The sequence below is a fragment of the Neisseria sicca VK64 genome, assembly GCF_000260655.1.
Lineage (GTDB): Bacteria > Pseudomonadota > Gammaproteobacteria > Burkholderiales > Neisseriaceae > Neisseria > Neisseria sicca_B.
Genome location: NZ_AJMT01000119.1, coordinates 1 through 56,809, shown reverse-complemented (window position 1 = coordinate 56,809; position 56,809 = coordinate 1). Strand labels below are relative to the sequence as shown.

Genomic DNA, 56,809 nt, shown 5'->3' with positions numbered 1-56,809 from the left:
GCTTCGCGGACAGGATCGGCAGGGATAGCAATAAATTTATCCATAAGAGCCTTATTTTTAGCATAAACCATTGTTAGCTTTAAGGCGGCTTCTCCTCCTCCTTCACCACCATAGCGCAATGCATTGTGCATTAATTGCAAGGATTCTTTTAAATTACCATAACGAATCCGCTTGATCCTAGACAATTCATCCATGGCGGCAGAGAACCCTTGCCTAGCTGCGCAATCAAGCAGCAGTTCGCGCGTGTTGTAATCTTTAAATCGTTTATCGTAAATCCGTGCCAATTCATATTGTGCCAGTGGCACGCCCAAATCCACTGCCTTTTGCAGGTAGGCAAGAGCGAGTTTAGGGTTATAGCGATAGCCCGCATTGCCTTCATACAGCGCATCAAACAGCCAGTAGTTTGCCATCGCCCAGTTTTTGTCCAGACCGTAGTGCAGCCATTTGCGGGCGCGACTGGGCTGAGGAGCATACAAAGTACCGCTTGCCCCTTGTCCGTTGGTATAAAGTAAATAAAGGTTGTTGATTGCCTGATAATGCCCCTTCGACGCTGCCGCTTCATATAGGGTAATCATATCCTGAGCCTGCCGCGTATTCTTGCGCCAACCTTCAGCATGAATCAGAGTGGCGGCACGATACCAAAGATGGGATTCGGCATCGGGTGGGGATGGTGGCGTCCAAGTGGTGCAAGTGTATTCGGTACGCTTCGAGTCAAAGGCTTTGGGTGCGGGATGGGTCTGGGTGTAATCGCGGTCGGATTGGGAAAGTGAAACCGAACCGCAGGAAACCAGCAGGGGGATAAGTATGGCGATGAAAGTGAGTTTTTTCATGGTATGTGTTGATTGTGTTTGTGTTGAGGTCGTCTGAAACTGGAAATCAGGTTTCAGACGACCTCTTTATGGGTTTCAACCTATCCTTTTAAACGGCGGCAGGCTGGCTAGTAATTGCTGGCCGTACCGCTGCGTTTTGACGCGGTTGTCGAGGATGGTCACGCGGCCGTAGTCTTGTTCGGTGCGGATGAGGCGGCCGACGGCTTGGATGAGTTTGATGCCGGCTTCGGGGACGGTGATTTCGATGAAGGGGTTGCCGCCGCGCTGTTCTATCCAGCGGTTTTGGGTTTTTTCGATGGGGTTGTCGGGCATGGCGAAGGGGAGCTTGGCGATGATGACTTGCACGCAGGCGGTGCCGGGCAGGTCGAGTCCTTCGGCGAAACTGTCGAGTCCGAAGATGATGCTGGCTTTGCCGTCTTCTATGGCTTGGTGGTGTTTTTGCAGGAGGACGGCTTTGGGCAATTCGCCTTGTACGAGTAAGAGCGGCAGGTAGTCTTCGGGCAGGCGCAGGGCGACATCCTGCATTTGTTTGCGCGAGGAAAACAGGACGAGCGTGCCGATGGCTTCGGTGGGCGAAATGAGCTTGGGCAGCCATTCGACGATGGCGGCGGTATGCGCGGCGGGGTCTTTGGGACTGGCGTGTACGGGCGGGATGTAGAGTTCGCCTTGCGCATCGAAATCAAACGGGCTTTCTAGGGCGAGGGTGGTGGTTTCGGGCAGCCATTGCAGTCCGGTTTGGCGCAGGATGAGGTTGAAGCTGCCCAAGGATTGCAGGGTGGCGGAGGTCAACACTGCGCCTGCCGCGCGCCGCCACAGGCTGTTGGCGAGGTGGGACGCGCTGCTGATGGGGCTGGCGTTGAAAATGTAGTCGTTTTTGTCGTCGGCGCGGCGGGTTATCCATTTTGCCAGCGGTTCTTCGCCCTCGAGTGGGACGGTGGAAAGTAAATCCCATGTGGCGGTGATTTGTTCGATACGTGCGCGGAATACGCCGAATTCGGTACTCAGGCGGTCGATTTGCGCGCTGTTTTGGTCTTTGTCGCGGCGGGCGGCGGACAATGCGTCGTTGAGGCTGTTGATGTGTTTGTAGAGGCTGCGGGCGGCGATGGCGGTGTTGGAAACGGTGGTTTCGAGGCCTTCGGGGATTTTGCCGTCTTCCCACAGCCAAGTCGGCTCGCTGTTTGTCCGTCTGTCGTTTTCAGACGACCCCAAGCCCAAAGACGGCTCTTCGGCGAGATGGAACTGCCATTCGTGCAGGCTTTCGAGCAGCGCGGCGGCGGCTTCGTCGGCAAGGTTCGCCAACTCGCCTTTGTCGGTGAGTGCGGCAATTTTGCCGGTAACCTGCGGCAGTTTTTCCAACGCCCACACCGCTTGGTTCCACGAATGCTCGGCGGCAAACTGGCTGAGGGCTTTTTTGGGCAGGTGGTGCGCTTCGTCGATGCAGTAGAAGCTGTTTTCAGGGTCGGGCAAAATCACGCCGCCGCCCATGCTGATGTCGACCATCAGCAAATCGTGGTTGGTTACGACGACATCGACGGTTTCCAGCGTGTCGCGGGCAAGGTAAAACGGGCATTCCGGGCGGTTGGGGCAGGCGGTTTTGAGGCAGCCGTAGTTGTCGTTGTTCACCTTCATCCAGATGGTGTCGTCGATTTTTTCCGGCCAAGTGTCGCGGTCGCCGTTGAACCGACGGGCGGAAAATTCGTCGGCGATGTCGCGCAGCAGCCTCAATTCTTCGGGCTTGGGTTTGCTGTCCCACAAGACGGCGGGAGCTTCGAAGCCGAGCAGGTTTTGCTGGGCGTTGCTTTGCGTGAGTTGGTAGAGTTTGTAGGGGCAGAGATAACGGCCGCGCCCTTTGGCAAGCGCAAAGGTCAGTTCCAAACCGCTTTTTTCAACCAGAAACGGAAGGTCGCGATCAACCAACTGCTCCTGCAAGGCAACCGTCGCGCTGCTCACAATCAGCCGCTTGCCGCGCGTCTGCGCCATAATGCCGCCCGCCAGCAGGTAGGCAAGCGATTTGCCCACTCCGGTCGGCCCTTCGATCACGGCAATGCTCTCGCCCTCTCGCTTGGGCGGTTCGCCGCCTTCTTCGCGCGTCAACGTCCGCGAAAAAGCGTTGGCAACCGCCGCAATCATTTCCCGCTGCGAAGCGCGCGGACGGAAACCGGGCAGGTTTTTGCCGATATTTTGGTAATGGTCGCGGATGGCGTTTTTTTCTAAATCGGTGAGCATCGAGGTCGTCTGAAAAGGTGGATTTGCTTATGAATTGGTTATTTTAGCATTTTTCGCGGACGGGTTCGGGAGAGATGGGAAAGGTCGTCTGAAAAGCATATTTTGGCGTTTTCAGACGACCTTTGGTAAGGGAAGCCACATTGGGATGGGAGGTTTGAACCTTTGTCGTTTCTGTTGCCGTCATTCCCACGCAGGCGGGAATCCATCGTAAAACTTTAGAAATCTTGATTTGGAAAACAGTTTCTGAATTTCAAAAATGGATTCCCGCCTGCATGGGAATGACGGAATTTGATGAGATACCGTATTTAAAAAATTAAGTATGTTTGCTAGAGAGATAGGCGGCGGCAGTTTGGCGCAGGTGGGGTCAATTTCTTGGTGCATCGTTGAAATAAAAATAAGGGCGCATGATTGCGCCCCTTCGGTTTTCAGACGACCCCTTAAGCTTGGCGGGGTGCTTAAGCCGTTTTATTCCGCAACGGCAGTTTGATATGCGGCTTGGCGGGTTTGGGCGCTTCTTTCAAGCCCAGTTCGATTTGCTGCTCTTCGCTCAACAAATTGCTCCAGTCGCCTTTTTTATACCACTCGCGCCCGTCCAATTCGATGGGGTGCTGGATGCGCTCGCAGCCGTTGCCGCATTGCAAATCGTCTTCTTTACAATATTTGTCGCAACCCCAGCAGATGCGCTCCGGCGCTTTGGGGAAGATGGGGAATTTTTTTGCCATGGTGTGAAATCCTTGTTTTTATTTTCATGAAATTATAAATGATTCGATTGCGACAGCTTGGTTTTTGTACGTCTTTTTACGCTGGATGGTTAAGAAATGTATAAGGTCGTCTGAAATAGCCAGCCGATTCATGTTATATTTATACAGACAGCATATCAACCTGTTCGATAAAACTAATCCGCCATATGGCACTCAAACGGCGGGAAGCCTGATATTTGAAACTATTTTTAAAGCAATCAATCAGTTGGATTTACTGTTAATTTCTTTAAAATTCAGTATGATATATTTCGCTCTGATATAATGTGCGGGCAAGGCGTACGGAAGCCGGCGTCTTGTCTTTTTTCAACTTTAGATACTAAGGAACTTATATGTGCGGTATCGTCGGCGCCATCCGCGCCAATCACAATGTAGTCGATTTTCTGACCGACGGTCTCAAACGCCTTGAATATCGGGGCTATGACTCGTCGGGTATCGCCGTGAACATGGACGGCAAAATCAAACGCGTGCGCCGCGTCGGCCGCGTGCAGCTGATGGAGGACGCGGCGCGCGAAAAAGGTGTGTTCGGACACATCGGTATCGGCCATACCCGCTGGGCGACTCACGGCGGCGTAACCGAACCCAACGCCCACCCCCACATCTCCGGCGGTATGATTGCCGTCGTCCACAACGGCATTATCGAAAACTTCGAAGCCGAACGCGAACGCCTCAAAGCCTTGGGTTACACCTTCGAATCGCAAACCGACACCGAAGTCATTGCCCACAGCGTCAATCACGAATACACCCAAAACGGCGGCAAACTGTTTGAAGCCGTCCGCGCTGCCACCGCCCGTTTCCACGGCGCATATGCCATCGCCGTGATGGCGCAGGACAAACCCGAAGAAATGGTGGTCGCACGCATGGGCTGCCCACTCTTGGTGGCATTGGGCGACCAAGAAACCTTCATTGCCTCCGACGTATCCGCCGTCATCGCCTTCACCCGCCGCATCGCCTATTTGGAAGACGGCGACATCGCCGTATTGAGCGCGAACGGTATTGAAAAACTGATTGACAAAACCGGTGCCGAAACCCAACGCAAAGTCAAAGTATCCGAACTGTCGCTCGCTTCGCTGGAGTTGGGCCCATACAGCCACTTCATGCAAAAGGAAATCCACGAGCAGCCGCGCGCCATCGCCGATACCGCCGAAGTCTTCCTTGACGGCGGCTTCGAACCCGAAAACTTCGGCGCAAACGCACGCGAAGTGTTCGACGACATCCACAGCATCAAAATCCTTGCCTGCGGCACGTCCTACTACGCCGCGCTGACCGCCAAATACTGGCTCGAATCCATCGCCAAAATCCCGACCGACGTCGAAATCGCCAGCGAATACCGCTACCGCGACGTGATTGCCGATCCGAAACAACTGATCATCACCATCTCCCAATCCGGCGAAACCTTGGACACGATGGAAGCCCTGAAATACGCGAAATCCTTAGGGCACAAACACAGCCTGTCCATCTGCAACGTCATGGAATCCGCCCTGCCGCGCGAAAGCGAATTGGTGCTGTACACCCGCGCCGGTGCAGAAATCGGCGTCGCTTCCACCAAAGCGTTCACCACGCAACTGGTTGTATTGTTTGGCTTGGCAGTGACGCTGGGCAAACAGCGCGGTTTGGTTTCTGCCGAAAAAGCGCGCGAATACGTCGAAGAACTGCGCCAACTGCCCGGCAGCATCCAACACGTTCTCAACCTTGAGCCGCAAATCGCCGCGTGGGCGCAAAAATTTGCCAAGAAAAACAGCGCACTGTTTTTAGGCCGCGGCATCCACTTCCCGATTGCCCTCGAAGGCGCGTTGAAGCTGAAAGAAATCACCTACATCCACGCCGAAGCCTATCCCGCAGGCGAATTGAAACACGGCCCGTTGGCATTGGTGGATGAAAACATGCCCGTCGTCGTCATCGCGCCAAACGACGGCTTGTTGGACAAAGTCAAAGCCAATATGCAGGAAGTCGGCGCACGCGGCGGCGAACTCTTCGTCTTTGCCGATTTGGACAGCAATTTCAACGCCACCGACGGCGTGCACGTCATCCGCGCCCCGCGCCACGTCGGCGTACTCTCGCCGATCGTGCACACCATCCCCGTGCAGCTCTTGTCCTACCACGCCGCCCTCGCACGCGGCACGGACGTGGACAAACCGCGCAACCTGGCGAAATCGGTTACGGTTGAATAAAGCCCGATTTGAACGGTAAAAGGTCGTCTGAAAACTGGGAAACCAAAGTTTTCAGACGACCTTTTTTAAATCGACGCGCACTTTGGATAAACCGAACCCGTAGCGTGGGCTTTGCCCACGAATGAATAGAAATGATTGGATTCTGATGTTCGGGTCGAAAGTCGTGGGCAAAGCCCACGCTACTCTTAATATGACGAAAGGTCGTTTGAAAACCATCAGTTTTGGTTTTCAGACGACCTTTTGTTCCGATTCAATCTCAAATCATCAAGGCTGCATCAAATCCGTTTCGCCAATTCTTCCGCTTTGCCGATGTAGAGCGCAGGGGTCAGGGCGAGCAGTTGGGCTTTGGCTTCGGCGGGGATTTCCAGCGATTCGATGAAGACTTTCAGCACTTCGGGCGTGATGCCGCCTTTGCCGCGCGTCAGGTCTTTCAGTTTTTCGTAAGGATTGGCGACGCCGTGGCGGCGCATAACGGTTTGAATCGGTTCGGCGAGCAGTTCCCAAGTGGCATCCAAATCGGCAGCCAGCGCGGCGGGGTTGGGTTCGAGCTTGTTCAGGCCGCGCAGGTGGGCGGCAAAACCTAATACGGCATAGCCTACGCCTACGCCCATGTTGCGCAGGACGGTGCTGTCGGTCAGGTCGCGCTGCCAGCGGGAGACGGGCAGTTTTTCGGCTAAGAAGCCCAATACGGCGTTTGCCATGCCGAGGTTGCCTTCGGAGTTTTCAAAGTCGATGGGGTTGACTTTGTGCGGCATGGTGGAAGAGCCGACTTCGCCCGCTTTGACTTTTTGTTTGAAGTAACCCAATGAAATATAACCCCAAACGTCGCGGTTGAAGTCGATCAGTATGGTGTTGATGCGGCTGAGGGTTTGGAAGAATTCAGCCATGTAGTCATGCGGTTCGATTTGGATGGTGTAGGGGTTGAAGGTCAGGCCGAGGCTGATTTCGACGAAGTTGCGGCAGTGGGTTTCCCAATCGACGTCGGGATAGGCGACCATGTGGGCGTTGTAGTTGCCGACTGCGCCGTTGATTTTGCCGAGGAATTCTTGCGCCTGAAGGTTTTTGAACTGGCGTTGCAGGCGGTACACGATGTTGGCGGTTTCTTTGCCCAAAGTGGTCGGCGTGGCGGGTTGGCCGTGGGTACGGCTCATCATGGGGACGGCGGCAAGGTCGTGCGCCATGCCGGTGAGTTTTTCGATGATTTCGGCAAGTTTCGGCAGGATGACGGTTTCGCGCGCTTCTTGCAGCATTAGGGCGTGGGACAGGTTGTTGATGTCTTCGCTGGTGCAGGCGAAGTGGATAAACTCGCTGGCGGCGGCGACTTCGGGTACGCCGGCGAAGCGTTCTTTGAGCCAGTATTCGATGGCTTTGACATCATGATTGGTGGTCGCTTCGATGGCTTTGACGGCGGCTGCGTCTTCCAATGAAAAGTTTTCGATGACTTTGTCAATTTCGGCAAGCGTGAAATCGCTGAAGGCGGGAATTTCGGTGATTTTCGGTTCGGCGGCGAGGGCTTTGAGCCAGCTCAATTCGACTTTGACGCGCGCCCTCATCAGGCCGTATTCGGAGAAAATCGGACGCAATGCTTCAACGGATTTGGCGTAGCGGCCGTCTAGGGGGGAAAGTGCAGCGATAGGGTTGATCATGTCGGAGTCCTGTCGGTAGGTCGGTCAAACGGTTAAATCAAACAGTCAAATTGTTTGCAATTATACATGATTTGACCCGGCAACTTCGGGTCGTCTGAAACTACAACCTTCCCTTCAAAGCGTTTTTGACAAACGCCGCCGACTCGCGCAATACCGTGTAACCATAGCCGCCGTAAGGCTCGGAACAAAACGGTGCGGCATACACCTGAATATCGTGTCCCTGCCACTGCTTGTCCGCCATCATCCGCGCCCGCGCCAAGTGAAAACCGGCGCTGACAATGACGACGCGCGGGCTGTTTTCAATAAAATCGCGGCTGAACACAATGTTCTCAAACGTATTTTCCGCCCGTCGCTCTTGGATAATGTCCGCCTTCGGCACCCCCATCTTCTCCGCAATCGCCTGCATATTGCCCGAAGCAGACTGAAAATCGCGGCTGAGTCCGCCCGACATCACCAGCTTTTTCACCTTGCCGGCACGATACAGCTCGACAGCCGCTTCAACGCGCGCCACCAAACAAGGATTCAGACGACCCCCTTCATAAGAACGGGTCGAAAGCACGACCGCAGCATCCGCCGGACGCACCGTATCTGCATCTAACCGCGACACCCAAAAATCGCGCCACATGATCCACAGCGGCAAAAGCGCGGCGGTAAAGAACAAAATCAATATAAAAACAAGGGCTTTTTTGAACATCCGAATCCTAAAATGATGAAAGTAATTGGAACGCGGCTGTACGGGCAGGTTCCGCTTGTTCTTAAGATTTTACGAAATTCATACAGCAAAAGGTCGTCTGAAAACAGGATTTTCAGACGACCTTTCATTCTTTAATAACTTACTTTTGCAGCTGCGCTACCAACTGCCGCAAAGCTGAAATCTCCCGATCCTTTTGCGCCAGCAGCAAATCCTTGTGAGCCAGCAGTTCACGGCTGTGTTCCAAGCCTAGCTTTAGTTTTTCGAGTTCAATCTTAATCTGCCCATTTACCCCATAATCGGGATTATTGCTGTTGTTCGTTCCGATCAATAAAACTAATTCTTTATCATCCGAAGCAATCAATTCACCAATATCGATTTTAAAAATTGCTGCCAGCTTTTCCAACTTTACTAAATCCAATTTTCTCTCGTCCCGTTCAAGCCGAGAATAACTGCTTTTCGACATATTCAGCCGTTCTGCCATATCTTCCTGTGACCAATTGTTCAACTCACGCAAAGCACGGATTTTGTTGTTGACAGACATTCACAGTCTCCTTGTAGTCGAATGTAATTAAAATTGGGAATTTATTCCGATAAACGGTCTTAAAGCATAATAATTGGTATTGATAAGGGATACGCGGTAAATATATTATCCTGGATGGCATATCTTTGCAAATTTATGCATTAATTAGTAAAGCAAAATGTCGGCAATAACTAGCTATTACATTTTTCAATACATCTTCTATTCAAACACAGGAATATAAAATGAAAAAATCTTTCTTGCTTTGTGCGACAGCAATTCTATTAGGAGCTTGCGGAGGAGGCGGAGGTGGTGGTACGACACCGACAGCTGCACCGACACCAACGGTGAATCCTGATACTGTAAGCTCGGGTTCATCCTCTGAGAATAAGTATTCTAGAGAAAGCGATCAACAAGCATCACAAACAACCGAACAAGTTAGCGAAAATACATCAGGCAGTGAGATCGTGCCGTCAACACAAGATAAACCGACGGAAAAAAAATTAAGTAATACTGGATTCTTTATTGACAAAAATCATTTCCACAAAGGGGAATTGGAAGGATTGGACATCAAAAACACCAACGGGAACACAATTGCTACATTATCAGGACACAACCGCCGGTACACCTTTAACGGAGCATTGGTAAAAGCACCTGATGCTACTCAATTAATTGTTGATGGTGTCGTATTGAAGTTAATTGATGAAAATGTCGGACAAATCGGTGGTTTGACAGGGCTTGCCCTTTCCAAAGCCTTAACCGCCGCATACAACGTATCTAAAGATCCGAAACGTGACATTTTCTATTTTGGCTTGGAAACCGGTACAGCTGATATGCCGAAATCAGGTATTGCAACATATAGGGGTAATGCCAGCCGTTATGACAATATTTCTGGTAACGTAACGAATATCGGAACCTCAACCCTGTATGCCGACTTTGGACGTAAAAAAATCAGTGGAGATTTGGCAATCAATAAAGGGGTTCTTGGCGCATTCCGTCGCGATATTTCCTTGAAAGAAACCGACATTAAAGGCAACGGTTTTTCGGGTAGGGCAACCGCAGGTGAGGATAATATTCTGTTCCGTACCGTAGAAGGCCGCTATGAAGGTAAGTTTTACGGGCCAAAAGCAGAAGAAGTGGCAGGTAAGGCAACATTTCAAGGTGAAGCAATTGTCGGGCAACTGGAAAGTTTGAACACCAGCTTCAGCGCGGAACGCGGAGCAATCCATTAAACTCTTGCAGCTTTTGGGGTGGGTTGGCTTAATTCATAGTATGAGTGTCGACCTACCTTGCCCAGTAGCAATTTTATTAATGTATAAAGAAAGGGAAATATAATGAAATTTTCAATGCTGGCGGCAGTATCTGCCGTTTTGATGCTATCTGCCTGTGTCACTTCTGTACCGATGGGTAATGCAGATGTTTCCTCAAAAGCTAAAACTTTTGAGACTCCTACTGAAGGTAAGGCAGGACTTTACATATATCGTTCAGGCGTGCTTGGTGGTGCTTTGAAGAAAGATCTTTGGGTAGATGGTCACTGCCTGGGTACGTCTGCGCCAAATGTGTTCTTCTATACGGAAGTTGAAGGGGGTAAAGAGCATGTGGTAACGACTGCTTCGGAGTTCTCAACCAATAGCCTGTCGCTACATACAGAAGCGGGAAAACATTATTTCGTACGTCAATATATCAAAATGGGTGCTTTTGTCGGAGGCGCAAATGTGAAGCAGGTTTCGGAGGCTGAAGGTAAAGCTGAAGTAATGAAACTGAACATGGCAGCTTCGGGGCAATGTCTTAAAGCTCATCCATAATTTAGATTAAAAAGGTCGTCTGAAATTTCAGACGACCTTTTGACTTTTTGCGAAACAACCGGCTCTTTAACCTTTGCGGCGGCTGCCTAGGTCGGCGGCGGCGGTAAAGAGTACGTCGGTGGAGGAGTTGAGGGCGGTTTCGGCGGAGTCTTGGATAACGCCGATAATCATGCCGACGCCGACGACGCGCATGGCGAAGTCGTTGTCTATGCCCAAGAGGCTGCAGGCGACGGGGATCAGCAGCAGCGAGCCGCCGGCAACGCCGGATGCGCCGCATGCGCCGACGGTGGCGACGAGGCTCAGGAGCAGGGCGGTTGGGTAGTCGACGACGATGCCTTTGGTGTAGGCGGCTGCCATGGCTAAGACGGTGATGGTAATCGCCGCGCCTGCCATGTTGATGGTTGCGCCCAGCGGGATGGAGACGGAGTAGGTGTCTTCATGTAAGCCGAGTTTTTTTGCCAATGCCATGTTGACGGGGATGTTGGCGGCGGAGGAGCGGGTAAAGAAGGCGTAGAGTCCGCTTTCGCGCAGGCAGGTGAAGACCAGTCCGTAGGGGTTTTTGCGGGTTTGCGACCAGACGATGAGCGGGTTCACGACGAGGGCGATGAATGCCATGCTGCCGAGCAGGACGGCCAGCAGGCGTCCGTAGCTGAGGAAGGCGGCAAAGCCGGTTTCGGCGACGGTTTGGGAAACCAGTCCGAAAATACCCAAGGGGGCGAAGCGGATAACCCATTGCACAACGGTGGTAACGGCTTCGGAGAGGTCGGAGACGACTTGGCGGGTGGTGTCGGAGCCGTGGTGGCGCAATGCGGAGCCTAAAACCAACGCCCATGCGAGAATACCAATGTAGTTGGCTTGTGCGATGGCGTTAATCGGGTTGGACACGAGCTTCATCAAAAGCTCTTTAAGGACTTGGGTGATGCCGGACGGTGGTGCGAGGGTGGAAGAGGCGATATCTTTAAACACCAGTGTAGTCGGGAATGCCATACTGGCGGCAACGGCGACTGCGGCGGCGGCAAATGTGCCGAAGAGATACAGAATAATGATGGGTTTGATTTTGGCTTCGCCGCCTTTGCGGTATTGCACCAGCGCGGCGGTCACTAAGACAAACACCAATACGGGGGCGACGGCTTTCAATGCGCCGACGAACAATTCGCCGAGCAGCCCGACGTTCATGCCTGCTTTCGGGGAGATGGTACCGACCAGTACGCCCAACATTAAACCGATGATGATTTGCGGTACGAGTCCGATACGGTTGACTGCGTTCAGCAGTGGATTACCACTTGCCATGATACATCCTCTTACTTTATGTGTTAAGAAACGTTGCATTTTAAAAGAAAATATCAATTATTGTGCAGGTTTACAGATTAAATTGAATGTTGTGGCGAAAAATGCTTGATTTTTTGTAGAATTGGGCAGTTTGTGCCATATTTTTCGGTTTGAAAGGAGTTAATGTGTTTGGCTTCTGTCGCGCAGAGACAGGGGTATCCGCCTTTTCAGACGACCCCTCTGCCTTGAGTCGGGTTTTAAACCCGATTGAAAATAATGGTAGAATTTAAAACTCTTCTGTCGTTGAAACATTTTTTGCCATGACCAGACTGACTTCGCCCATCCTGATTGCCTCACTCGCCCTTGCCTACGGACACGCAGCCGCAGCCGATCTGCCGCGTGCCGAAGACTACGAACCGATTCCCGGCTTCAAGCAGGGCGGGCAATCCGAGCAGGCTGACAAAGTAGGCAAACTGACGCCCAAGTTTCCCGTCAAAATCGAAACCAAAAACAGCGAAGTCAAATCCATGCTCGAAGAATACCTGCCGCTGATTACCCAGCAGCAGGACGAAGAGTTGGACAAAGAGCAGGTCGGCTTCCTCGCCGAAGAAGCACCCGACAACGTCAAAACCATGCTCAAAACCAAAGGCTATTTCAACAGCAGCGTCAATGTCCAAGACAACGGTGCGAGCTACACCGTCGCCGTCAATCCCGGTCCGCGCACCAAAATCGACAACGTCAGCGTTGCCATCCTCGGCGACATCCTTTCAGACGACAACCTTGCCGAGTATTACCAAAAAGCCATGCTCAATTGGCAGCAGCCTGTTGGCGAATACTTTGACCAAGACGGCTGGAGCGGCAGTAAAACCTCCGTCCTCAGCGCAGTAACCCGCAAAAAATACCCGCTTGCCAAACTCAGCAACACCCAAGCCACCGTCAACCCCAACAACAACACCGCCGATCTGAACGTGATCGTCGAAAGCAATCGCCCCATTTACTTCGGCGACTTTGAAATCACCGGTACCCGCCGCTATCCCGACAACGTCGTTGCCGGCCTGGCACGCTTCAAACCCGGCGCGCCTTACGATCTCGACCTATTGCTCGACTTCCAACAAGCGCTCGAACAAAACGGGCATTACTCCGGCGCATCCGTCCAAGCCGACTTCGACCGCCTCCAAGGCGACCGCGTGCCCGTCAAAGTCAACGTAACCGAAGTCAAACGCCACAAACTCGAAACCGGTATCCGCTACGATTCCGAATACGGCCTCGGCGGACGTATCGGCTACGACTACTACAACCTCTTCAACAAAGGCTACATCGGCTCCGTTGTTTGGGACATGGACAAATACGAAACCACCCTTGCCGCCGGTATCAGCCAGCCGCGCAACAGCGAAGGCAAATACTGGACGACCAACACGTCCTACAACCGCTCGACTACGCAAAACCTTGAAAAACGCGCCCTGACCAGCGGTATTTGGCGCGTGCGCGACCGCAACGGCATCGAATCGCGCCTCGGTATCGAATTTATTACCGAAGACCGCAAAGTGCCCGATACCAATTACGACCTCGGCCGCAGCCACGCCACCATGCTGACCGCCTCGTGGAAACGCCAAAACATCGAAACCGAGCTGCGTCCCGAAAACGGCTACTACCTCGACGGCAAAATCGGCGTAACGCTGGGCAAGCTCCTTTCTTCCACCGCCATGGCGCGCGCCACCGCCCGCGCAGGCTATTTCTACACGCCTGAAAACAAAAAACTCGGCACCTTCATCGTCCGCGGACAGGCAGGCTACGTTTACGCCCGCGAAGGCGAAGACGTACCTTCCAGCCTCATGTTCCGCACCGGCGGCGCATCTTCTATCCGCGGTTACGAACTCGACAGCATCGGTTTGGAAGGCCCGAAAAATTCCGTCCTACCCGATAGGGCGTTACTGGTCGGCAGCCTCGAATACCAATTCCCGATTACCAAAAGCGTATCCGGCGCCGTCTTCCACGATGTCGGCGACGCCGCAGGCAACTTCAAACGCATGAGCATGAAACACGGTACCGGCCTCGGCGTGCGCTGGTTCAGCCCCGTCGCCCCGTTCTCCTTCGACGTCGCATACGGACACCAAGACAAAAAACTCCGTTGGCACATCAGCTTGGGTACGCGGTTTTAAGGTCGTCTGAAAATAAAAAACAGGGGTGCGTGATGGCATCCCTGCTTTTTTATGTGGTATGTGAAAACCGCATATGTCAGATTTTCAAAAGCCAACAGATTCGCAGCCGACAAAAAACGGTCAGACCAAATGTTTTGCCAAAAGATTCAGGGCAAACTCGACAGCCTGTGTTCTGACGGCTTCGCGATCGCCGCTGAAGACTTGCATCTCTTCCAGCGATTCGGTCGGCGTGGACAAACCGAACCAAACCGTGCCGACAGGTTTCGCTGCGCTGCCGCCGCCCGGGCCTGCGATGCCGGAAATACTGAGGGCGTAGTCGGCTTGGGCGACGGCTTTGGCACCTCGCGCCATTTCGTACACGGTTTCGCGGCTGACCGCGCCGTGTTGCAGCAGCGTGTCGGGCATGACGCCGAGGCGCTCTTCTTTGGCTTGGTTGCTGTAAGTGACGAAACTTTGATGAAACCATTGCGAGCTGCCCGCAATGCTGGTAAACGCGCCCGCCAACAGGCCGCCGGTGCAGGATTCGGCGCAGGTTACGGTTTGGCGGTGTTGGGTCAGGTGTTCGGCGATGGTTTGCAGGGCGGTCATGAGATGTCCTTTCTCGGGGCTGGACTTTCCCGAAATATGGGGTTGGGTGGAAACCCTATTATAGAAGGATTGCAGAGAGTGGGCGAAAGGTCGTGGGCAAAGCCCACGCTACGGGTTCGGTTTGTCCCAAGTCTATGCCCATTTGACGGAAAGGTCGTCTGAAAACCGGAATACTTGATTTTCAGACGACCTTTGGATTCGTTGCCTCAACTGTTCAACTGCTTCCCATACCGAATGCGTCAACTCAAATCAAAAATACTCATGTCGTCATTCCCGCGCAGGCGGGAATCCACTTTTGAATTTTGGAAACTGTTTTTTAAATATCTGTTTCTTAAAATTTCCAATGGATTCCCGCCTGCGCGGGAATGACGGTTCATAATGCTGATTAAAAACCGAGCCGCCCGTAGCGTGGGTTCTACCCACGAATGAACAGAGATGATTGGATTCGGATGTTCGGTGGAAAATCGCAGGCAAAGCCCACGCTGCGGATTGGTTTATCCTAAGCCTTGCCCATTTGACCAAAAGGTCGTCTGAAACCGAAATTGGTTTTCAGACGACCTTTTTCTGTTTGACGGGCAATTATGCGCCGAACACTTTCAAACGGTTTTCCACCGGCTCGAAGGCTTTTTCACCGGCAGGCGCTTCGATGCCGCCGATAACCATTTGCGCGCGCAGAAGCCAGCTTTCGGGCAGGCTCCATTCTTTGGCGATGGCGGCGTCGGGCAGCGGGTTGTAGTGTTGCAGGTTCGCGCCCACGCCGGCGGCGGCAAGCGTTGTCCAGATGGCGTATTGCGTCATCGCGTTCGCATGGTCCGCCCAAACGGGGAAGTTGGCGGCATAAGAAGGGAACTGCTCTTGCAGGCCTTTGACGACGTTTTGGTCTTCGAAGAACAAAATGGTCGCCGCGCCTGCTTTGAACAGGTTTAATTTTTGCGCGGTCGGCTCGAATTGTTCGGCAGGCACGATGGCGCGCAAAGCGTCTTCAACGAATTGCCACACTTTGCCGTGTTCTTCGCCGAAAAGGACGACGACGCGGGTGGATTGCGAGTTGAAGGAAGAAGGCGTGTGCAAAACGGCATGTTTGACGATTTCGCTGATTTCTTCGTTGCTGACAGGCAGATTTTTATTCAGCGCGTAAATGGAACGGCGGGTTTCTGCCGCTTGCTGCAAGGTTTGATAAGTCATTTTGTTTTTCCTTTGATTGATGTTTAATCGGTTGGCGGGTTTGGAAATCTATTCGTAAAACCCGCTTTGCTTGTTTTCAGACGACCTTTGGGTCTATCAGGATTTGTTTTTGCCGAACAGGTTGTCCAATGCCAATGAGCCGCCGCCGGCTGCTGCGAGATAGAGGAACACGAAGCAGAACAATACTGCCGATTCGCCGCCGTTGGCAAGCGGGAACAGCGCCGAACCTTGGGAGGCGTGTGCCATGAAATAGGCAGCCGCCATCTGACCGGACAGGATGAAGGCGGCGGGACGGGTGAACAGTCCGAGAATCAATAGGATGCCGCCGGCGATTTCCAAAATGCCCGCCACCAACATCAAGCCTTCGGGCGAGCCGCTGCCCATGGCGGTCGGGAAGCCGAAGAATTTCGACGTGCCGTGTAAGAGGAAGAGGTAGGCGGTTACGATACGCAAAACGGACAATAAAATAGGTTGGATACGGGCGCAGGTTGCAGACATGGGGTTCTCCTTATCAAAATGCGGGGTTTAAATGAAAACTAATCTTATCTGTGCAGTATAGATAATTACTGCCGGTAGATATATACTTCTTTTATTGATACAACGTTTCCCTAAAAGAAAACATGGATACCCTGTTCAGCCTTAAAGTTTTCCGCCAAGTCGTCCAAAGCGGCAGCTTCACCCGCGCCGCCGAGCAGCTTGATATTTCCTCCGCGATGGCGAGCAAACACGTCAGCCATCTGGAAAATACGATTAAGGCCAAGCTGCTGCACCGCAACAGCCGCAACCTCCACCTGACCGAAGCGGGCGAAGAATACTACCGCCAATGCAGCTACGCGCTCGACACGCTCGACACCGCCGCACAAAAGGCGGCAGGCGGGGCGGATACGCCGCAGGGCATGTTGCGCGTAACCATGCCGCTTTGGTTTGCGGGCAATTTAATCGGCACTTGGCTGGCGGAATACCGCGAACGCTATCCCGAAGTCACGCTCGATTTGGTGCTCGACAACCGCCACGTCGATTTGATTGCCGAAGGCTTCGACCTTGCCTTGCGCGTGGCAAAAACCTTGTCGCCCTCGCTTATCGTCAAGCCGCTGGCGCAAATCCAATTCGTCCTGCTTGCCTCGCCCGAGTATCTGGCGAAACACGGCAAACCGCAAACGCCCGAAGAGGTCATGCGCCATCCCGCCATCCTGCCGACCTACACCGACCAGCGCAATTTGGAAATCACCCATCGGGAAACGGGCGAAAAAAGTATTCTGACGCTCAATCCGGTGATTCAAAGCGACAATACGCTGATGATACGCGAATTGGTCAGGGCGGGCGCGGGCATCGCCTATCAGCCGCTGTGGTCTGCCAGACAGGATTTGAAGGAAGGCAGGTTGGTCAGCCTGCTGCCGGAATATCGGGTGCGGACCGAGCAATTAAACGCGGTTTATGTGGACAGGGCGTTTTTGAGCGCGAAGGTGCGCAGTTTTATCGATTTTCTGAACGAGAAGATTTCGGCGGAAGGGGAATGAGGATTGGGGATGAAGATTGGCAAAAGGTCGTCTGAAAACGGGAAAGCGGTTTCAGGCGACCTTTTGTTTGTGCGGCGGTTTATTTGACCTGCTGCATGTATTTTTTCAGACGGCCTTTGCTCTGCATGGCGCGGTTTTCCAGTTCGTCCACAACGGCTTGCGCTTTGGCTTTGTTCACCGGTTTGCCGACCTGAATCACGCCGCTCATGTTCATCATGCGGTGCGGCGGGCAGGTATAGACGTACACGCCTTCTTTGTCGAGCTTGAGGGTGAAGTCTTTGCCGTCTTCGGAGAGGAAGTCGGCAACACCGCCAGGCAAGGCTTTGCTTTGCACCCAGTGGCCTTTGTTGGCGGCTTTGAAGGTTACGGTGTCGCCGACTTTGGCGTTGACGTAGCCGGGTTCAAACACCATGCTGCCGTCTTTGCCGTTGTCGAGCATTTTGACTTCGTGGTTGGCGGCGTATGCGCCGAGGGAGGCGGTCAGCATGAGGAGGAAGAGGGATTTTTTCATGGAGGGAGTCCTTTCTAAGGATATAGTGGATTAAATTTAAATCAGGACAAGGCGACGAAGCCGCAGACAGTACAAATAGTACGGAACCGATTCACTTGGTGCTTCAGCACCTTAGAGAATCGTTCTCTTTGAGCTAAGGCGAGGCAACGCCGTACTGGTTTAAAGTTAATCCACTATAAAAAATATGGGACGGGCTGATGAGTCTAAGAGGTAAGCCTTGGGCTTACCGCCCTCTCCCTAACCCTCTCCCGCAGGAGAGGGGATAAGTTGCAGGGAGAGCGCGGGTCGGATGCTCAAATCTGACATTTGCAGGAGAGGTTAAGTTACGCACTCTGCCGCATCGGACGGATAACGGGCAGGCCTTTGCTGTCGTATAAAAGTTCGATGTCCACTTTATACAACCTGCTTATCATATCCGCCTGCAACACGTCCTGCGGCGCGCCCTGCGCCTGTACTTTGCCTTCGCCGAGCAGAATCACGCCGTCTGAAAACTGCGCGGCGAGGCTCAAATCGTGCAACACCATCAGCGTAACCAGATTGTGTTCGTGCGTGTATTGCACCACGCGCTCCAAGAGGTTCAACTGATGGTGCATATCCAGCGCGCTGACCGGTTCGTCCAGCATCAGGATTTCGGGGCGGCGCAGCATGACTTGGGCAAACATGACGAGCTGCCGCTGTCCGCCGGAAAGCCGCATGATGTCGCGGTGCGCCAAGTGGCCGATGCCCAGCTCCGCCATAATACTTGCGGCTTCGTGCAGCAGTTCGTCGCCGACGTGCATGTGCAGCGCGTCCATGCGACCGAGCAACACGACTTCCAACGCGGTCAGCGAGGCTTCGGCGGCGGTGTCCTGCGGCATATAGCCTATGCGTTTGCGCCAGCTTTGCAGGTGGATTTTGCTCAACACTTCGTCGCCGTAGCGGATGGTGCCTTTGTGCGCCACTTCGCCAAAAATCGTTTTCATCAGCGAGGATTTGCCCGTACCGTTCGGGCCGAGCACGGAATAGACTTTGCCCTGTTCCAGCGTCAAATCGATACTGTCAGCAACGACATAATCACCGCGCCGGATATGGACGTTTTCAAGTTTCAACATTTCAGACGACCTACCGTTTCGTTAACACAATCCAGAAGAAGAACGGCACGCCGACAAACGACGTAACAATCCCCACCGGAAACAGCGCGCCGGGGATAATCACCTTGGACAACACGCTGGCCACCGACAAAAATGCCGCGCCCGCCAGCATCGCGCCGGGCAGGAAGAAACGCTGGTCTTCGCCCAAAAGAATCCGTGCCACATGCGGCGCGACCAGTCCGATAAAGCCGATCACGCCGACGAAACTGATTGCTGTCGCCGTCATCACTGCCACCAACACCAGCGTTTTCAGGCGCAAAAGTTGTAGATTGATGCCCAGCCCGACGGCGCGTTCTTCGCCCAAACGCAGCGCGGTCAGCTTCCACACATCGCGCGAAAGCAACAGCACGCACACTGCGGTAACGGCCGCCGTAACCGCAACCGTCTCCCAAGTCGCCTTGGTCAGGCTGCCGAACAGCCAAAACAGAATCTGCTGCGAAATCTCAGGCGCGGCGATAAACTGAATCAGCGACAGAATCGACTGAAACAGGAACAAAAGCGCAATCCCCACCAGCACCAACATCGCCGAGTTGAAGCGGCGCGCCGAGGCAAACAGAAACAAGATACCCGAAGCCAGCATGGTCATCACAAACGCGCCGATGGGGACGGCGACCGTTTCAGGCAGCCCGAAACCGCCGAACGCAATCACTACCGACGCGCCCAAACCCGCCGCCGCCGCCAAACCCAGCGTATAAGGGCTGGCCATCGGATTGTTCAACAGCGTCTGAATCTCCGCCCCGCCGACGCCCAAAGCCGCACCGACCACCAACGCCATCACCGCAATCGGCAAGCGCAAATCCATCACAATCAGGCGGTTCATCTCGTCCGTTTCGGGTTTGCCCAGCAAAACATTGACCACTTCGCCGACCGGCAGCGTGTCCGTCATCGCCGGGCCGGTGGCGATGTCGAATAGGAAGCTGACCGCCGCGATGATTAAAAACATCAAAACAATCAACCAACGCTTGCCTTCTAGCCTGCGCTGGTTCCTCACAATCTCGGCGACAACCGAATCATTCATTTCTTAAGCCTTTGAAATTAGGGAACAAGGTCAGATATTCATGCCCGAAAATCTCTTTTGTCTGTATCCGTTTTGAAGGGTGGTTTTTTGAAAATCGGGATAACGGCGTTCCAAACGGCTTTGCCCTCTCCCTAACCCTCTCCCGCGGGGAGAGGGAACAAATGGCAGAGAATCACAGCAATGGTCGGACTTTACCCTCTCTCCGTGGGAAAGAGAACAAATTGCAGGGAATCACAACAATAGTTGAATCTCAGTCATCCGATTCCCTCTCCCCGTGGGAGAGGGCTAGGGAGAGGGCAAAACAGTCAAACCCACCTGACACTCCCCGCTCGCTACGACGAAAAGTCGTAGCATGGGCTTCGCCCACAAAAAACAGGAAACCCTCATACCATTTGCCATCATTTCTGCAAATGCTACTCCCCGTAGGAGAGGAAACAAATGGCAGAGAATCAAAACAATGGTCGGACTTCAGTTATCTGTTCCCTCTCCCCGCGGGAGAGGGCTAGGGAGAGGGCAAAACAGTCAAACCCACCTGACACTCCCCGCCCGGCACGATAGGAAGTGCTTTGCCCGCGAAAACAGGGAAAACCTCAGACCGTTCGCCATCATTTCTGCAAACATTACCCGTGGGCAAAGCCCACGCTACGGTTCTGTACAAAATCCATGCTGCTTTCAGACGACCTTCCGCATAAAAAGGTCGTCTGAAACCCATAAGCCCGCCTTATTGCCCTTTCGGATACAGGTAGAACGTACCGTTTGGTACAACAGGCAGGTTTTGGCGGTAGAAGTCGGTATACGTTTTCTCAGGATTGAAGTCTTTGAACAACTGCGGATAAACCGCTTTGGCCATAAATTGAATCGATGCGCCGTCGGAAAGCGTGCGCGAGTTGGCGTGGTAGGCGGCGTAGAGGCGGTTGTTTTTAATCGCAGGCAGGTTCGCCCAGCCGGCACGTTTGGCAAAACCGGCCAAGCGTTTTTCCGCTTCAGCTTTCGGAATGCCCCAGCCCATCACCATGGCGGTCGGGCTTTTCTTCAATTCGGTTTCGCGGCCGGTAATCACGATGACGTCGGGTTTGGCGGCGAGGACTTTTTCAGGATTGATCGGGCCGTAGAACTCAACCGAAGAAGCGGCGATATTGTTGCCGCCGACCAGTGTCGCCATCGAACCCCACATGCTCTTGCCGAAGGTTACGCTGTGTTCCGCAGGGCCTTTGTTGCCGAACTCGACATACACTTTAGGCTTGGGCAGATTGGCTTTTTTCACGCGCGCTTGGATGGTATCGGCGATGCGTTTGTAGTCCGCCGCCAGCTTGTCCGCTTTTTGCTGTTGGCCGGTCAGCGTGCCGATAAGCTTGGTCGATTGGATGTGTTTGGCGACCGTTTGCGCGTTGTAGTCCAACACCACAATCGGAATGCCCGCTTTGTTGATGCGGGCAAGGTCGGAACCCAGAGCCTTGTACTGCCAGTCCGCCAGAATCAGCAAATCGGGTTTCAATGCCAAGACTTTTTCAACGGAGAATGTGCCGACTTCCACCTCGCCCACGTCGGCAAGCTGGTTCAACTTGGGCACGGCTTTGCTGAATGCCGCCCAGCTCGGCGGCGCCCAGTCGGCCCAAACCGCTTTGGAGAAGCCGACCACATTATTCAGCGCGTCCTTGCCGCCGATGGCCATGTAATCTTGATAATAAAAGCCCAAAACCACGCGTTTGGCGGGCAGGTCGACGGTTACTTTGCGGCCGTTGACATCGGTAATCTGAACCGGTTTGGCATGGACGGCGGCAGTGCCGAATGCCAATGCGGCGGCGAGGGCAAGGGAGGAGAAGCGCGACAGTTTCATTAGAGTAAAATCCTTTTAATAATAATGTTATATCTGATTTATATATAAATAAGAATCTTTCTTATTTTTAATGCGAGCCTAATGGATTTAAAATAAACGGAAAAGTTCCGTTATTCAGGGAAGTTTTTATTACAAACGTGATGGTGTTTATTGTTCAGACGACGCCTGCCGTTTGCCCGATATATTGGATTAACTTTAAATCAGGACAAGGCGACGAAGCCGCAGACAGTACAGATAGTACGGAACCGATTCACTTGGTGCTTCAGCACCTTAGAGAATCGTTCTCTTTGAGCTAAGGCGAGGCAACGCCGTACTGGTTTAAAGTTAATCCACTATAAAAGGTCGTCTGAAACATCAAGCAAAGAGTCAATATTCTGTCATTTCATTTTTTGAAAGTCCGCCATGCTGACCATTACCACCTGCCTCACCTACCCCGAGCCGCCGTCCAACCTGCTGCCCCTGGCGGACGCACTGACGCGCGACAACATCCCCACCGCCTTCGCGCCCTGGCAAAACCGCCCGAAATCCGCCTTCATCCTGCCTTTGTGTGCATGGGATTATGCGGCGGAGCCTGAAGCGTTTGGGCAGTGGCTGACCGAAGCGGAAGCGTGCGGGCAAAGGTTTATCAACCCCGTTGGGCTGATGCGTTGGAACATGGACAAACGTTATTTGTGCGATTTGGCAGAATGGGGGGCGGATGTGATTCCGAGCGTGCAGACGTCGTCTGAAAAAGAAAAATTGGAAGACATTTTAAAAAATCGGGGCTGGCGGGAAGCGGTCGTCAAACCCGTTATCGGGCAGAGCGGGCGCGGCGTGGCGAAAATCAGGGCGGGAGAAGTGTCGTTGAAGGCGGGGGATTATCCGCAAGGCGTCATCGTCCAGCCTTATATCCGCGAAATCGAAACGGCGGGCGAAACCTCGCTGGTGTTTTTGGAAGGGCGTTTCAGCCATGCCGTACTGCGTATGCCGCCCCAAGGCGAATGGCGCGCCAATTCCGCCTACGGCGTCGCCGTCAGCCCCGCCGCGCCGCCGGAAAAAGCAGTCGAAACCGCACGGCAGATATTGGACATGCTGCCTGAAATACCGGCATACGCCCGCATAGACGGGACGCTGATCGGCGACAGGTTGCTGCTCAATGAATTGGAACTCGTCGAACCCGCCCTTTACCTGCATACCGCTGAAAACGCGGTTGCCGATATGGTGCAGGCGGTAAAGCGCGTTATCACGGGTTGATGATAAAGAACCAATGCAAAAAAGGTCGTCTGAAAACAAAGGTAGCGGGTTTTAAACCGTGCTATGCTTGTTTTCAGACGACCTTTTTAGAAAACCGACTGCGTTCGGCAGTCAACCTTTGATCGGTATTACAATTTAGGCTCCATCATCCAGACTGCGGCGAGTGTGACGATGGATACCAAACTGATGATCATGATTAAATTTAAAAACAAAATTGACATATAGCCTCCGAAATGTTTGCTGTTGTGTTTATTATTGATACTGCCGTTCGGTATCATGGCGTACCGTAAGGCAGTGGCGGCTTTACGCGGATACCCTTTTATAGTGGATTAACTTTAAACCGGTACGGCGTTGCCTCGCCTTGTTCTGATTTAAAGTTAATCCACTATATTGAACCGCTTTGCCGGGCGGGTAGAATAGCATTGTCAGAATAGTTACTTTGTGTATTTACCTAATTTATCAGTAAGAAAAAGGCAATAATTATCAACAATCAATAAAAAGCACTATCACTTTCGGATGTTTTTTATCAAACATGGCTCATTAACAGGAAAACTTTTCCAAATCTCTATTTTTATTTGATTTATGCACAATTTTCATATCCGTTTCCGCCGCACGGCGCTCATAGCCGGTGTGGTATTTTTGCCTTTGGCGGTGTTGATTGCCGTCCGTTTGCACACGCACGGCGGTTTTGAATTTGAAAAACCTTTGATGATGTGGATCCACCATAACATCGGCGAAGGCTTTTTCCCTATTGCCACTGTTTTGCATTATTTGGGCAAAACCGTCATCGCCGTGCCTTTAATCGGCATCGCGGCATGGTGGCTGTATCGGGTCGGCAACCGTCGCGGCGCGTTGTTTTGCGTGAGCGCCGCCTTGATACCGACGCTGAATATGCTGTTGATTAAAGATTGGTTCGAGCGGCCGCGGCCGCTGTTTTGGCCGCGCATGATTGAAGAGACTAATTTTTCGTTTCCCAGCGGACACAGCACCTTTTCCGCCGCCATCGCCGTCATGATGATTATGTTGTGCAGTGAGACGCCTTATCGGCGTGTTGCGTGGCTGATCGGCATTGCCTTTGCCCTGAGTACCGGTTTTTCGCGCGTTTATTTGGGTGTGCATTACCCGACCGACGTTTGGGCGGGCTGGACAAACGGCACGCTGACCGCGTTGTTGGTTTATTATTTCGTGTTCAGGGGTCGCTATCTTTCAGACGACCCTGCCGTCTCCCAAATATCTTCAGATTATGAATAATTTATCGCCCAATACGCCGTTTTGGCTGCGCAACGGTCATGCCGACACCATCTTTGCCAAATTCCTGCAACGCCCTTCCCCCGCTTACCGGCGCGAGTTGCTGCCCGACAGCACCGGCAAAGCACAAGTTGCCTACGATTTTGTCGACAGCCCCAATCCCGACGCGCCGCTGGTGGTTTTGTTTCACGGCTTGGAAGGCAGCAGCCGCAGCCATTACGCGGTCGAACTGATGCGCGCGGTACAAGACAAAGGCTGGAACGGCGTGGTCGCCCATTTCCGCAGTTGCGGCGGCATCCCCAATACCGCGCCCGTGTTCTACCATTTGGGCGATACGCCCGAAATCGCCTTTATGCTCGACACGCTTGCCGCTCGTTATCCCGTCATTTATGCGGCAGGCGTTTCGCTCGGCGGCAATGCTTTGGCAAAATATTTGGGCGAACAAGGCAGCAATGCGCTGCCCCGCGCCGCTGCCGCCGTTTCCGCGCCGGTCGATGCGACGCTGGCGGGTACGCGTTTCGACAAAGGCATGTCGCGCCTGTTATATACCCGTTATTTTTTGAACTCGTTGCTGCCCAAAGCCCGCGACATTGCCGATTTGCAGAATGCCCATCCCGACCGCGATGTTGCCGCCCTGTTGAAACAATGCAAAACGCTAGGCAACTTCGACGATACGTTTACCGCGCCGCTGCACGGCTTCGCCGACCGTTTCGACTATTACCGCCGCGCCTCGTGCAAACCTTGGCTCAAAACGGTAGCCGTTCCTTTGCTGCTGCTCAACGCCGTCAACGACCCCTTCCTGCCGCCCGAAGCCCTGCCGAATGCGGATGAAGTGTCTCCGTCCGTCACGCTTTTGCAGCCCGAACACGGCGGACACGTCGGCTTCGTCAGCCGCGACGGGGGTCGTCTGAACCTGCAATGGCTGCCGCAAACCGTATTGTCTTATTTCGCACAATTTGAATAGCGTTCCCGAATGGCTGTTGGAGTTGCGTTGGGATAAATTGGTTGAAACAAAAAAAGGTCGTCTGAAAACCTATATTTCAGGTTTTCAGACGACCTTTTTACTGCTCAAACGGCTGACCGCTCAATCAGTCATGACCGATATCGACGGTTTTCTCTTTGTAGCGCGTATCGGGGACAAGGACGATTTTTTCGTCCACTTTGCCGATGGCTTTCACGTCTTTGCCCGGGTAGTCCAACTGATGCAGGAAATAGCGGATACAGTTGAGGCGGGCGCGTTTTTTGTCGTCGGAACGGATGATGACCCAAGGCGCGTCGCCGGTGTGGGTGTGGAAGAACATGGCGTTTTTGGCTTCGGTGTAGTCGTCCCAGCGGTCGAGCGACTGGATGTCCACGGGGGAGAGTTTCCAGTGTTTCAGGGGATCGTCGCGGCGGGAGATGAAGCGGCGCAGTTGTTCTTCGCGGGATACGGAGAACCAGAATTTGAAGAGGTGGATGCCGCTGGCGACGAGCATGCGTTCCAATTCAGGGGTTTGGCGCATGAAGAGCAGGTATTCGTTGGGTTCGCAGAAGCCCATCACGCGCTCTACGCCGGCGCGGTTGTACCATGAGCGGTCGAAGAATACCATTTCGCCTGCGGTCGGCAGGTTTTGGATGTAGCGTTGGAAATACCATTGGCCGCGTTCGGTGGTAGTCGGTTTTTCCAGTGCGACGACGCGCGCGCCGCGCGGGTTCAAATGTTCCATAAAGCGTTTGATGGTACCGCCCTTGCCTGCGGCGTCGCGGCCTTCAAACAGGCTGACGATGCGTTGGCCGGAGTCTTTGACCCAGCTTTGCACTTTCAGCAATTCGATTTGCAGCTTTTGTTTTTCTTTCTCGTATGCGGCGCGGCGCATACGTTGTTTGTAGGGGTAGTTGGCGGGAAGTGGTGCGCTGCCGGAATCTTCGTCCGTACCGCGTCCTTCGTGTTCCAAAACGGCTTTTTCGAAAACTTGCAACTGGTCTTGCTTTTCGCCCAATTCAACGTTTTCAAACGGTTCTAACTGATGATCTGCCATAGGGTCTCCTTATTGATTAAGTTTGAAATGATATGGTGTGGTATGGTTTGATTCTACTCCTTTGCCCCTCAGCGGACTACATAAAATTACACTGCGCCATTTTTTTCGGCGCGGTCTGCTAATTTGTGTAAAAACAGCGTATAATCAGGCTATTTGCACCACAGCCATGCCCTATTTCGCCCTGTTTGACGATGCCGTAAGCGGCCGCGCAAAACTCTATCAAAATCATGTGGAAAGCCGCCTTTTCCATCATAACGAACTGGATTCGCTGGACGATACGCTGCAAAAGGGCTGGCAAAAAGGGCTGCATTCGGTGTTGTTTGCAGACTACGAATTCGGTTTGCCGCTGATGGGGATGGATTCCGAACGCGGCGGCAATCTTGCCCTGCATTGGTTTGCCGACTGCGCCGACATCGATGCCGAAAGCTGGCTTGCCCAAAATTCAGACGACCTCCCCGCCGGTATTTCCACGCCGCAATCCTCCGTATCCGAAGCCGATTACCTCGATCACATCCGCCAAATCCACGAAGCCATCCGGCGCGGCGACACCTATCAAATCAACTACACCACCCGCCTGAACCTGCAAGCCTACGGCAATCCCGTCAGCCTCTACCGCCGCCTGCGCCAACCCGTCCCCTATGCCGTTTTGTCCCACCTGCCTGATGAGGCAGGGAAATCCGCGTGGACGCTGTGTTTCTCGCCCGAACTCTTCCTCAAAATCGGTGCGGACGGCACCATCAGCACCGAACCGATGAAAGGCACCGCGCCGATTTTGGGCGACGGGCAAGACGAACGCCGCGCCGCCGAGTTGCAAGCCGACCCGAAAAACCGCGCCGAAAACGTGATGATTGTCGATTTGCTGCGCAACGACCTCGGCAAAATCGCCCAAACCGGCAAAGTATGCGTGCCAGAGCCGTTTAAAGTATCGCGTTTCGGCAGCGTCTGGCAGATGACCAGCACCATCCAAGCCCAAGCCCTGCCGCACATCACCGCCGCCGACATCCTCCGCGCCGCCTTCCCCTGCGGCAGCATCACCGGCGCACCCAAACGCATGAGCATGCAGATTATCGAATCGCTCGAAGCCGAACCGCGCGGCCTGTACACCGGCAGCATCGGCTACCTGAAACCATGTGAAGGTGGACTGGGATTTGAAGGCATATTCAACGTCGTCATCCGCACCTTATCGCTCAAACCCGTTTCAGACCCGATTTCAGACGACCTTCCATTTTCAGACGACCTAAATAGTGGATTAACAAATCAGGACAAGGCGACGAAGCCGCAGACAGTACAGACAGTACGGCAAGGCGGGAAAACGCCGTACCGGTTTCAAGTTCATCCACTATATCAAGGGGTGTACGGCGTCGGTTCCGGCATCGTCATCGACAGCAACCCCGCCGCCGAATATCGGGAATGCGGCTGGAAAGCCCGCTTCCTCAACGAATTGCGCCCCGCCTTCGGCATCTTCGAAACCATGCGCGTGGAAAACAAGCAATGCCGCCTGCTCGACCTGCATTTAGGTCGTCTGAAAACCTCCGCCCAAGCCCTCAACCTACCCCTGCCCGATGACTGCGAAACTCGAATCCGACAATACATCGCCAAACTGCCCGAAGGTCTCTTCCGCCTGAAAGCCGAACTCGTTTCAGACGGCCTCATCCTCAGCCATGCCGCCACCGCCGAGCTGTCCGCCCCGCAGCGCGTTATCCCCGCCCCGCAACCCCTCCCGCGCCGCGACTACCTGCGCCGCTTCAAAACCACCCGCCGCGCCCTCTTCGACCAAGCATGGCAAACCGCCGAAACACAAGGCGCGTTCGACAGCCTGTTTTTCAATTCAGACGACCTCCTGCTCGAAGGCGGCAGAAGCAACGTGTTCGTCAAATACCAAGGGCAATGGCTCACCCCGTCTCTGGATTTGGACATCCTCAACGGCGTCATGCGCCAAGCCGTGTTGCAGCAGCCGCAAACCTACTTGGGCGCAAACGCAGTCATCGAAACGCACATCACCCGCGACATGCTGGAACACACCGAAGAAATCCGCCTCTCCAACGCCTTGAGGGGCGTGTTTGAGGCGGATTTGGTCGTTAAAGAATAAAATTATTTCCTGAAAACGGATAAAGCCGACAGGCGGAGTATTTGTGAAACGGGTTATATATCTGAAACTTGAGTGTTCACAAACATGCGCACGGCCTTACCCTCATAACGCTGGTTCAACCACGCCTGTAAGCGTTCGCGGTCTTTGGCAGGCAAAGACTCCTTAAATTCGAGCGAAACCACGACAATATCGTCATGTTCGCCTGTTTCCGATTTAGTATTTTTGCCACTTTCAGGCTGCTCGGAAACAGGCTCTGTTTGCGCTTTCTCCCAAACCAAGCCGCGTCCGACAACGATTTTTTCCGCTTCCGGATATTGGGCTTTTAATTCCTTGAGTACCGCTGCATCGTCAGCACCGGCGGTATCGGCAGTTTTGCCCGCAAGCACGGTATCGATATAGGCCTGCTGCTCTTTCAGTTCATTTTGCTGCTGAACCGGATTGTTTCGGCTTGCCAGCAATTCTTCGATTTTGGCACCATCCCCTCCCGCATAAACCACGTTCACCTCCGGCTCTTTTACCCCCGACGCATTAAGGCTTTTTTCCAACAGGGCGATGATTTTCTCGGCATTACCCGTTCCGTTGACAATCAGACCGACTTTATTTTCCTTGTAGTTCAATACCTTACGAAGAACAAAAAAACTTTCCTGCTGCTGCGCGGCGGTGATCGCGGCATTGGCTTTTGTGTTGAACAGTTCCTGGCGCACCAGTCCTGATGCCATATAGCCGCTCGGAATCATCACAGCCAACACGACAACAGTAATCATGATACTTTGTAACCGGCGTTTGGATTCCGTTACCAACCCCCTGCGCGGCAGCTTGAGCAGTTTGGAAAACAACAAGGTCGAAAAAGCTATGAACACGCAGTTGATGGCAAAAAGATATGAAGCGCCGAAAAAATATTGCCAGTTGCCATGTGCCAGTCCGTAGCCCGCAGTACACAGGGGCGGCATCAATGCGGTCGCAATCGCCACACCCGGTATGGCATTGCCTCCTTCTTTTCGGGTCAGCGCCACAATGCCCGCACTACCGCCGAAGAAGGCAATCAACACATCCCAAAGGGTCGGCTGAGTACGCGCCAAAAGCTCGCTTTGCGCCTCTTTAAGCGGGGTTAATAGAAAATACAGTGTAGCAGTAACCAAACTGATGGCGACGAATACCATAATATTGCGCACCGCTTGGCGGATCAGCGCAGTATCGCCCACCGCCAAACCGTAACCCATACCGACGATCGGCCCCATCAACGGGGAAATCAACATCGCTCCGATCACTACCGCCGTGCTGTTTACATTTAGACCGATACTCGCCACAGCAATGGCAAACATCAATACCCACATATTCGTTCCGGACACCCGAGTATTGGCACGGATAGTGGCATCGATCTTATCGGGATGAGCTTGGTCATGCGCAAGATTGAACACATCTTGCAACTTGGTCATGGCACCCTTGTCTTCTTGTTCCTGCTTTTCTTGTATTTCCTGATTTTTACTTTCTTCCTGATCTTGCATGTGCGTATCCTAAAATTTTAATATTTTATTTTAAATATCTAATTCATAGAGAATTTTTGAGTAATGAAATAATGCCTTGCCATTACGGCTAAATCTGACAGGCACAATTCTCGCAATATATTAGCATACGTACGCAAATTTCCCCCGCCGGACGGGGAAGGGACAAGTTGCCTTGCGGCAACGAGTAGCGTGGGCTTTGCCCACGAAAGCCACCGTCTGACAACCGCAATCATCCAACAACCAAATCAAACAACAGCCGAATTGGCGTTCATTTTGTGGGTAGAACCCACGCTACGCATTGCTGCCGTATCCGTTTTCAGACGACCTTTTATCTGCTCACTCCTCCTATTTCCACCACCCGCTACTCAGCGAAAAAAATACCGGGTCGTAATATTTCGGCAGTTGTTGCGGGATACCGAGGTTGTTGCGGTAAACGACGCGGTAGCGGTCGGCGTACCAGGCGGGGACGATGATGTATTGGTGGAGGATGGTGCGGTCTAGTGCCCGGGAGGTGGTTTTCAGCTCTTCGCGGTTGGTGAAGCTGCCGAAATGTTTGAGCAGCTTTTCGACTTCGGGGCGGCACACGCCGGCGAGGTTTCGGCTGCCGGGGATTTTGGCGGCTTCGCAGCCGAAATAATCGTATTGTTCGTTGCCGGGGCTTTCGCTGTTGGCATAGGCGGTAATGGTCATGTCGAAGTCGAAATCGTTGAGCCGCCTTTGGTATAAGGCGGGGTCGGTAACGCGGATGTTCATGGTTACGCCGATTTTGGCGAGGTCGCGCTGCCATTTGGCGGTAATGCGTTCGTAGGTTTTGGAGGCGGTCAGGAACTCGAAGGTCAGGGGTTTGCCTTGGCTGTCGGTCAGTTTGCCGTTTTTATAGCGGTAGCCTGCTTTTTCCAAGAGGGCGCGGGCTTTGAGCAGGTTAGGGCGTATGCCTGTTTTCGGGTCGGTTTGGGGCGGCTCGGGGACGGGTTGGTTCAGGACGGCGGGGTCGAGGGTGTTGCCGAGGGACTGGAGCAATTTCAGTTCCGCGCCTTGCGGTTTGCCTGTCGCCGCCATCTCGCTGTTGGTGAAGAAGCTGTTGCTGCGGCGGTATGCGCCATAGAAAATGCGCGCGTTGATGCTTTCAAAATCGAAACTCTCGACCATCGCCTGCCGCACGAGGATGTTGTTGAACGGGGCGCGGCGCAGGTTCATGACGAAGCCCTGCATGCCGGCATCGCTTTTTTGTATCCATTCGTGTTTGCCCATGCCGCGTTTGGCGAGCATTTCGTCGGAATAGCCCCGCGCCCAGTTTCGGGCGATGTTTTCGTAAACGAAGTCGTATTGCCCGGCTTTGAGGCCTTCGAGGCGGACGCTGTTGTCTTTGAAATATTTGAAGCGGACAGTGTCGAAATTATATCTGCCTTTGCGGGTCGGCAGGTTTTGCGCCCAGTAGTTTTTGTCGCGCGCGTATTCGCTCATGCGCCCGATATCTGCTTTGACGAAACGGTAGGGGCCGGAGCCGATGGGCATTTTGTTTGCGCCTTTTTCCAGACCTTCGGGGTAGCTTTTATGAGAAAACACAGGCAGTTGACCTAATGCCATGTGTAATTCGGCATTGCGCTGTTTGAAGCGGAAAACGACTGTCCTGTCGTCGGGCGTTTCGACTTTGGCTACGTCGCTCCAGTATATGCGGTAGAAGGGGTTGGCGGCTTTGTCTTGGGTAAGCAGGCGGAAGGAGGCGGCTACGTCTTTGGCAAGCACGGGATCGCCGTTGTGGAATTTGGCTTTCGGGTTGAGCCTGAATGTTGCCGACAGCCCGTCTTCGGCAAGTGAGAAGTCTTCCGCCAGCAGCCCGTACATGGAGAAAGGTTCGTCCCAACTGTTGTCCGTAAGCATGTCCACGGTCAGATTGAGGACGCCGGCTTCTTTGTCGCCTTTGAGGGTAAACGGGTTGAACGTATCAAAGCCGCCCTGCATCGGCAGGGAAAACACGCCGCCTTTTGGCGCGTCGGGATTGACGTATTCGTAGGCGCGAAAGTCGGCGGGATATTTCGGCTCCTGCCCCAAACCCAAACCGTATGCGGCAAAAGCGGTGGCAGAGGAGAAGGAAAGTAGCAGCAGGACGAGCTTTTTCATAAGGTTCCAAACCGAACGGGACGATGAAGCCCGATTATAGCAAAAGGTCGTCTGAAAACGGTTTTCAGACGACCTTTTATCCGTTTCAAAACATAATCAAGAAGGCTGCTTTCGGTTTTTCGCCTGAGCGTCAAACTCCGCCAGCGTCATGTTCAAAGTCTGCAAACACGGCGTCATCACCGCATCGACAGCTTGGTTCACATGATCCCTTTCCACAGGCGACGGGCGGTAAACAAAGAGCTTGAAGAGTTCGCTCAACTCAATCGAATCCGCCCCCGTTTTCAACACCCAGCCCTGACGGCCGTTGTAGATATAGCCGTGCCGCGCCAGCTTTTCCAAAAGCTCGCCCAACTCATCGTAACCCATATTGATATGTCGTCTGAACTCCTGAACAGGCAAGGCTTTGCCCTCTTTTTGCGCCGCATCCAAAAGCAGCAGGATTTTCAACACATCGTCAAACCGCCCGCGCGAATCGAAGCCCCTGCGGAACGCCTCGCCCTGCCAATAAGACAGCGACGAAGTCAGCACCGCACCGCCCAACACCAGCGTCCACAGCAAATTCAGCCACAACAGGAAAAACGGCACAGCGGCAAATGCGCCGTAAATCGAGCGGTAGCCGTCGAAATTGCCCATATACCAAGCAAACAGGAAACGCGCCGTCTCCAAGCAAAACGCCGTAATCAAAGCCCCGACGAACGCCTGCCGCGCAGGCACAAAACGATTAGGCACAAAGCGGTACAAGCCCCACAGCAGCAGCGTCACGAAAAACAGCGTCCCCGCCGTCCGCAACACCCCCATCCATTGGGACGAAGCCAGCGCAGATTCCTGCACCGACCCGACCATAAAAGAAATCCCCACGCCCAAAGACAGCGGCCCAAACGTCAGCAACGCCCAATACACCAAAAACTGCATCATCCAAGGCCGCTGCGAATTGACCCGCCAAATCCGGTTGAACGCATTATCAATCGTCCGAATCAGCATCAGCGACGTCACCACCAGCATCACACTGCCAATTGCCGTCAACTTCCCCGCCTGATTGCGGAACGCATTGATATAATCAAACACCATGTCCGCACCCTGCGGCACAATAGTCTGATTGACGAACGAAACAAAAGAATCCGACCAACGGTCGAACACAGGAAAAATCGAAGCGACCGCCACCATCACCGTCAATACCGGCACCAAAGCCAGAAGCGTCGTAAACGTCATACTCGCCGCAGCCTGCGGCACACGCTCCTCATCGAAACGCCGGACCACAAACCACGCAAAAGCAAACGCCTTACTGTCCGACAAACCTTGCCACCATTTCAAAAACGGCATAATCTTTCCCGAAAAAATAACGAATTGAAAATAAAAAACAGAAAACGACCACGTCGTCTGAAAACACAACCTCAGCGAAATTCAAACACCCATTTCCCATCAACCCCATTGTAACGGAATACCCAAATGAACCCAAATTCCCTCAAAATCCTCGTCCTCTACTACTCCCAAAACGGCAGCACCCTCAACCTCGCCCGCCAAATCGCACGCGGCATCGAAAGCGTCGCAGGCTGCGAAGCCGTATTGCGCACCGTCCCCAAAGTCTCCACCGTCTGCGAAGCCGTCGAAAAAGACATCCCTGACAGCGGCGCCCCCTACGCCACCGCCGAAGACCTCAAAACCTGCGCCGCCCTCGCCCTAGGCAGCCCCACCCGCTTCGGCAACATGGCGGCCGCCATGAAATACTTCATCGACGGCACCATCCCCCTGTGGCTCGGTGCAGAACTCGCCGGCAAACCCGCCACCGTCTTCACCAGCACCTCCTCCCAACACGGCGGACAAGAAACCACCCTTCTCACCATGATGCTCCCCCTCCTGCACCACGGCATGATCATCAGCGGCATCCCCTACACCGAAGCCGCCCTCGGCAACACCCAAAGCGGCGGCACCCCCTACGGCGCATCCCACGTCGCCGGACACGATGGCAAACCCGTCCTGACCGCCGAAGAAAACGACATCGCCTTCGCACAAGGCAAACGGCTGGCAGAACTCGCCGTCAAGTTGGCTTAAAGTAAATATAAAAGTCCGTCCAACCACAAACTAAAAAACTAAAAGGTCGTCTGAAAACCTGATTTCCAAGTTTTCAGACGACCTTTTATCAACATCCATCCGTCAAGCCGAAAAAGCCTTATATGCCATCGAAGCAATAATCAGCAAAACCGTTACGACCAAAACCTTACGGATGATTTCCCCGTCTGAATTAATAGCATGGAGGCTGCCGAAATGGTTGCCCAACAAATTTGCCAAAATCATCGGGATTCCGATTAGGAACGCCATTTTCCCCGCTATCAAGAAAGCGACGAATGCCCCGATATTGGAAGCAAAATTAAAAATCTTAGAAGTAGCCGAAGCCTGCAACAACGACAATTTGTTGATGACAAACAAAGCGATGATGAAAATGCTGCCCGTGCCCGGTCCGAAAAAACCGTCATAAAAACCGACAATCAGACAAGTTAAAAAGACAGCGACGGCAGATTTTTTTATCTCGCCGCGTTCATCGTCTTTTTTCAGCAAAACGCCTTTGAACAAAGTTGCCAGCAAGCCTATGGGTAAAAACGCAAGAATGATGTAATTGATGGTTTCCACAGGCAGAATCAGGATGACTTTCGCACCGACGAACGCCCCGATTAAAGCCGCAACGATGCCGACCGGCACAATGCGCCATACAATCGAACTGCTTTTCATAAAGTTTTTAATCGCAGCCACCGTACCGATGGTACTCACCAATTTTTCCTGTGCCAACGCGACCTGCGGCGGCAAGCCGACCATCAAAAACGCGGGAATCAAAATCAGCCCGGCTCCGCCCGCAATAGCATCGACATAGCCCGCAATCAAAGACGCGGCAACCAGCAGGAAAAGACCGAGATAAAAATAATCGGCAATGATACTGCCGGGAATAAATAGTTGCTCCATAGATTGTTTCCTCTTGATTAAATTTAAATTTTTGTAGGTAGCAGCACGCAGGACCGTTTAAAACTTCAAATAAAGTATCAGTACATTAATTACCACCATAAAAATTGTCAACACTATTTATTTTTGTAAAAATAAACCAAAAATCAATTAACCGCTTCAATTAGTTTCTTCTGCCAAAAGGTCGTCTGAAAACCTTAATCGACTCCAAAATAAAAACCCGCTTCAAAAAGCGGGTTTCTTGTATCCGGTCAGGGCAGACCGTCTGTCCATATTGTCCGAAACTTCGTTACTGTTTTTCTATTTTCCGGCGGGCAATTTCCGCTTTTTTACGGCTTGCCGCCAGTTGTTCGCGCATTTCGTTCAAGATTTGCTTGGAAGATTTCGGTTTTTCCCAGTTGTCCGGTTCTGTATTTTGTCGTTGCGCCAATTGCTTTTGATGCTCTTGATAAAGCGCATTCGATTCTTCGGAAACTTTGCGGGCAATGTTCGGCAGCTCTTTTTCAACCAAAGCCTCGGCGCGTTGTTGGGCAAGATGGCGTTCTTTGCGGCTTTGGGCGCAATATTGCTTACTGTCTTGCTCAGGGGAATAACCGTAATGAGGCAGCGGTTTCCCCGCTTTTTTCATCGCCATGCTGTAATTGACGCATTGCAAGGCTTGCGGATCGGCAGCCATGTACAAAGAGTATAAATGCCCGGCATAGTCTTTGATGTCCTCATTGCCACCGCATACATTCGCCGTAGCCTCAATCAGCGCCGCATCTTGCAGCATTTGCCGGCAATGTTCGATCTGATCCGCATTCAAACTGACGGCGGGCTCTTGCGCGGCGGCTGAAAAAGATAAAATCAAAGCAAGTAAGCCTAAAGCAGATTGTTTCATGGTTTTTCCTTTTAAACCGGAATGATATTTTCAAATAAAGCATGAATGTCGGAACGCATTATAGTGGATTAAATTTAAATCAGGACAAGGCGACGAAGCCGCAGACAGTACAAATAGTACGGAACCGATTCACTTGGTGCTTCAGCACCTTAGAGAATCGTTCTCTTTGAGCTAAGGCGAGGCAACGCCGTACTGGTTTAAATTTAATCCACTATACATTCATGCCCGAAGTTTTCAGACGACCCCGTCCGTCCCTATCTGCCATCCTTCTGACGGATAAAGGCATCGGCTTTGGCGCGGCGTTCGGTTTCTTCGGCAACGGTTTTACGCAGCAATTCATCAACGGGAACACCGCGGCGCGGCGCTTCTTCTTCCGCATACTGTTTTATCTTACTGTCCATGTACGCCTCTACCTGACGGCGCAAACGGTCGCGTTCTTCACGGCTTTCCGCGCAAAGGCGCTTCAACTCCTTATCGTCGAGATGGTGAAAGCTTTGTTTTTTGAATTCCTCCTCCAGTTTCGGATATTGTCGGCACTGATCGACTTTCGGATGGTTAAACAACAAAACCATAGACAAAAGGTCGAAATATTCGGCGGTCTCTTTATTGTCCCGATAACAAAGCGAACCGTTCGCCAAAGTATTGGTGTCTTTAAACAATTGCCCGCACTCGGCGGCAAGCTTTTTATCCGCCGCAGGATCGGATGGCGCACCGGTTTGGTTTTGCGCGGCGGCAGAAGCGGACAAGCCGGCGAACAGCAAAGAAAATATAAAGGCTTTTTTCATATGGGTACTTTCAAAAAACAGATGGGGAAATCATGAATAGTTTATATACAGGGGTCGTCTGAAAACTTTCAGACGACCTTTTGTCCGTCAATATTGCGGTATCGAACAGCCTTCGGATGCGACAATTTTGCATTGTGCAACACCCGCAGCCTGACATTTTCTTAATGCTGACGGTTCTGCACGACCTGGGGAAGGCTCCGATCCATAAAAGGTTTTCACTTTTCCACCGGATTTTCCTTGGGCAACGGCAATACAGCCGTTTCTTACCCAAATACCTACTACACACGGCGCATTACGCCCGCCCTGTTCGCAGGTTTTAATCGCTTCTTTTTCTGCAGCGGCACGCGAATCCATGTTGAGGGCGCCACCTGCAATACCTGTTTTAGAATTGAACGCCCATGCGCCGTATTTGGACGGGACGTTGATGTTGATAACTTTAGTATTGTTTTGGAGGTTGGAAGATTGGGGCGGAGCCATATTGTATTGAACCATTTCCCCGTTATTCCCCTGAAAGCGGCAAATACCGCTGACAGGATCAAATTGTCCGGGGCAACCGTTGGCATAGACGTTAAAACTCGCCAACCCCAATAAGATAAAAAGCAGTTTTTTCATCAGTTTTTCCTTGGTTTGAAGATACAAAAAAAGCTGTCCGAACATCTTGCATGGTTTCAGACAGCTTTTTTCAGCGTTTTAGCCCACTTTATCCCCGGGCTGCGCGCCCGCATCGACATCGAGGAGCTTCAGTTTGCCCTCGGCTGTGGCGGCGGAGAGGATCATGCCTTCGGATACGCCGAATTTTGCCATTTTGCGCGGGGCGAAGTTGGCGACGGCGATGACCATGCGGCCGTTCAACTCGGCGGGGTTGGGATAAGACGCGGCGATGCCGGAGAAGATGATGCGTTTTTCAAAACCGAAATCGAGGTCGAATTTTAAGAGTTTGGTGCTGCCTTCGACGGCTTCGCAGTTCAATACTTTGGCGACGCGCATGTCGATTTTCATGAAGTCGTCGAAGCTCGCTTGTTCGGCGACTTTTTCGTATTTGCTGTCTTCAACAGGCGCAGGGGTCGTCTGAATGCTTTGTTTGTTGGCTTCGATTAAATCGTCCACTTGTTTTTGCTCCACTCGTTGCATTAAATGTTCGTATTTGTTGATGGCGTGTTCGCCTAGGGTTTCGCGCGTGTTCGCCCAGGTAATCGCGTCCAGATTGAGGAAACGCGCGGCGTTGGCGGCGGTTTGCGGCAACACGGGGGCGAGGTAGGCGGTCAGCATGGTGAAGGCGTTGATGAGTTCGCTGCATACTTCGTGCAGGCGTTCGTCTTGACCTTCCTGTTTGGCGAGTTCCCACGGTTTGTTGGCATCGACGTATTCGTTCACGGCATCTGCCAATGCCATGATGTCGCGCAGGGCGCGGGCGTATTCGCGGTTTTCGTATTGCTCGGCTATGTTGTCGCTTTCGGCGGCGAGTTTTGCCAGCAATGCGCTGCCTGAAACGTCTTTCAGACGACCTTCAAAGCGTTTGGCGATAAAACCTGACGCGCGGGCGGCGATGTTGACGTATTTGCCGACGAGGTCGCTGTTTACGCGGCTGATAAAGTCTTGCAGGTTCAAATCGATGTCTTCGATTTTGCTGTTGAGTTTGGCGGCGATGTAGTAGCGCATCCACTCGGGATTCAGGCCTTGTTCCAGATAGGATTTGGCGGTGATGAAGGTGCCGCGCGATTTGGACATTTTTTGTCCGTCCACGGTCAGGAAGCCGTGTGCGTACACGCCGGTCGGGGTGCGGTGGCCGGAGAAATGCAGCATGGCGGGCCAGAACAGGGCGTGGAAATAGAGGATGTCTTTGCCGATGAAGTGGTACATCTCGGTTTGGCTGTCGGCTTTGAAGTATTCGTCAAAATCGACGCCGATGCGGTCGCACAGGTTTTTAAACGACGCCATGTAACCGACGGGTGCGTCCAGCCAGACGTAGAAGTATTTGCCCGGCGCGTCGGGGATTTCGAAACCGAAATACGGCGCGTCGCGGGAGATGTCCCAGTCGGACAGGGTGGTTTCTTCGCCTTCGCCCAGCCATTCTTTCATTTTGTTGAGGGCTTCGGCTTGCAGATGGGGCTTGCCGTCGTGCGGGTTGTTGCCGGAAGTCCATGCTTTGAGGAAGTCGGCGCATTCGCCCAGTTTGAAGAAGAAGTGTTCGGATTCGCGCAATTCGGGTTTGGCGCCGGAAACGGCGGAATACGGGTTGATCAGTTCGGTCGGGGAATAGGTCGTGCCGCAGACTTCGCAGTTGTCGCCGTATTGGTCTTGGGCGTGGCATTTGGGGCATTCGCCTTTAACGAAGCGGTCGGGCAGGAACATTTGTTTTTCGGGGTCGAAAAGCTGCTCGATGACGCGGCTCTCAATCTTGCCGTTGGCTTTCAGCGCGCGGTAAATGTCTTGGGAAAACTGTTTGTTTTCAGGGGAATGGGTGCTGTAATAATTGTCGTAGCCGATGAAAAAGCCGGTGAAGTCGGCGAGGTGCTCTTCGCGCACTTTGGCAATCATGTCTTCGGGCGCGATGCCTTGTTTTTGCGCGGCCAGCATCACGGGCGTGCCGTGGGTGTCGTCGGCGCAGCAGTAGTGGCACTCGTGGCCGCGCAGTTTTTGAAAGCGCACCCAAACGTCGGTTTGGATGTGTTCGACCATGTGGCCGAGGTGGATGCTGCCGTTGGCATAGGGCAGCGCGGAGGTAACGAGGATTTTGCGTGTCATGGTTTATGCTTGGGAAAACAATGGATAAAGATGGGGAATTATACCGTAAATCGTGCGGACGAGACGGGGGAAAGGTCGTCTGAAAAAGGGGGATTCCGTGAAGCGGGAACAGGATGGGCAAAACGGGTTATCTAAGCAAAAGGTCGTCTGAAACACAAAAATCGGTTTTCAGACGACCTTTTCGATAATCGGGACATACAGGCCGGACGGTAAGCCGGGTTCTGTCTCGGACAGTCATTCCTCTAGGCACACCATTACTGATGCGCTCCAGCAACCTACCCGAACGCTCGGCGAGCAGCGTCAATGCGTTCTGTTTGGTCTTGCTCCGGATGGGGTTTAGCCTGCTGCGCCTTGTTACCAAGTGCACGGTGCGCTCTTACCGCACCTTTTCACCCTTACCCGTGCCGCCTGAAGGCGGCCGTCGGCGGTATTGCTTTCTGTTCCACTTTCCGTCGCGTTTCCGCGCCCGGCCGTTAGCCGGCATCCTGCTCTGCGGAGCCCGGACTTTCCTCCCCGTATGCCTTACGCGATACGCGGCGACTGTCTGTCCGACCTGTATGAAACGCGGATTATAACACAAGCAAATCACAACCGTTTGACCACCAAAAAAACCGCCTATCTAAAAATTTACCCATTTCGCAACATAAAAATTCAAATAAAATAAACTATTTATAAACAAAAAGTACCGTTCGTCAAATAAATGAATGACATGTTATAAAAAAGCCCATAAAATGAATATCACATAACTATTTTAAATATAAAAGTACATTACGATGAAAAACTATCCACATATCCTGTCTTACCTTGCCCTATCCTTACTTGCCGCCTGCGGAGGCGGAGGAGGTGGCGGTTCGCCTTCAACCGCCTCAAGCGATACCAACCAACCCAAAATAGAATGCAACGCCGAATGCCAAGCGGGACGTAAAGCCGCTGAAGAAGCTAAGGCTGAAACGGAGCGTAAAGCAGCCGAAGAAGCCGAGAAAGCCAAAGCTGAAGCTGAGCGTAAAGCGGCTGAAGAAGCTGAGAAAGCCAAAGTAGAAGCAGATCGTAAAGCCGTTGAAGAGGCTGAGAAAGCTAAGGCTAAAGCTGAAGCAGAGCGCAAAACTGCGGAAGAAGCTGAAAAAGCTAGAGTGGAAGCTGAGCGCAAAGCCGCTGAAGAGGCTGTAAAAGCCAAAGCAGAAGCTGAAAAAGCTAAAGCTGAAGCCGAACGTAAGGCTGCTGAAGAAGCCGAAAAAGCTAGAGTAGAAGCAGAACGCAAAGCCGCTGAAGAAGCTGAAAAAGCCAAAGCTGAGGCAGAACGTAAGGCTGCTGAAGAGGCTGAGAAAACTAAAGTCGAAGCAGAACGTAAGGCTGCTGAAAAAGCTAAAGCAGAAGCTGAACGTAAAGCGGCTGAGGAAGCTGAAAAAGCTAAAGCTGAAGCTGAACGCAAAGCTGCCGAAGAAGCTGAAAAAGCTAAAGTAGAAGCAGAACGTAAAGCGGCTGAGGAAGCCGAAAAAGCCAAAGCGAGGCTGAACGTAAAGCCGCTGAAGAGGCTGAAAAAGCTAGAGTAGAAGCAGAACGCAAAGCGGCTGAGGAAGCCGAGAAAGCTAAAGCTGAAACAGAACGAAAAGCCGCCGAAGAAGCTGAAAAAGCTAAAGCAGAAGCTGAACGTAAAGCAGCCGAAGCTGCTGCTGCAACCCAACAAATCGACGGCTATTACAGCAAAATTTCCCAATCAGGAATGGAAGGCGACGATATTTCCCATATCGGCGACATCAATATTCTTGAGGTGGACGGACAAAAAATCCCGCTGTTGCCTGAAACTGAGCCTCAAAGGGCTGAAGTATTCGGTAATGTGAACGAAAAATCTGTCTTGGTTGCCGCCACTCATCTGAAATACGGCCGCTACGGTTTTTATGGCTTGAAAAATGGAGATACTGACATCCATACATCGTATATGTTCTACCAAGGCGTTATTACTCCGGAAGCAGCGATGCCTCAAGAGGGTCAGGCTTTTTACCGCGGTTATGCGCTTTACAGCGATGTCGGACAAGCCAATACGTTCGGCAACTCCATCTTTATGGTGGACTTCGGTCGCAAATCCCTCTCCGGTGCGGTTTATTCCGAGAACGGTGAATTTGATGAAGTGAATCTGGAAGGTCAAATCGTCGGCAACCGCTTCTTCCATGTGGATGAGAAAGAACAAAAAATCATGTCGGGTATGTTCCTCGGCCCCCAAGCAGAAGAGCTTACCGGCCGATTCGATCATCTTCTGGAATCTAAAAACGGTACGTTTGGTGCCGCCGCTCTGAAAGAATGATTTTTACCGTATCATCAGCTCAAAAGGTCGTCTGAAAACTTGGAAATCAGGTTTTCAGACGACCTTTTTCCGTTCCCGGCCAAGAAGCAGCCCATAAAATGCTACAATACCGCTTTGATTTTTTGCCCGCATCATCATGAAAAAAGCCCCCAAATCCTTTGAAGAAGCCCTCGCCCGCCTCGAAACCCTGACCCAGTCCATGCAAAGCAGCGAAATGCCGCTGGAAGACGCTCTGACAGCCTATCAGGAAGGCAACGAGCTGGTCAGATACTGCCAAACCAAGTTGGCGGAAGTCGAACAAAAGCTGCAAGTATTGGATGCGGGCGAACTGAAGGAGCTGAACCTTGAACCCGGCGAATGAATTGAAAGCCTGGCAGCAAAAAGCCCAAGCGCAGACCGAATTGCTGCTGGAGCGTTTCCTGCCGTCTGAAAACCAAGTGCCGCACACGCTGCACGAAGCCATGCGTTACGTTACCCTTGGCGGCGGCAAACGGCTGCGCCCGCTCTTGGTGCTCGCCGCATCCGAATTGGGCGATGCCGACCAAAACGCCGTCGAGCAAGCCATGGCGGCGATTGAAATGGTGCACGTCTATTCCTTGGTTCACGATGATATGCCCGCAATGGACAACGACAGCCTGCGGCGCGGCAAACCGACCTGCCATGTGAAATACGACGAAGCCACCGCCCTTTTGGTCGGCGACGCGCTGCAAACCCAAGCCTTCGACGTATTGAGCCGCCCGACCGGACTACCCGCCGAACGCCAAATCGCCATGTTGTCCACGCTCGCCAAAGCATCCGGCAGCCTCGGCATGGCAGGCGGACAAGCCATCGACCTTGCCAACGTCGGCAAAGCCATGAATCAGGCGCAGTTGGAGCAGATGCACAGCCTCAAAACCGGCGCTCTCATCCGCGCCGCCGTCGTCTTAGGCGCGCTTGCCTGCCCCGATTTGGATTCAGACGACGTCCTCACCTTGGACAACTACGCCGCCAAACTCGGCTTGGCGTTCCAAGTCATCGACGACGTGTTGGACTGTGAAGCCGACACTGCCACCCTGGGCAAAACCGCCGGCAAAGACAACGACAATGACAAACCGACCTACGTCAAACTGATGGGCCTGCAAGCCGCCCGCGCCTATGCCGAAACCCTGACCGCAGAAGCCGTCGCGTTGCTCGAACCCTTCGGCGCAAAAGCCCTGCATCTGCGGCTGCTGGCGGAATTTGTTACTGCGCGGAAAAATTAAACGCTTTAAATCATTTGTCTTTTAAGCTACGGAGACACCAAAGGTCGTCTGAAAAATCAGTTCCAAGATTTTCAGACGACCTTTTTGTATAGGGACGGCGTTTATAGTGGATTAAATTTAAATCAGAGCAAGGCGAGGCAACGCCGTACCGGTTTAAAGTTAATCCACTATAATGAATCATGCTTTTATTCAACGGGATAAACTGGGATTAAAATGTGGATAAGTTGTGCGCAAACAGTGGATTTTATAGGCGTTTTAACCGCCCTTCTGCACCCGCAAGCATCCGTTTTTAAAACCGAAATTTGTCGCTGAGATTCCCATAAAAGAGTTGGGAATGAAGACAAATGCCACGCCGCAAATTGAAAGGTTCAAATAAAAAGGTCGTCTGAAAACCCAAAACTTATGGTTTTCAGACGACCTTTTCGCTGATTCAGACAAATCAAATATCGTAAGTGGTCGATGCGGTATCGCCGCCTTTGCCTGTCCAGTTAGTGTGGAAGAATTCGCCGCGCGGTTTGTCGGTGCGCTCGTAGGTGTGCGCGCCGAAGTAGTCGCGTTGGGCTTGCAGCAGGTTGGCGGGCAGGCGTTCGGTGGTGTAGCCGTCAAGGAAGGTAATCGCAGAAGCCATGCAGGGCATGGGGATGCCGCATTCGATGGCTTTGGCGACGACTTTGCGCCATGCGGGCAGACAGTTTTCCAATACGCCTTTGAAATAAGGGTCGGAACCCAAGAACACCAAATCGGGATTGGCTTCGTATGCGTCGCGGATGTTGCCCAAGAACGCGCTGCGGATGATGCAGCCTTCGCGCCACAGAAGGGCGGTGTTGCCGTAGTTCAATGCCCAATCGTTGTTTTCGCTGGCTTCGCGGATGAGCATGAAGCCTTGTGCGTAGGAGATGATTTTGGATGCCAACAGGGCTTGGCGCAGGGCTTCGACCCATGCGGCTTTGTCGCCGTCAACGGGGGTAACGGTTTTGCCGAACAAGCGGCCGGTTTGAACGCGCTGGTCTTTGAACGCGGATACGCAGCGGGCAAATACGGCTTCGGAAATCAGCGTCAGCGGGATGCCCAAATCGAGGGCGTTGATGCCGGTCCATTTGCCTGTGCCTTTTTGTCCGGCAGTATCGAGGATTTTTTCGACCAAAGGTTCGCCATTTTCGTCTTTGTAGCCCAAAATCGCGGCGGTGATTTCAATCAGGTAGGAATCCAGCTCGGTTTGGTTCCATTCGCTGAAAATGCGGTGCATTTCGTCGTAGCTCAGACCCAAGCCGTCTTTCATGAATTGGTAGGCTTCGCAAATCAACTGCATATCGCCGTATTCGATGCCGTTGTGCACCATTTTGACGAAATGGCCCGCGCCGTCACGGCCGACCCAGTCGCAGCAGGGTTCGCCTTGCGGGGTTTTGGCGGCAATCGCTTGGAAAATGGGTTTGACGGCAGGCCATGCGGCTTCGTCGCCGCCGGGCATGATGGACGGGCCGTGACGCGCGCCTTCTTCGCCGCCGGAAACGCCCGCGCCGATAAAGCGGATGCCTTTTGCCGCCAGCTCGTGCGTGCGGCGGGTGGAATCGGGATAGTTGGCGTTACCCCCGTCAATAATAATGTCGCCTTGGTCCAAAAGCGGGACAAGTTGCTCGATAAAGTCGTCCACGACAGAACCTGCGCGTACCATCATCATGATTTTGCGCGGTTTTTCCAGTTTATCCACTAAATCTTGCAATGAATAGGCACCGATAATGTTGGTGCCTTTGGCTGCGCCGTTGAGAAAATCGTCTACTTTAGCAGTGGTCCGGTTGTACGCCACGACTTTGAAACCGTGATCGTTCATATTCAAAATCAAATTTTGACCCATAACGGCCAAGCCGATGACGCCGATATCGCCTTTCATTGATGGAAGCTCCATTATTAATTTAATTTATCAGCCGTAACTCTATCTGATTTACAGAGGTTTAACAATCCTTAACTATCTAATTTTTTGAAAAGATGCCTTTACGTTGCGGGCTTTGGCTGCGCGTTGGGAAACAAACTATAAATAAGATTTTAAATAATAAATAGATGATTATATTGAGTCGCGATTTTTCTTGTGTATAACTTTGATTCCTTTTTCAGTTCAATAAGTTGAATGCAGATTTTGGATGCGGATAAACTGCTGTTTGCCTTGTTTGCAGATGTGGATAATTTTGAAATCCGGTTTGGTTTTGTGTATAACTTTCCGGCTATACACACAGCCTGCCGGTTTTATACTGGGCTCAAACGGAACTGTATGACGAGATAAACAGTCCAATCGGTTTTCATGTTTCAGACGACCTTTTGCGTGTTTTAGTCCTATTAAAGGTCGTCTGAAAAATATCTCATCAAAAGGGAGCAGATATGAAATTTTCCTTTAGCTTAAACCTGTTGGCAGTTTTGGTTTTGGCGGCGTGCGCGCACCAGCCTATGCAGAAACCTGATGCCGCGCCTATGCCGACGGCTGTGGATAACCATGCGCCGGAACAAGGGACGGGGCTGACTGAGCAGAAATTGATCCGCGCCAAACATTATATGGCGGCGTCTGCCAATCCGTTGGCGACCGAAGCGGGATATGAGGTTTTGAAACGCGGCGGCAGCGCGATAGATGCGATGATCGCCATGCAGACCACGCTGGGACTGACCGAGCCGCAGTCTTCCGGTTTGGGCGGCGGTGCGTTTTTGGTGTATTGGGACAATAAGGCGAAAAAACTGACGACGTTTGATGCCCGAGAAACGGCGCCGAAAGCGGCAACGCCGGCGCTTTTCTTGGATGAAAACGGCAAGCCGATGGGCTTTATGAACGCAGTGGTCGGCGGCCGTTCGGTCGGCGTGCCGGGGATTCCGAAGCTGCTGGAAGATGTCCACAAGCGTTACGGCAAATTGCCTTGGGCAAGCCTGTTTGACAAACCGATTGCTTTGGCGGAACAAGGCTTTACCGTTTCACCGCGCATGGCGAAATCCATCGAGCAAAATTTGGAGCCTTTGAAACGCTATCCGCAAACCGCCGCGTATTTCCTGCCCGACGGCAAGCCTTTGGCAGCGGGAACGGTGTTGAAAAAACCTGAATTTGCCCGCTCCGTACGCCTGTTGGCGGAAAAAGGCAGCGCGCCGTTTTATCAGGGGGCGCAGGCGCAGAATATTGTCCGTGCCGTTACCGGCGCTGTGGATAACCCCAGCAAAATCAGTATGGCGGATTTGAAAAACTACCGCGTTATCGAGCGCGAACCGGTTTGCGCGCCGTATCGTGAATACGAAGTCTGTGGCATGGGCGCGCCAAGTTCGGGCGCGATTGCTTTGGGCGAGATTTTGGGCGTCCTGCAAAATCAGGATATGAAGGCGTTGGGCGCGGAAAATATCCACAGTTGGCGCTGGATAGGCGATGCGTCGCGGATTGCGTTTGCCGACCGTGATTATTACGTCGGCGATCCCGCGTTTGTCAACGTCCCGACCCGCGCCCTGATTTCTCAGGCTTACCTGAAACCGCGCGCCGAAGAAATCCACCAATCCGACAAGGCGTTGGAGAACATTCAGGCAGGCAAGTTCGGCAAGGCATACGCGCAGGGTATGGCGGTAGAGCTGCCGTCCACCAGCCATTTGGTGGTTGTGGATAAAGACGGCAACGTCGTGTCGATGACGACTTCGATTGAAAACGCGTTCGGCTCGGGACTGATGGCAAACGGCTATCTGCTCAACAATGAATTGACCGATTTTGCTTTCAACCCTGTCGGCGCGGACGGTAAAACGGTGGCAAACAGCGTGGCGGGCGGCAAGCGGCCGCGTTCTTCGATGGCGCCGACCATTGTGATGAAAGACGGCAAGCCGTATATGGCAGTCGGTTCGCCCGGCGGCAGCCGTATTATCGGTTTCGTTGCCAAAACGCTGGTGGCGCATATCGACTGGGGCATGGACATTCAGGCGGCAATCTCTCTGCCGAATATGCTCAATCGCGGCAGCCAGTATGAAATCGAGGAAAAAACCGCAGCGGCGGACAAAGCGGCAGCATTGGAAAAACTGGGCTACAAAGTCCAAATCCGCGATTTGAATTCCGGCGTACAAGGTATTGTGATCGGCAAAGACGGTTTGCTCGGCGGTGCCGACCCGCGCCGCGAAGGCAAAGTCATGGGCGATTGATCACCGATCGGCTTGTGGAAAAAGGTCGTCTGAAATCCGAATTTGGGTTTTCAGACGACCTTTTTTATCGTTGGAGAAAAGCTATGGATAAAGTGTGTATAAAATTTGAGAAAAAATATAATCTTTTTATTTTTCAGAAGGATAGATTAGATAGCCATGTGGATAATCATGTCTGAAATATTGGCGGGAGATGGTTGTCTCGCTTGAAAGGTCGTCTGAAAACTTAAAATCAAGATTTCAGACGACCTTTATTCAATAAAAAGGCTGTGGATGATTGTTTATCCACAGCCTTTTTGTACACCGTCTTATCTCAAGCCGCCGGCAGCTCGTGGAAGGCTGATGGCAAATTCTCATCGTCAGAGAATTCCACCCATTCATAAGCGGTTTCGTCCGCCAAAACCGCACGCAATAAAGCGTTGTTGATGGCGTGGCCGGATTTGTAGCCTTCGAATGCGCCGATAATCGGGTGTCCGACGATATACAAATCGCCGATGGCATCGAGGATTTTGTGGCGGACGAACTCGTCGGGATAACGCAAACCTTCCGGATTCAAAACATCCATCTCGTCAATCACAATGGCGTTGTTCAAATTGCCGCCCAGTCCGAGATTGTGGGCGCGCATCATTTCTACTTCGTGCATAAAGCCGAAGGTGCGCGCGCGCGCGATTTCGTCGATGTAGGACTTGCCCGCGAAATCGATTTCAAAAGTGGGCGAGCTGCGGTTGAAAACCGGATGGTCGAATTCGATGGTCAGCGTCACTTTAAAGCCGTCATACGGCGTAAAGCGCACCCATTTGCCCGCTTCCTTGACTTCGACAGGCTTGAGGATTTTCAAAAACCGCTTTTGCGCCTTTTGATCGACAACGCCCGCATCTTGCAAAAGATAAATAAACGGCAGGCTGGAGCCGTCCATAATCGGGATTTCGGGCGCGTTCAACTCAATCAGCGCATTGTCGATGCCGTAGGCGGACAGCGCGGACATGATGTGTTCGATCGTGCCGACGCGCACGCCTTTGTCGGTTACGATGGTGGACGACAGGCGCGTATCGTTGATGAGGTAGGGCGTAAGTTTGATGGTTTCGCCCATTTCGCCGTCCAAATCGGTACGGCGGAAGGAAATCCCGCTGTTTTCAGGCGCAGGGTGCAGGGTCAGCGCGACCCGTTCGCCCGAATGCAGCCCGACGCCGGTTACGCTGATGGATTTTGCCAAAGTTCGTTGCAGCATAAACCGCCTCCTTATTCAATAATTGGTTTGATGTTTGGATAATACGATAAAAAGGAAAAAATAATCCATTATTTTTAATAGTATTTGCTAATGTAGGTGTTTCAGAACCATAGATTTTTCAGACGACCCTTTGTACTGGTAAGATTATCCACAATACGCCGTGTAATCCGAGTGGAAAAATCCGATTTTATCCACAGAAAAATTCAAACGATTACAGATTATCCGACTTTGTTCTCATAAAAAATAAAACTTGAACGCAGCCTTTAAATAAATACAACAATTTGATTATACAATCAGTAATAAGGTTATCCACAAAACGGGGATACACTCATCACCATCATCATTTTTTTAAATAATTACATATTAATTTTAAAAACAACCAAAATTTATCCCCAAATATGGGGACAAACCGTACCAATCTGTATTTTCAGACGACCTATTTCACGGTTTTTTTATTTAAATCAAACATTTTAAAAGTAGCATCGTGTAATTCTAGGTAGTAGTTTTATTTCAGGCTACAATAGCCCTTATTGAAATTTATCCCTTTCCCTACTGACAGGAGTATCAAAATGAGCATCAAAGTAGCGATTAACGGTTTCGGCCGCATCGGCCGTCTGGCATTGCGTCAAATTGAAAAAGCCAAAGGCATCGAAGTCGTCGCCGTCAACGACCTGACCCCTGCCGATATGCTGCTGCACCTTTTCAAATACGACAGCACCCAAGGCCGCTTCCAAGGTACTGCCGAATTGAAAGACGATGCCATCGTGGTGAACGGCAAAGAAATCAAAGTCTTCGCCAATCCGAATCCTGAAGAATTGCCTTGGGGCGAATTGGGCGTAGACGTCGTCCTCGAATGTACCGGCTTCTTTACCAGCAAAACCAAAGCCGAAGCCCACATCCGCGCCGGTGCGCGCAAAGTCGTTATTTCCGCGCCCGGCGGCAATGACGTGAAAACCGTCGTATATGGCGTGAACCAAGACATTTTGGACGGCAGCGAAACCGTCATTTCCGCCGCTTCCTGCACCACCAACTGCCTCGCCCCGATGGCGGCAGTCCTGCAAAAAGAGTTCGGCGTAGTCGAAGGCCTGATGACCACCATCCACGCCTATACCGGCGACCAAAACACCCTTGACGCGCCGCACCGCAAAGGCGATTTGCGCCGCGCCCGCGCCGCCGCGCTCAACATCGTGCCCAACAGCACCGGCGCCGCCAAAGCCATCGGTTTGGTTATCCCCGAATTGAACGGCAAACTCGACGGCTCCGCCCAACGCGTTCCCGTCGCCACCGGCTCGCTGACCGAATTGGTTTCCGTCCTCGAACGCCCCGTGACCAAAGAAGAAATCAACGCTGCGATGAAAGCCGCCGCCAACGAATCTTACGGCTACACCGAAGATCAAATCGTTTCTTCCGACGTCGTCGGCATCGAATACGGCTCGCTCTTCGACGCCACCCAAACCCGCGTGATGACCGTAGGCGACAAACAACTGGTGAAAACCGTCGCTTGGTACGACAATGAAATGTCCTACACCTGCCAACTTGTCCGCACTTTGGAATACTTCGCAGGTAAAATCTAAAAGATTTCGGATTGGGTAAACCAGTCTGTGGATAAGTGAGAGAAAAGGTCGTCTGAAAATTTTTTCAGACGACCTTGTTTTTACCTTCAATCTACTCCCTCTCCCACCAGATGAGAGAGGGTTGGGGGAGAAGGTGGTTCTACAAGTTGCATGAATTTGATTTTACCCAAAACCATAAAGCCACCCCCATCCTAACCTTCCCCCGCCGGACGGGGGAAGGGACAAGTTGCTGTTGCAGTAACGAGTAGCGTGGTTTTTCCCACGAGATGAAAGCAGGTTCGGCTGTTGTCTAATTTTGATTATTGAATGATAGATTTCGTGGGCAAAGCCCACGCTACGGGTTGGGTTTATCCCAAATTAATTGAATAAAACTGTATTGATTGAATAAACGAAGTCGTCTGAAAAAATTGGGAACGAGTTTTTCCAAAACTCAAATCTCAAAGTTTTCAGACGACCTTGTTTTTACCTGCAATCTACTCCCTCTCCCGTCCGGCGGGAGAGGGTTGGGGAGAGGGTGGCTCTACAAACTGTACGAATTCGATTTGACTAAACCCACAAAGCCGTCCCCATCCTAACCTTCCCCCGTCTGACGGAGAAAGGGACAGATTGCCGTTGCAGCAACGTGTAGCGTGGGCTTTGCCCACGAAATAAAATGCAAGGACAACCACCCCATTCGAATGGTTAAACGGTAGGATTCGTGGGCAAAGCCCACGCTACGGATTTGGTTTATCCTAAGTTCATTGAATAAGATTCGCTTTGATTAAATAAAAAGGTCGTCTGAAAACCATTTCAGATTTTCAAACGACCTTTCTGCATCCTTGTTATGCGGAGTAGCCCGTCAAATCACTTCCAAAACGAAGTAATTGCGCAGCTTGTCGTACACTTTGTCGGTTACGTTGATACAACCGTTGGTCATGATGCGGTCGGAGACAACATCGGAGGCGATGCGTTTCATGCGGTGTTCGGAAGGTTTGAGCGTCCAAACGCGGTGCAGGGCGAAGAGGAAGTCTTTTTCCTGCTTGAAGCCGATGACTTCGCCGCCGTAGCCGGGTTTGGAAGTCTTCATCAACTGCATGTCGAATTTGCCTTTTGGCGTGGTTTTACCGATGAGTACGGGGTGGCACTGGCCATCGTCGGCAAAGCACAGCTCGGCTTTGGCGGTGTTGACGATGACTTTTTTGCGTTGCATGTATTCTTTGGCGGCATCGGCTGCTGCAAAGCTGTTCAGCCCTGCCAGCAGCGATACGCCGAGGATGATTCTTTTCAACATGGTTTCCTATTATCTGCGGATGCGGTGGGGTGTTTCAGGCGCAACCTCGCGGATGATGATTTGAGGTTCGGGCGCGGGTTGTGGGGCAACTTCTTGTACGGGCGGGCAGACGGCATCTTCCGGGAAGACGGCTTTCCAATGGAAGCTGCGGGCGTATTTGTGTTTGTCGAACAAGACTTTGTATTGGCAGGTGGTAATGCCTTCTACGTTGGAGCCGATATCGGGATTGGCGGGAACGCCGGGAGTGCGGAAGTGGAAGAGGTAGTTCCATTCGCGCACGCCGAACATACCTTCATCGTAGTGCGGACGACCGAGGATTTTGTAGATGTCGTCTTTGCTCAGACCTGGTTTCATCTGTTCGAGTTCATCGGCGGTAGGGAATGTGCCTTGGTTTTTGTTGAAGGTTACGGAGTAGGGTTTTGGAAAGACGGGGTTGTCCGTCGTTCCGTCGGCTTTAACGTGGCTTTTGCCGGCGCAGGCGGACAGTACGGCTGCGGCAGCGAGGTAAAGGGCGGTTTTGGCGATGCGGGACGTTTTCATGGTTAATCCTTTTTAGTGGCGGCAATTTCAATCAGGCCGCCGTTGCATGGTCAAGATTCGATGTTATCCGTGCGCCGCCGTTTTCATTCTGTTGACATTTATTGTCACTTTGTAACAATTTCATACGGACATAAATGAAAGCAATGGTATATCGTCTTCAGGCAAGCGTGTGTTTGGCACGGGTAAAATCGCGTTACTGGTTGTTTCTTTTGATGTTTAATCAAATTTTGGGTGAAACGTAAATTTCTCGGTTGAATTTCATGCAAGTTTTATGCCAATTTTTTGAAGAGGTCGTCTGAAAACCATATTTCGCCGTGCAATTCGGTTTTCAGACGACCATTTTTGAATGGGAGCGGATACTATAGTGGATTAACTTTAAATCAGGACAAGGCGACGAAGCCGCAGACAGTACAGATAGTACGGAACCGATTCACTTGGTGCTTCAGCACCTTAGAGAATCGTTCTCTTTGAGCTAAGGCGAGGCAACGCCGTAATGGTTTAAAGTTAATCCACTATAAAAATTTAAACAACGCTTATCCCGATAACCGTCGCACGATTTTTCTCAATTTGAAACCTGACTTCATAATCCTCTATATTCATGACGTAAATCCGTTCGGGAATATTCTGATAGGCGGGGCGCGGGTCTTGGGCTATGCTTTGGCTGATCAGGTTTTGGGTGCCTTCAGATAACTTTTCCGCGCCGATGTTTTCCAGCCATACGACTTCAAGCTCTTCGGGTTTGCCACTGACGAAGCCGGATGAGGCGTCAGGTTTGGATTCGACAAAGGGGATGTAGGGCTTGATGTCGACAATCGGTGTGCCGTCCAGCAGGTCTGCGCCGCTGCAATAGAGGAGGACGGGTTTGCCGGTTTCGATGCGTTCGAGTTTTAAGAGCGACAGTCCGAGGTGATTGGGACGGTGGGGGCTGCGCGTGGCGAATACGCCCATTTTTTGTTTGCCGCCGAGCCGTGGCGGGCGCACCATTTGTGCCCAGCCTTCATCCAATACGCCGTGAAAGATAAAACTTACCCACACATAGTCGAAGTGTTCCAATCCGCGTACGCTGTCTGCGGTAAATTTGGGATTCAGCTCGATACAGACTTCTGCGGCGGGAACCAAGCCGGGCTGACGGGCGACGCCGAATTTCTGTTTGTAGGGCGAGCGGGCAGTAGCGATGGGGACGATGGTGTAAGTCATGAGGATTGCGGACAAGTTTTTCGGGAAAACGTTATCTTATCACAGCCGGTTTTACCGCTTTTGGGCAGTAATTTGTTATAATACAGGGCATTTTAATCGCTTTGAAATGATGAGATGATTGTTTCCATTGATGTTGATGCACAAAAAACTTTTACGCCTTTGTGTCCTGATGAGCTGCCTGTGAACGAGGGGCATTTGATTGTCGAAGAGTTGAATGCCCAAGCCGCTTTGGCGGATTTGCGCGTAATGACGAAAGATGCGCATCATGCGGCAGCAAAATGGCTTGTGGATAACCCTGTTGATATGTTAAAGCCGACAGGTTTGCCCGATGCGGATTTGACTTGGGTGGCTCATGCGATGGTCGGTACGCGCGGCTATGAATTGTTGGACGGACTGCCTTCTGCCAAGGAATACGATTATTGCGTTTGGAAAGGCGTTGATCCTGAATTGCATCCTTATGGTGCGTGTTTTCACGATATTGAGGAAAAACTGAGCACAGGGCTGATTGAATGGCTGCGTTGTCAAAATACGGATACGGTCATTGTCGGCGGGTTGGCTACGGATTATTGTGTTAAAACAACGGTTTTGCAGTTGCTCAAAGGCGGCAATTGGCAGGTTATCGTCAATGAAGCGGCTTGTCGGGGCATTGCGCCGGATACCATCGAAACGGCATGGCAGGAAATGCGTTCTGCCGGTGCAATTATCTTAAAAAACGCTGAAGAAATTAAAAAATATATTAATAATCAATAAGTTAAAATTGTTTCACGTGAAACACACTTCCTAAATATGAAAATTTTGCTTGTCCGCTTGTCCAGTATGGGCGATTTAATTCACACTTTGCCCGCAATCGAAGATTTGGCGCGACAATGCCCTGATGTGGAACTGCATTGGTTGTGTGAAGCTGGATTTGCGGATATTGCGCGCCTGCATCCGTTTGTGAAAAAAATCCATGTGATGAAATGGCGGCAATGGCGCAAACATCTTTTTCAAGCAGAAACTTGGCAGGAAATAGGTCGTCTGAAACAGGCTTTGCGGCAAGAAGCATTTGATTTTGTATTGGACAGTCAAGGTCTGATTAAAAGCGCGTGTTTCGCCAAAATAGCAAAATCCCCTATTTATGGTTTAGATAAAAACAGCGCGCGCGAGGGGTTGGCTGCGTTGGCGTATGCGAAAACATACACTGTACCGAAAGGGAAAAATGCTGTTTGGCGCAATCGTGAGCTGTTCGCCCAAGTATTTGGATATGCAATGCCGGAAACGCAGGTATTCGGCTTGACCGTTCCCGAAGCAGGTCGTCTGAAAAATTTAGAGCAGCCGTATTATGCGGCTTTGCACGCGACCAGTCGGGACAGTAAGTTATGGCCTGTGGAAAACTGGCGGGCGTTGCTGCAAAAGCTGAATGAAGAACAACAATGCAATGTTTACCTGCCATGGGGAAATGAAACTGAAAAAACGCGTGCCGGACAAATTGCAGACGGACTGCCATTTGCCATTGTGTGCGATAAAATGAATTTATTGCAGGCGGCGTATCTGCTGAAACACGCGGTCGGAATTATCGGTGTGGATACCGGTTTGCTGCATTTGGCAAATGCTTTGGAAAAACCTGTGGTCGGTATTTATACCGATACTGATCCGATTAAAACAGGCGTTCAAGTTTCGGCTGTTGCAAAAAATTTGGGCAATATCGGGCAGATTCCGACTGCGGATTTGGTTTATCAAACGTTGATGGATTGTGTGGCTGCTAATGAAGGCTCAAAGGTCGTCTGAAACTGATATAGCGGCATGACATTTTCCAGTTTGTTGAGTACAGGAATGTATATCCTTCAGCCTGAGTAAATGCTTTAAAAATGGTATAATCGGCAATCATTATCTGAAAGATTTCTGAATGAATTCGTTTTTAAGAAAAAACGGATTTGATTTTATAGAGAAGAAGGTTTGGTTTCGCTGGATGGTGAAAGCGACGTTCTTTTTAGGAGAATTCAATGAAAGCACTGGTCGCAGTAAAGCGCGTAGTGGACTACAACGTCAAAGTTCGTGTAAAAGCCGATGGTTCGGATGTGGATATCGGCAATGTCAAAATGTCGATGAATCCGTTTGACGAAATCGCTGTGGAAGAAGCCGTCCGTTTGAAAGAAGCCGGAAAAGTAAGCGAAATCGTAGCGGTTTCTTTGGGCGAGAAAAAATGCGAAGAAACGTTGCGTACAGCTTTGGCGATGGGTGCCGACCGTGCAATTCATGTTGAAACCGATACTAAATTGGAGCCACTGGCAGTTGCCAAGCTGCTGAAAGCCATTGCGGACAAAGAAAATCCACAAATTTTCTTTTTGGGCAAACAAGCGATTGATGATGATGCCAACCAAGTGGCACAAATGCTGGCGGCTTTGCTGAATGCGGCACAAGGTACGTTCGCGTCCAAAGTACAAATTGAAGGCGACGAAGTGCAGATTGTGCGCGAAATCGATGGCGGCGAAGAAACCATCGCACTAAAACTGCCTGCTGTTATCAGTGCGGATTTGCGTTTGAACGAGCCGCGCTTTGTCAAACTCCCCAATATTATGGCGGCAAAGAAAAAACCTTTGGAAAAACTGGCACCTGCCGATTTGGTTGCGGATATTTCACCTCGTCTGAAAACGGTGAAATTCGCCGAACCTAAAGCGCGTCAGGCAGGCGTGAAAGTAGCAAGTGTTGCCGAATTGGTTGAAAAATTGAAAAACGAAGCCAAAGTGATTTGAGGAGACTGAAATGAGTGTATTGATTATTGCTGAACACGACAACAAACAGTTGAATCCTGCCACTTTGCATGCCGTTACCGCTGCTGCAAAACTGGGTAAAGTCGATTTATTGGTTGCCGGAAATGGTGCATCTGCCGTAGTAGAATCCGCGAAACAAGTAGCGGGTGTGGAAAAAGTTTTGGTTGCGGATGCTGCCCATTATGCCGAAGGTTTGGCTGAAGAACTGGCTCCGCTGGTTGTCAAATTGGCAGCGGATTACCGCTATGTTGCAGCAACGGCAACCACATTCGGTAAAAACCTTCTGCCCCGCGTAGCCGCCTTATTAGACGTACCGCAAATTTCTGATTTGACCGAGATTGTGGATAACACGACTTTTGTGCGCCCCATTTATGCGGGTAATGCATTTGAAACCGTACAAGCCGATTCAGAAAAATTGGTGCTGACCTTCCGTGCAACGGCTTTTGATGCAGCACCGGCGCAAGGTGGTAACGCTGAAGCAATCAATGTTGAAGCGACCCCTGCTCAAAACCTGAGCCGTTTTGTGAACCGTCAGCTTTCCCATTCCGATCGTCCTGAGCTGACTCAGGCAAAAGTCATTGTCTCCGGTGGCCGTGCGTTGGGTAGTGCGGAAAAATTCAATGAAGTGCTGACACCGTTGGCGGATGTTTTAGGTGCGGCAATCGGTGCATCCCGTGCGGCAGTTGATGCCGAATATGCGCCGAATGACGTGCAAGTCGGACAAACCGGTAAAGTGGTTGCGCCGCAACTCTATTTTGCAATCGGTATTTCAGGTGCGATTCAACACGTTGCCGGTATGCAGGACAGCAAAGTCATTGTCGCAATCAACAAAGATGCTGATGCGCCGATTTTCAATGTGGCCGATTACGGATTGGTTGGCGATTTATTTGAAATCGTCCCGCAATTAACAGAAGTATTGAAAAATTGATGTTTCACGTGAAACGTTCAGACGACCTTGTTATTGATGAGGTCGTCTGAAAACATTTCAGCATGATTACGACTTATAAAACCATTACTTCCCCGACGCAGGCTGAGTTTAAAGATAAAGGCAGCCGTTTTATTGCATTTGCCTATCCGATTCGGACGTTGGCTGATGTGAAAAAATATCTCGATCCGTTAAAGGAAGAACATCATAAAGC

Annotated in this window: 49 protein-coding genes, 1 other RNA gene and 3 pseudogenes (1 of these 53 cut by a window edge); 23 read left to right on the top strand and 30 right to left on the bottom strand. The window is 51.9% G+C overall.

The genetic code is table 11. From position 1 onward, the window contains the following. The 4 genes from HMPREF1051_RS07305 to HMPREF1051_RS07295 form a co-directional block, all read right to left on the bottom strand. Positions 1–830 carry the 5' portion of a tetratricopeptide repeat protein gene (locus HMPREF1051_RS07305; protein WP_003766415.1) on the bottom strand. 283 nt of this gene lie to the left of the window's left edge, so only the first 830 of its 1,113 coding nucleotides appear in the window; the start codon lies at positions 828–830; the stop codon falls past the left edge of the window. A 75-nt stretch (positions 831–905) separates the two neighbouring features. Continuing rightward, complete coding sequence (dinG, locus tag HMPREF1051_RS07300; RefSeq protein WP_003766496.1) at positions 906–3,056, bottom strand: ATP-dependent DNA helicase DinG; 2,151 nt, start codon at positions 3,054–3,056, stop codon at positions 906–908. Between the two features lie 43 nt (positions 3,057–3,099). Beyond that, on the bottom strand, positions 3,100–3,240 hold the full coding sequence (locus tag HMPREF1051_RS14850; protein WP_196794316.1) for a hypothetical protein: 141 nt from the start codon (positions 3,238–3,240) through the stop codon (positions 3,100–3,102). 271 nt (positions 3,241–3,511) lie between these two features. After that, positions 3,512–3,778, bottom strand: a complete 267-nt coding sequence (locus tag HMPREF1051_RS07295) for a DUF3079 domain-containing protein (protein WP_003766405.1) — start codon at positions 3,776–3,778, stop codon at positions 3,512–3,514. A gap of 368 nt (positions 3,779–4,146) precedes the next feature. On the opposite strand from HMPREF1051_RS07295, the gene glmS reads away from it, so the two are divergent. Next, positions 4,147–5,985, top strand: a complete 1,839-nt coding sequence (glmS, locus tag HMPREF1051_RS07285; protein WP_003766510.1) for a glutamine--fructose-6-phosphate transaminase (isomerizing) — start codon at positions 4,147–4,149, stop codon at positions 5,983–5,985. Positions 5,986–6,260: 275 nt separating this feature from the next. Here the strand turns inward: glmS and purB are convergent, their stop codons facing one another. The 3 genes from purB to HMPREF1051_RS07270 all read right to left on the bottom strand — a co-directional run bounded on the left by purB (position 6,261) and on the right by HMPREF1051_RS07270 (position 8,866). Continuing rightward, positions 6,261–7,631: an adenylosuccinate lyase gene (purB, locus tag HMPREF1051_RS07280; protein WP_003766466.1), complete on the bottom strand. Its 1,371-nt coding sequence runs from the start codon at positions 7,629–7,631 to the stop codon at positions 6,261–6,263. Between the two features lie 100 nt (positions 7,632–7,731). Next, the gene (locus tag HMPREF1051_RS07275) at positions 7,732–8,325 is read right to left on the bottom strand and encodes a YdcF family protein (protein WP_003766482.1); all 594 of its coding nucleotides are present in this window, start codon (positions 8,323–8,325) and stop codon (positions 7,732–7,734) included. Positions 8,326–8,464: 139 nt separating this feature from the next. Next, positions 8,465–8,866, bottom strand: a complete 402-nt coding sequence (locus HMPREF1051_RS07270; RefSeq protein WP_003766491.1) for a helix-turn-helix domain-containing protein — start codon at positions 8,864–8,866, stop codon at positions 8,465–8,467. 221 nt (positions 8,867–9,087) lie between these two features. On the opposite strand from HMPREF1051_RS07270, the gene HMPREF1051_RS07265 reads away from it, so the two are divergent. Beyond that, complete coding sequence (locus HMPREF1051_RS07265) at positions 9,088–10,074, top strand: Slam-dependent surface lipoprotein (RefSeq protein WP_049229573.1); 987 nt, start codon at positions 9,088–9,090, stop codon at positions 10,072–10,074. Positions 10,075–10,176: 102 nt separating this feature from the next. After that, entirely contained in the window at positions 10,177–10,647 is a 471-nt protein-coding gene (locus HMPREF1051_RS07260) for a DUF2846 domain-containing protein (protein ID WP_036492407.1), read from the top strand. Positions 10,648–10,713: 66 nt separating this feature from the next. On the opposite strand, the gene sstT is transcribed toward HMPREF1051_RS07260, so the two are convergent. After that, entirely contained in the window at positions 10,714–11,937 is a 1,224-nt protein-coding gene (gene sstT, locus HMPREF1051_RS07255; protein ID WP_003766450.1) for a serine/threonine transporter SstT, read from the bottom strand. 299 nt (positions 11,938–12,236) lie between these two features. Here sstT and HMPREF1051_RS07250 point away from each other — a divergent pair, with 299 nt between their 5' ends. After that, positions 12,237–14,075 (top strand): autotransporter assembly complex protein TamA, encoded by a 1,839-nt coding sequence (locus HMPREF1051_RS07250; RefSeq protein WP_003766518.1) that lies wholly within the window; start codon positions 12,237–12,239, stop codon positions 14,073–14,075. A 120-nt stretch (positions 14,076–14,195) separates the two neighbouring features. Here the strand turns inward: HMPREF1051_RS07250 and HMPREF1051_RS07245 are convergent, their stop codons facing one another. The 3 genes from HMPREF1051_RS07245 to HMPREF1051_RS07235 all read right to left on the bottom strand — a co-directional run bounded on the left by HMPREF1051_RS07245 (position 14,196) and on the right by HMPREF1051_RS07235 (position 16,346). After that, complete coding sequence (locus tag HMPREF1051_RS07245; RefSeq protein ID WP_003766386.1) at positions 14,196–14,663, bottom strand: CinA family protein; 468 nt, start codon at positions 14,661–14,663, stop codon at positions 14,196–14,198. A 579-nt stretch (positions 14,664–15,242) separates the two neighbouring features. Continuing rightward, positions 15,243–15,848 (bottom strand): nitroreductase family protein, encoded by a 606-nt coding sequence (locus HMPREF1051_RS07240; RefSeq protein ID WP_003766461.1) that lies wholly within the window; start codon positions 15,846–15,848, stop codon positions 15,243–15,245. A 96-nt stretch (positions 15,849–15,944) separates the two neighbouring features. Beyond that, positions 15,945–16,346 carry a DoxX family protein gene (locus HMPREF1051_RS07235; RefSeq protein WP_003766515.1) on the bottom strand — a complete coding sequence of 134 codons (402 nt, stop codon included), beginning with the start codon at positions 16,344–16,346 and terminating at the stop codon, positions 15,945–15,947. Between the two features lie 122 nt (positions 16,347–16,468). Between HMPREF1051_RS07235 and HMPREF1051_RS07230 the strand changes: the two genes are divergently transcribed. Continuing rightward, positions 16,469–17,365: a LysR family transcriptional regulator gene (locus HMPREF1051_RS07230; protein ID WP_003766479.1), complete on the top strand. Its 897-nt coding sequence runs from the start codon at positions 16,469–16,471 to the stop codon at positions 17,363–17,365. A 79-nt stretch (positions 17,366–17,444) separates the two neighbouring features. Here HMPREF1051_RS07230 and HMPREF1051_RS07225 read toward each other — a convergent pair whose 3' ends face one another. The 4 genes from HMPREF1051_RS07225 to HMPREF1051_RS07210 all read right to left on the bottom strand — a co-directional run bounded on the left by HMPREF1051_RS07225 (position 17,445) and on the right by HMPREF1051_RS07210 (position 21,861). Next, positions 17,445–17,876 (bottom strand): plastocyanin/azurin family copper-binding protein, encoded by a 432-nt coding sequence (locus HMPREF1051_RS07225; protein WP_003766441.1) that lies wholly within the window; start codon positions 17,874–17,876, stop codon positions 17,445–17,447. Between the two features lie 323 nt (positions 17,877–18,199). Then, complete coding sequence (locus tag HMPREF1051_RS07220; RefSeq protein ID WP_003766435.1) at positions 18,200–18,967, bottom strand: ABC transporter ATP-binding protein; 768 nt, start codon at positions 18,965–18,967, stop codon at positions 18,200–18,202. A 10-nt stretch (positions 18,968–18,977) separates the two neighbouring features. Beyond that, positions 18,978–20,024 (bottom strand): FecCD family ABC transporter permease, encoded by a 1,047-nt coding sequence (locus HMPREF1051_RS07215; RefSeq protein WP_036492404.1) that lies wholly within the window; start codon positions 20,022–20,024, stop codon positions 18,978–18,980. A gap of 721 nt (positions 20,025–20,745) precedes the next feature. Continuing rightward, positions 20,746–21,861: an ABC transporter substrate-binding protein gene (locus HMPREF1051_RS07210; protein ID WP_003766457.1), complete on the bottom strand. Its 1,116-nt coding sequence runs from the start codon at positions 21,859–21,861 to the stop codon at positions 20,746–20,748. 402 nt (positions 21,862–22,263) lie between these two features. Between HMPREF1051_RS07210 and HMPREF1051_RS07205 the strand changes: the two genes are divergently transcribed. The 3 genes from HMPREF1051_RS07205 (at position 22,264) to HMPREF1051_RS07190 (ending at position 25,306) form a co-directional block, all read left to right on the top strand. Continuing rightward, positions 22,264–23,094 (top strand): ATP-grasp domain-containing protein, encoded by an 831-nt coding sequence (locus HMPREF1051_RS07205; protein WP_003766439.1) that lies wholly within the window; start codon positions 22,264–22,266, stop codon positions 23,092–23,094. A gap of 582 nt (positions 23,095–23,676) precedes the next feature. Further along, entirely contained in the window at positions 23,677–24,345 is a 669-nt protein-coding gene (locus HMPREF1051_RS07195; protein ID WP_036492401.1) for a phosphatase PAP2 family protein, read from the top strand. After that, positions 24,338–25,306 carry a YheT family hydrolase gene (locus HMPREF1051_RS07190; protein WP_003766406.1) on the top strand — a complete coding sequence of 323 codons (969 nt, stop codon included), beginning with the start codon at positions 24,338–24,340 and terminating at the stop codon, positions 25,304–25,306. Before HMPREF1051_RS07195 ends, HMPREF1051_RS07190 begins: the two co-directional genes overlap by 8 nt. A 124-nt stretch (positions 25,307–25,430) precedes the next feature. Here HMPREF1051_RS07190 and ppk2 read toward each other — a convergent pair whose 3' ends face one another. Beyond that, a complete protein-coding gene (gene ppk2 / locus HMPREF1051_RS07185) occupies positions 25,431–26,360 on the bottom strand; it encodes a polyphosphate kinase 2 (protein WP_003766403.1) in 930 nt (309 codons plus the stop codon). Positions 26,361–26,526: 166 nt separating this feature from the next. Here ppk2 and HMPREF1051_RS07180 point away from each other — a divergent pair, with 166 nt between their 5' ends. Then, positions 26,527–28,449 carry a bifunctional chorismate-binding protein/class IV aminotransferase gene (locus HMPREF1051_RS07180; RefSeq protein ID WP_036492398.1) on the top strand — a complete coding sequence of 641 codons (1,923 nt, stop codon included), beginning with the start codon at positions 26,527–26,529 and terminating at the stop codon, positions 28,447–28,449. 53 nt (positions 28,450–28,502) lie between these two features. Here the strand turns inward: HMPREF1051_RS07180 and HMPREF1051_RS07175 are convergent, their stop codons facing one another. The 3 genes from HMPREF1051_RS07175 to HMPREF1051_RS07165 all read right to left on the bottom strand — a co-directional run bounded on the left by HMPREF1051_RS07175 (position 28,503) and on the right by HMPREF1051_RS07165 (position 33,395). After that, the gene (locus tag HMPREF1051_RS07175; protein ID WP_003755754.1) at positions 28,503–29,954 is read right to left on the bottom strand and encodes a TIGR00341 family protein; all 1,452 of its coding nucleotides are present in this window, start codon (positions 29,952–29,954) and stop codon (positions 28,503–28,505) included. Between the two features lie 345 nt (positions 29,955–30,299). Next, positions 30,300–32,075 (bottom strand): extracellular solute-binding protein, encoded by a 1,776-nt coding sequence (locus HMPREF1051_RS07170; RefSeq protein ID WP_003766424.1) that lies wholly within the window; start codon positions 32,073–32,075, stop codon positions 30,300–30,302. Positions 32,076–32,171: 96 nt separating this feature from the next. Then, complete coding sequence (locus tag HMPREF1051_RS07165; RefSeq protein WP_003766442.1) at positions 32,172–33,395, bottom strand: YihY family inner membrane protein; 1,224 nt, start codon at positions 33,393–33,395, stop codon at positions 32,172–32,174. A gap of 126 nt (positions 33,396–33,521) precedes the next feature. Between HMPREF1051_RS07165 and wrbA the strand changes: the two genes are divergently transcribed. After that, the gene (gene wrbA, locus HMPREF1051_RS07160) at positions 33,522–34,124 is read left to right on the top strand and encodes an NAD(P)H:quinone oxidoreductase (RefSeq protein ID WP_003766372.1); all 603 of its coding nucleotides are present in this window, start codon (positions 33,522–33,524) and stop codon (positions 34,122–34,124) included. A gap of 102 nt (positions 34,125–34,226) precedes the next feature. On the opposite strand, the gene HMPREF1051_RS07155 is transcribed toward wrbA, so the two are convergent. Both HMPREF1051_RS07155 and HMPREF1051_RS07150 read right to left on the bottom strand, forming a co-directional pair. Then, positions 34,227–35,027, bottom strand: a complete 801-nt coding sequence (locus tag HMPREF1051_RS07155; protein WP_003755764.1) for a sulfite exporter TauE/SafE family protein — start codon at positions 35,025–35,027, stop codon at positions 34,227–34,229. A gap of 286 nt (positions 35,028–35,313) precedes the next feature. Continuing rightward, positions 35,314–35,904, bottom strand: a complete 591-nt coding sequence (locus HMPREF1051_RS07150; protein WP_003766490.1) for a hypothetical protein — start codon at positions 35,902–35,904, stop codon at positions 35,314–35,316. A 53-nt stretch (positions 35,905–35,957) separates the two neighbouring features. Between HMPREF1051_RS07150 and HMPREF1051_RS15255 the strand changes: the two are divergent. Further along, positions 35,958–36,145 (top strand): annotated as a pseudogene (locus HMPREF1051_RS15255) (hypothetical protein); the annotation flags it as partial. A gap of 13 nt (positions 36,146–36,158) precedes the next feature. Here HMPREF1051_RS15255 and HMPREF1051_RS07145 read toward each other — a convergent pair. The 4 genes from HMPREF1051_RS07145 to rnpB form a co-directional block, all read right to left on the bottom strand. Continuing rightward, positions 36,159–36,689, bottom strand: a complete 531-nt coding sequence (locus HMPREF1051_RS07145; protein WP_003766401.1) for a hypothetical protein — start codon at positions 36,687–36,689, stop codon at positions 36,159–36,161. Positions 36,690–36,776: 87 nt separating this feature from the next. Then, positions 36,777–37,301: a DUF4189 domain-containing protein gene (locus HMPREF1051_RS07140; protein WP_036492416.1), complete on the bottom strand. Its 525-nt coding sequence runs from the start codon at positions 37,299–37,301 to the stop codon at positions 36,777–36,779. Between the two features lie 78 nt (positions 37,302–37,379). Next, positions 37,380–39,434, bottom strand: a complete 2,055-nt coding sequence (gene metG / locus HMPREF1051_RS07135; RefSeq protein WP_036492395.1) for a methionine--tRNA ligase — start codon at positions 39,432–39,434, stop codon at positions 37,380–37,382. Positions 39,435–39,628: 194 nt separating this feature from the next. Next, positions 39,629–39,990, bottom strand: an RNA gene (gene rnpB / locus HMPREF1051_RS12560) — RNase P RNA component class A. 217 nt (positions 39,991–40,207) lie between these two features. Here rnpB and HMPREF1051_RS15250 point away from each other — a divergent pair. From HMPREF1051_RS15250 to HMPREF1051_RS07115, 4 genes are all read left to right on the top strand, one after another. Further along, positions 40,208–40,984 (top strand): hypothetical protein, encoded by a 777-nt coding sequence (locus HMPREF1051_RS15250; RefSeq protein WP_003766433.1) that lies wholly within the window; start codon positions 40,208–40,210, stop codon positions 40,982–40,984. Positions 40,985–41,154: 170 nt separating this feature from the next. Continuing rightward, positions 41,155–41,733: a transferrin-binding protein-like solute binding protein gene (locus HMPREF1051_RS15245; protein ID WP_003766443.1), complete on the top strand. Its 579-nt coding sequence runs from the start codon at positions 41,155–41,157 to the stop codon at positions 41,731–41,733. Positions 41,734–41,869: 136 nt separating this feature from the next. Next, positions 41,870–42,094 (top strand): exodeoxyribonuclease VII small subunit, encoded by a 225-nt coding sequence (locus HMPREF1051_RS07120; RefSeq protein ID WP_003766396.1) that lies wholly within the window; start codon positions 41,870–41,872, stop codon positions 42,092–42,094. Further along, positions 42,078–42,974 carry a polyprenyl synthetase family protein gene (locus HMPREF1051_RS07115; protein WP_003766422.1) on the top strand — a complete coding sequence of 299 codons (897 nt, stop codon included), beginning with the start codon at positions 42,078–42,080 and terminating at the stop codon, positions 42,972–42,974. The genes HMPREF1051_RS07120 and HMPREF1051_RS07115 overlap by 17 nt, the downstream gene beginning before the upstream one ends. Before the next feature lie 439 nt (positions 42,975–43,413). Here HMPREF1051_RS07115 and gnd read toward each other — a convergent pair whose 3' ends face one another. Beyond that, positions 43,414–44,862: a decarboxylating NADP(+)-dependent phosphogluconate dehydrogenase gene (gene gnd / locus HMPREF1051_RS07110; RefSeq protein WP_003766527.1), complete on the bottom strand. Its 1,449-nt coding sequence runs from the start codon at positions 44,860–44,862 to the stop codon at positions 43,414–43,416. Positions 44,863–45,344: 482 nt separating this feature from the next. Here gnd and ggt point away from each other — a divergent pair, with 482 nt between their 5' ends. Further along, positions 45,345–47,114 carry a gamma-glutamyltransferase gene (gene ggt, locus HMPREF1051_RS07105; RefSeq protein WP_003766534.1) on the top strand — a complete coding sequence of 590 codons (1,770 nt, stop codon included), beginning with the start codon at positions 45,345–45,347 and terminating at the stop codon, positions 47,112–47,114. 310 nt (positions 47,115–47,424) lie between these two features. Here the strand turns inward: ggt and lpxC are convergent, their stop codons facing one another. After that, positions 47,425–48,339, bottom strand: a complete 915-nt coding sequence (gene lpxC / locus HMPREF1051_RS07100) for a UDP-3-O-acyl-N-acetylglucosamine deacetylase (protein WP_003766512.1) — start codon at positions 48,337–48,339, stop codon at positions 47,425–47,427. Between the two features lie 569 nt (positions 48,340–48,908). On the opposite strand from lpxC, the gene gap reads away from it, so the two are divergent. Continuing rightward, positions 48,909–49,913, top strand: coding sequence for a type I glyceraldehyde-3-phosphate dehydrogenase (gene gap, locus HMPREF1051_RS07095; RefSeq protein WP_003766473.1), 1,005 nt, complete (start codon positions 48,909–48,911; stop codon positions 49,911–49,913). Between the two features lie 838 nt (positions 49,914–50,751). Here gap and HMPREF1051_RS07090 read toward each other — a convergent pair. Further along, positions 50,752–51,183: a hypothetical protein gene (locus tag HMPREF1051_RS07090; protein ID WP_003766469.1), complete on the bottom strand. Its 432-nt coding sequence runs from the start codon at positions 51,181–51,183 to the stop codon at positions 50,752–50,754. 9 nt (positions 51,184–51,192) lie between these two features. After that, positions 51,193–51,723, bottom strand: a complete 531-nt coding sequence (locus tag HMPREF1051_RS07085; RefSeq protein WP_003755818.1) for an outer membrane protein assembly factor BamE — start codon at positions 51,721–51,723, stop codon at positions 51,193–51,195. A 360-nt stretch (positions 51,724–52,083) separates the two neighbouring features. Between HMPREF1051_RS07085 and HMPREF1051_RS15580 the strand changes: the two are divergent. Then, a pseudogene (locus HMPREF1051_RS15580) lies at positions 52,084–52,146 on the top strand (transposase); the annotation flags it as partial. Positions 52,147–52,245: 99 nt separating this feature from the next. On the opposite strand, the gene tsaA reads toward HMPREF1051_RS15580, so the two are convergent. Beyond that, a complete protein-coding gene (tsaA, locus tag HMPREF1051_RS07080; protein ID WP_003766471.1) occupies positions 52,246–52,920 on the bottom strand; it encodes a tRNA (N6-threonylcarbamoyladenosine(37)-N6)-methyltransferase TrmO in 675 nt (224 codons plus the stop codon). A gap of 114 nt (positions 52,921–53,034) precedes the next feature. Between tsaA and HMPREF1051_RS07075 the strand changes: the two genes are divergently transcribed. The 5 genes and pseudogenes from HMPREF1051_RS07075 to HMPREF1051_RS07055 form a co-directional block, all read left to right on the top strand. After that, positions 53,035–53,670, top strand: coding sequence for a nicotinamidase (locus HMPREF1051_RS07075; RefSeq protein WP_003766432.1), 636 nt, complete (start codon positions 53,035–53,037; stop codon positions 53,668–53,670). A gap of 36 nt (positions 53,671–53,706) precedes the next feature. Continuing rightward, positions 53,707–54,687: a lipopolysaccharide heptosyltransferase I gene (gene waaC / locus HMPREF1051_RS07070; RefSeq protein ID WP_003766381.1), complete on the top strand. Its 981-nt coding sequence runs from the start codon at positions 53,707–53,709 to the stop codon at positions 54,685–54,687. A 215-nt stretch (positions 54,688–54,902) separates the two neighbouring features. Continuing rightward, complete coding sequence (locus tag HMPREF1051_RS07065) at positions 54,903–55,652, top strand: electron transfer flavoprotein subunit beta/FixA family protein (RefSeq protein WP_003766530.1); 750 nt, start codon at positions 54,903–54,905, stop codon at positions 55,650–55,652. A gap of 10 nt (positions 55,653–55,662) precedes the next feature. Beyond that, positions 55,663–56,598: an electron transfer flavoprotein subunit alpha/FixB family protein gene (locus HMPREF1051_RS07060; RefSeq protein ID WP_003766453.1), complete on the top strand. Its 936-nt coding sequence runs from the start codon at positions 55,663–55,665 to the stop codon at positions 56,596–56,598. 62 nt (positions 56,599–56,660) lie between these two features. Then, positions 56,661–56,809, top strand: a pseudogene (locus HMPREF1051_RS07055) (YigZ family protein); the annotation flags it as partial.

What these genes read in the sequence shown, in the direction of transcription:
- dinG (WP_003766496.1), bottom strand. Translation starts at nt 3,056, where the DNA reads ATGCTCACCGATTTAGAAAAAAACGCCATCCGCGACCATTACCAAAAT.
- HMPREF1051_RS14850 (WP_196794316.1), bottom strand. Translation starts at nt 3,240, where the DNA reads ATGACGGCAACAGAAACGACAAAGGTTCAAACCTCCCATCCCAATGTG.
- HMPREF1051_RS07295 (WP_003766405.1), bottom strand. Translation starts at nt 3,778, where the DNA reads ATGGCAAAAAAATTCCCCATCTTCCCCAAAGCGCCGGAGCGCATCTGC.
- glmS (WP_003766510.1), top strand. Translation starts at nt 4,147, where the DNA reads ATGTGCGGTATCGTCGGCGCCATCCGCGCCAATCACAATGTAGTCGAT.
- purB (WP_003766466.1), bottom strand. Translation starts at nt 7,631, where the DNA reads ATGATCAACCCTATCGCTGCACTTTCCCCCCTAGACGGCCGCTACGCC.
- HMPREF1051_RS07275 (WP_003766482.1), bottom strand. Translation starts at nt 8,325, where the DNA reads ATGTTCAAAAAAGCCCTTGTTTTTATATTGATTTTGTTCTTTACCGCC.
- HMPREF1051_RS07270 (WP_003766491.1), bottom strand. Translation starts at nt 8,866, where the DNA reads ATGTCTGTCAACAACAAAATCCGTGCTTTGCGTGAGTTGAACAATTGG.
- HMPREF1051_RS07265 (WP_049229573.1), top strand. Translation starts at nt 9,088, where the DNA reads ATGAAAAAATCTTTCTTGCTTTGTGCGACAGCAATTCTATTAGGAGCT.
- HMPREF1051_RS07260 (WP_036492407.1), top strand. Translation starts at nt 10,177, where the DNA reads ATGAAATTTTCAATGCTGGCGGCAGTATCTGCCGTTTTGATGCTATCT.
- sstT (WP_003766450.1), bottom strand. Translation starts at nt 11,937, where the DNA reads ATGGCAAGTGGTAATCCACTGCTGAACGCAGTCAACCGTATCGGACTC.
- HMPREF1051_RS07250 (WP_003766518.1), top strand. Translation starts at nt 12,237, where the DNA reads ATGACCAGACTGACTTCGCCCATCCTGATTGCCTCACTCGCCCTTGCC.
- HMPREF1051_RS07245 (WP_003766386.1), bottom strand. Translation starts at nt 14,663, where the DNA reads ATGACCGCCCTGCAAACCATCGCCGAACACCTGACCCAACACCGCCAA.
- HMPREF1051_RS07240 (WP_003766461.1), bottom strand. Translation starts at nt 15,848, where the DNA reads ATGACTTATCAAACCTTGCAGCAAGCGGCAGAAACCCGCCGTTCCATT.
- HMPREF1051_RS07235 (WP_003766515.1), bottom strand. Translation starts at nt 16,346, where the DNA reads ATGTCTGCAACCTGCGCCCGTATCCAACCTATTTTATTGTCCGTTTTG.
- HMPREF1051_RS07230 (WP_003766479.1), top strand. Translation starts at nt 16,469, where the DNA reads ATGGATACCCTGTTCAGCCTTAAAGTTTTCCGCCAAGTCGTCCAAAGC.
- HMPREF1051_RS07225 (WP_003766441.1), bottom strand. Translation starts at nt 17,876, where the DNA reads ATGAAAAAATCCCTCTTCCTCCTCATGCTGACCGCCTCCCTCGGCGCA.
- HMPREF1051_RS07220 (WP_003766435.1), bottom strand. Translation starts at nt 18,967, where the DNA reads ATGTTGAAACTTGAAAACGTCCATATCCGGCGCGGTGATTATGTCGTT.
- HMPREF1051_RS07215 (WP_036492404.1), bottom strand. Translation starts at nt 20,024, where the DNA reads ATGAATGATTCGGTTGTCGCCGAGATTGTGAGGAACCAGCGCAGGCTA.
- HMPREF1051_RS07210 (WP_003766457.1), bottom strand. Translation starts at nt 21,861, where the DNA reads ATGAAACTGTCGCGCTTCTCCTCCCTTGCCCTCGCCGCCGCATTGGCA.
- HMPREF1051_RS07205 (WP_003766439.1), top strand. Translation starts at nt 22,264, where the DNA reads ATGCTGACCATTACCACCTGCCTCACCTACCCCGAGCCGCCGTCCAAC.
- HMPREF1051_RS07195 (WP_036492401.1), top strand. Translation starts at nt 23,677, where the DNA reads ATGCACAATTTTCATATCCGTTTCCGCCGCACGGCGCTCATAGCCGGT.
- HMPREF1051_RS07190 (WP_003766406.1), top strand. Translation starts at nt 24,338, where the DNA reads ATGAATAATTTATCGCCCAATACGCCGTTTTGGCTGCGCAACGGTCAT.
- ppk2 (WP_003766403.1), bottom strand. Translation starts at nt 26,360, where the DNA reads ATGGCAGATCATCAGTTAGAACCGTTTGAAAACGTTGAATTGGGCGAA.
- HMPREF1051_RS07180 (WP_036492398.1), top strand. Translation starts at nt 26,527, where the DNA reads ATGCCCTATTTCGCCCTGTTTGACGATGCCGTAAGCGGCCGCGCAAAA.
- HMPREF1051_RS07175 (WP_003755754.1), bottom strand. Translation starts at nt 29,954, where the DNA reads ATGCAAGATCAGGAAGAAAGTAAAAATCAGGAAATACAAGAAAAGCAG.
- HMPREF1051_RS07170 (WP_003766424.1), bottom strand. Translation starts at nt 32,075, where the DNA reads ATGAAAAAGCTCGTCCTGCTGCTACTTTCCTTCTCCTCTGCCACCGCT.
- HMPREF1051_RS07165 (WP_003766442.1), bottom strand. Translation starts at nt 33,395, where the DNA reads ATGCCGTTTTTGAAATGGTGGCAAGGTTTGTCGGACAGTAAGGCGTTT.
- wrbA (WP_003766372.1), top strand. Translation starts at nt 33,522, where the DNA reads ATGAACCCAAATTCCCTCAAAATCCTCGTCCTCTACTACTCCCAAAAC.
- HMPREF1051_RS07155 (WP_003755764.1), bottom strand. Translation starts at nt 35,027, where the DNA reads ATGGAGCAACTATTTATTCCCGGCAGTATCATTGCCGATTATTTTTAT.
- HMPREF1051_RS07150 (WP_003766490.1), bottom strand. Translation starts at nt 35,904, where the DNA reads ATGAAACAATCTGCTTTAGGCTTACTTGCTTTGATTTTATCTTTTTCA.
- HMPREF1051_RS07145 (WP_003766401.1), bottom strand. Translation starts at nt 36,689, where the DNA reads ATGAAAAAAGCCTTTATATTTTCTTTGCTGTTCGCCGGCTTGTCCGCT.
- HMPREF1051_RS07140 (WP_036492416.1), bottom strand. Translation starts at nt 37,301, where the DNA reads ATGAAAAAACTGCTTTTTATCTTATTGGGGTTGGCGAGTTTTAACGTC.
- metG (WP_036492395.1), bottom strand. Translation starts at nt 39,434, where the DNA reads ATGACACGCAAAATCCTCGTTACCTCCGCGCTGCCCTATGCCAACGGC.
- HMPREF1051_RS15250 (WP_003766433.1), top strand. Translation starts at nt 40,208, where the DNA reads ATGAAAAACTATCCACATATCCTGTCTTACCTTGCCCTATCCTTACTT.
- HMPREF1051_RS15245 (WP_003766443.1), top strand. Translation starts at nt 41,155, where the DNA reads ATGGAAGGCGACGATATTTCCCATATCGGCGACATCAATATTCTTGAG.
- HMPREF1051_RS07120 (WP_003766396.1), top strand. Translation starts at nt 41,870, where the DNA reads ATGAAAAAAGCCCCCAAATCCTTTGAAGAAGCCCTCGCCCGCCTCGAA.
- gnd (WP_003766527.1), bottom strand. Translation starts at nt 44,862, where the DNA reads ATGAAAGGCGATATCGGCGTCATCGGCTTGGCCGTTATGGGTCAAAAT.
- ggt (WP_003766534.1), top strand. Translation starts at nt 45,345, where the DNA reads ATGAAATTTTCCTTTAGCTTAAACCTGTTGGCAGTTTTGGTTTTGGCG.
- lpxC (WP_003766512.1), bottom strand. Translation starts at nt 48,339, where the DNA reads ATGCTGCAACGAACTTTGGCAAAATCCATCAGCGTAACCGGCGTCGGG.
- gap (WP_003766473.1), top strand. Translation starts at nt 48,909, where the DNA reads ATGAGCATCAAAGTAGCGATTAACGGTTTCGGCCGCATCGGCCGTCTG.
- HMPREF1051_RS07090 (WP_003766469.1), bottom strand. Translation starts at nt 51,183, where the DNA reads ATGTTGAAAAGAATCATCCTCGGCGTATCGCTGCTGGCAGGGCTGAAC.
- HMPREF1051_RS07085 (WP_003755818.1), bottom strand. Translation starts at nt 51,723, where the DNA reads ATGAAAACGTCCCGCATCGCCAAAACCGCCCTTTACCTCGCTGCCGCA.
- tsaA (WP_003766471.1), bottom strand. Translation starts at nt 52,920, where the DNA reads ATGACTTACACCATCGTCCCCATCGCTACTGCCCGCTCGCCCTACAAA.
- HMPREF1051_RS07075 (WP_003766432.1), top strand. Translation starts at nt 53,035, where the DNA reads ATGATTGTTTCCATTGATGTTGATGCACAAAAAACTTTTACGCCTTTG.
- waaC (WP_003766381.1), top strand. Translation starts at nt 53,707, where the DNA reads ATGAAAATTTTGCTTGTCCGCTTGTCCAGTATGGGCGATTTAATTCAC.
- HMPREF1051_RS07065 (WP_003766530.1), top strand. Translation starts at nt 54,903, where the DNA reads ATGAAAGCACTGGTCGCAGTAAAGCGCGTAGTGGACTACAACGTCAAA.
- HMPREF1051_RS07060 (WP_003766453.1), top strand. Translation starts at nt 55,663, where the DNA reads ATGAGTGTATTGATTATTGCTGAACACGACAACAAACAGTTGAATCCT.